The following is a 51,113-nucleotide window of genomic DNA, read 5'->3' as shown; positions in this document are numbered from 1 at the left end:
GCAGGGTGTCGGCGAAGGCATTCCACTGCGGCGCCTGGGCGTCGGTGATCCCAAGTTCCGCCTTCAGGAAGGCGATGCGGCCCTCGACATGCTCGAACGGCAGGCCCATGGCGCTAATGCCACCCTGCTGGCCCATCATCATCTGGCGCATCATGGGCATCATCTGCTCCATCATGCCTGACCCCATCATGTTGGATTGGCCGCTCTGCTGACCCATCATGCCGCCCATCATCGGGCGCATCTGGTCCATGTTCATCATCATGCCGGGCATCGCGGGCTGGCCGCCCTGGGACGGCTGGGCAGGCGTCGGGGCAGGAGCGGGCTGGGCCTGGGTGGTCGTGGCGCCGGCTGGGTGGTGGGCCTGGTGATCCTGGCCCTGGTCGGGAGTGGCGGCGGTCTGGGCCTGGGCAGCCGACATCATGGCGACGAGCGCAAAGGCCGGAAGCATCTTGCGGGTGAAAGACGACATGGCGTCCTCCTGATCATATGGTTCGAGCCGTCCCGGTCGGACTCCACGCGGGAGCGCCGGGATGAAAAGGGCCGAGCGCACGAGGACTGGAACCGGCACCCGTTGCCGAGCCGAAGCTCAGGTCGGACGCGGACAGACTCGTGGCGTCAGAGGATCAGAGAGGGTGGACGCAGTGCGGGGTCGCTGTCGACGCCTTCGGGCGTGGCCAGGGCCGGCAGATGGTCCGCCCGGTCAATGGCCGGAATGAAGGCTGCGACGGCATCGACGGGGAGGGCGCAGTGCATGGTCGCGCATTGGATGACGCTACAGCAGGCATCGTCACCGCGCACACCCAGGTGCTTGCAGAGATCCTGCTTGTGCTCATGGTCTGCCACCGCGGCGACACCATCGTCCTGCGTGTCGACCAGGGCATCCTCATGAGGCGCCGGGGAGTGCTGGTGAGGCGGCAGACCGGCGTGGCTCGGCACGGCGTAGACGAGCAGCGTGGCCAGCATCAGCAGGCTCACCACCGCTCTCCTCATCGTCGACCAATCCCCACGCCACATGGTGATTGCCTTCCTTGCCCGAGGCCGGACGGCACCTGCGCGCCCACCGGCCCCTCCCGCAACCGTAAGACCATTCCCTGGTCCCTGCAACGGCACGTTCGTCCCGATGACCGGCCGCGTCAGGCGAACATCGACCCTCCAGCGGTGGGAGGGTCAATATCAAAAGCGTTCGATGGCAATGCCGGTCGATCGGCGGCGTCGGTTGACGGACATCAATGGCCGCCCCCCACAGGGGGGACTATGGTTGTGTCGGCCCGGACGGATCCGGGTCGTTCAAAGCAATGGTCGGCATGAAGCGGTTGGGCCACATCCTCGCCATTCTGGCGTTCGCCTTCGCGCTCCTGATGGGCGCGGCGGGCGGAGCCGTGGCGAATGTGGAGATGCCCGCCGGTTCGACGGGCCATTATGGCTCTCATCACACCCCGCCCCCTTCGGCGCCATCACAGAGCCACCACAAGGCCGCCCTCGCCATCGCGGCGACCTGTTGCCCGGCGGCCGAGGCTCCGGTTCGGCACAGCATCGCCATCCCGGTGACCATGGTCGAAGCGTCCTGGCACCCGCGGGCCGGCTTCGTCCCGAACGCCCGGGACATCACACCGGACACGCCCCCTCCGAAGACCAGCCTCTGATCGGCCGCGCGCCCTGACGCCTGCGTCGGACGCCCGGCCATGCGCCGCCTGACCGGCGGCGTGCGCGAGCGATTCCGACCACGCGATCAGAGGACTCTCATCATGTCCGAGAGGCATTTCACGACCCGCCGCGGCTTCATCGCCGCGCTGGGCTTCGGCGCCGTCTCCCTGTACGGCGCTTGGGCAGCCTATGGCGCCGCCCCGCTTCCCTTCGGCGGACACACCGGACACAAGGACGCCGCTCCGGAAGCCGCCGCACACGGCCATGGCGGCCACGGCGCGGCCGAGGGCATGGCGCCCGAGGAGTTCCGCTTCGAGCACGACTTCTTCGTCCAGAAGTACGCGCAGAAGGACGGCAGCGTGAATCCGCACGCCGATGCGGACGCCCATAGCGGCCATGGTCATGCCGATGCCGGCCATGACCACGGTGTGGAGATGGTGTCTGCCGAGCCGGTCGATGTCTACCTGATGGCGCAGAAATTCGCCTACAGCCCGGATATCCTCCGCCTCAAGGCCGGCCAAGCCTACCGGTTCCGCATGATGGCGGACGACATCACGCATGGTGCGTCGATCCAGCTGGGATCCGCCAGCCGCATCATCCGCCTGCGGCCGAACGTCGTCACCGAGCAGACGATCACCTTCACCAAGCCGGGCGAGTACCTCGTCTACTGCACCGTCTATTGCGGCCAGGCGCATGACGCCATGCACGGCCGCATCGTCGTCGGCTGACCCGGGGAGGACTCACAGCATGGATACCCTCTCGGCCTCCTTCGCCCCGGCCGGCGCGACCTCACCTCTCGCGGCCTCGCGCCTCACGGTTCGGGTTGCCTCCCTGCCGTCGGCCGACAAGGCCCTTCTCATGCTGCTGTTCGGCGCCGCCCTACTGGCGCTTGTGCTGGGGTTGGTTGGCGGCTTCGTGACTGCGCTCGCCCGCGCCGGGGCGCTCACCGTCTTTCCGGACGACGCCTACCGCATCCTGACCCTGCACGGCGTGTCCGTGTTCTTCTATTGGCTCTACCTGATCCAGGCAGCCCTGTTGCTGGTGCTGGCGGCGGCTGAGAGCGGCCGAGGCCTCGCCCTGCGCCCATTGGCATGGCTCGGTGCCGCCCTGATGCTGGCGGGCTTCGGTGTCAGCGAGTGGATCTCCGCCACCGGCACGCCGCTGCTCTACGACGGCAGCCCCGAACTGGCCGCGGACGACCCGCGCTCCGTCGGGGTCTTCGCGCTCGGCTACCTGCTGCTTTCGGCAGGGCTGGCGGCGTCCGCCATCAGCGGCATCGCGACCGTGCTCCAGCCCCGGCTGCGTGGCGAGGCCAGCGAGTTCACCTCCATCGGCTTCGCCCTGTTCGCCTGGGCGGGGTTCCTGGTGGTCAGCGCGATCGCCGCGACCAACGCCTTCCTGCCCGGCCTGCTGTGGGCGCTCGGCACGGGACCGTTCCCGGCCGATCACGGCACCGAGTGGCACATCCTGTTCCACAACCTGCATTACCTGCCGCTGATGGCGACCGTGCTGGTGTGGTACGTGCTGAGCGAACACCTGACCGGGGTGACGTCGATCCATGGCGCGCGCCTGTCGAAGATCGTCTTCGCCGCCTATCTGGTCTTCGTGCCGCCGACCAGCCTCTACCACATGTTCCTGGAGCCGACCCTGTCGGAGAGCGTCCGGGTCGTCGGCTCGCTGCTGTCGTTGTTCGTGTCGGTGCCGACGCTGGCGGCCTTCGCCATCATCGTCTCCTCGCTGGAAGCCAGCGCCCGGGCGCGCGGCGCCACCGGCTTCTTCGGCTGGATGCGGGGGCTGCCCTGGCGCAACCCGGTGATGGCGAACATGGGCTGGGCGGTGGTGAACATGATGCTGGGCATCACCTTCGCCTTCGTCCTGATCCAGGAGAAGCTGGCGCCGATGCTGTCGGACACCTTCTTCGTGCCCGGCTATTTCCATTTCTTCGCGGTTGGCGTGCTGACCCAGACCTTCCTGGCCGCGCTGATGGTGATCCTGCCGGCACTCGGCGGAGGCAGCCTGTGGCGCCCGGACCTGCTGCGGCGCATGCCGGCCGTCGTGACGCTCGGCCTGCTGATCTTCGGCGCGGCCGGCATCACCGCCGGGTTCATGGGGGTGCCGCGCCGGGTCTTCGACGTCGGCTACGGCGGCATGGCCCCGGCCGCTTGGCCGGTGCTGATGGCCCTGGTCGGCATCGGCGCCACGATCTTCGCCCTCGCCATCTCGGTCAGCGTCTACGGCGTCGTCCGCACGCTGCTGTCGCTGCGCCCGTCGATCGAGCCGGCGCCGGTGGTCGACTGGCGGACCGGATCGCGCGGCGTCGGCACAGCCCCGGCCTGGACCGGGCCGCTGTCGGTCGCGGCCCTGGTCGCCGCCATGTACGTCTTCACCATCGTCGCGTTCCAGCTGATCCAGTCGCTGCCGATCATCGTCATCGGCGGCGGGCACGGCCACTGAGCGACGGCCACTGAGCGCAGGAGACCCGTCATGAAACTGAACGAAGAGCTTTGGCTCGTTGTCGTCATCGCCGCCGTATGGGCGGTGCTCGCCGCCGTCTACGCCCTGGTCCCCAGTCTTGGGATGCCCGGTTACGTCCGGGTCTGGGGCGGCGGCGCGGTGCTGTTCCTGGGGCTCGCCGGAGTGCTGGTCGCCGTCAGCCGGAAGGCGCCCAGGGGCTGAACCGCTGCACGACGGTGCCACAAAAGGAGGCGCCATGGGGGCATGAGCATCGCTCCGCCCCCCATGGCACCCTGTATCACTTCTTGATGCCGAGGATGGTTTCAGCCTGGGCGAGCGTCGCCTCCGACTCGGCATGCTTGCCCTGCTTATGGAACGTCTCGCCATCGGCGCGGAGCTTCTTCACCTGCGTCATCTGGTCAGCGCTCAGCTTCGGGTTGGCCGCCAGGGCCTGGTCGATGGCGGCCATGTGTTTGGGACAGCTGTTGGCGAGCGCCGGACCGGTCAGGGCGACGGCGAAGACGGCTGCCAAAGCGACGTTCCTGAGCATGGTGTTCCTCCCGTTTCGCGGTCCGCGGAAATGCGGGCCGCCTGATCGACGCCTGAACGGCGCCCCGTATTCCAACACGGGCGGCCCCGGTTGGCGACTGGGCAACGGTACGGCGGCGCTCGGTCCGTCACCGATCCTTTCGGGCGGCTTCCTCGATCGTTCCTGAACCGGCGGAGAGCGTCACCACCCCATTCTCACGGACCAGCCGCCCCGTGCGCTCCAAGACGGCCAGGGCCCGATAGATGGCCTCGTGCGTCAGTCCGATCTCTGCGGCGATCTCCGTCCAAGGCCGGTCGAGCCGCAGCATCGGCGGGTCGCCCGACACCTGGAGCCGAAGCCACGCCACGACCCTCTCCGGCGCCGACCGGATGTTCCGCAGTTCCAGCCGGCTGCGCAGGTCGCGGACATGGGACGCAAGCCCACGGGCCAGCGCAAGCGCGGCCTGTGGGTTGTCCTCCAGGGCGGCGAGCAGGTCCGGCTTCGGGATCACCGTGACCTCGGATGGCGTCTCGGCGACGCCATCGCAGTGGTAGGCCTCCGCCCACAGGGCGGCCTCGGCAAAACTCTCACCGGTGCGGGCAACGTGCAGCGTCACCGACGAACCGTCTTCGAGGTGCCGCACGAGGCGCACCCGGCCCCGGCCGACATGAAACACCGCCACGGTCGGATCGCCCTGCCGGAACAACACCTCGCCCAGCTTCAGGCATCGGCGATGGAGCCGTTGCGGTTCGACGAGTCCGACCCATGCGCTTGCCCCCAGCTTTCCCAAAACCGCCTCACCCGGAATTCTCCGCCATATGATTGCAATCATATGGCGTCGCAGGGAGTCCGGCTACCGTCCGAGGAAGTCACCCACCAGGAGGATCCCATGCCGATCCGCACCGCCGCCACCCTCGCCCTCGTCACCGCCGTTGGACTTGGCATCGGATTTGGGAGCGCCACGGCTCAGACCGCGATGCCGATGGACCACGCCGCCCATCATGGCACCCAGCATGCCGGCACCGCCATGCCGCCATCCGGCCCGGTCCCGACCATGCCCGGCCAGGATGCCTTCGGCACCATTCAGGAGATCGTCCGCATCCTGGAGGCCGACCCGGCCACCGACTGGTCCCGGGTGGACATCGAGGCGCTGCGCCGGCACCTCGTCGACATGAACGAAGTCACGCTCAACGCGACGGCCGTTGCGACCCCGGTGGACGGCGGAGCCATCTATGCCGTCACCGGCGACGGGCGGACCCTGGAAGCGATCCGCCGCATGGTGCCGGCGCACGCTCACGAGATCGATGGCACGAACGGCTGGACCGTCAAGGCCGAGCCTTTGCCGAACGGCGTCTCGCTGACCGTCACCGCCGCCGACCCGAAGCAGACGGCCCATATCCGGGGACTTGGGTTCATCGGCATCATGGCCCAGGGAGGCCACCACCAGATGCACCACCTCGCCATGGCGAGAGGGGAGTTCAGTCATTGACGGCAGAATCACGCCCCGTTCAGACCAGCGTTCGGGCAGGAGGGCGGCGGCATCGGCGGCGGCGCGGCGTTGCAGCAGACGCAGGCGTGGAGCAGCCGGCCGAAGGCGCGCTGGTTGTCCGGACTCCTGCAGATGTCCGGACAACCAGCCTCGTCTTCCACAGGAAATTACAATGAAAACAGAGAATGATCCCATAAAACCCCGGCAAAAATACCTTTGCTTTCGATTTGGCCGGCCAAGAAACTCACGGTACATTTAAAACATTCATTGCAATTTTCTCGGCGGATCACCATTTGAAATTTACCGAAGCCACTCCAGGCTTGCTTCCTCTTTGCCGAGGATGGTGCATCCGAAGCGTTTTCCTGGCGTGACTCCATCCGGACGGCATGACCACCGATCTTGCCGATCATCCGGCCATCGTCGGAGAACAGTGTCGGAGAGCACCCATGGACGCAGGGACAAGCCTTGCCTTCTTCATTCTGACATCCCGGCCGGGGGAATGGCCATGACATCCCCGCTCCACTCCATCGAGGGGCAATGCCCCCATGGCGCCGACCTGCTGCGCGAGCAACTGCGCTGGACCAATGCCGAGCGCCGCTGGCATCCGCTGCCCCAGGGCACGGAGGCTGGCCGGCTTCCCCCCGCTTTTCCGCCACAGGGCCATGCCGGCCTGCCACGGGGCGCCTTGCTGACACGTCTCACCATGGCCCGTGCCGCCGGCGCGACCGCCTTCAAGGAGCAGTGATCTTATGAGCCTTTCAGCCCATTACATCGTGTCGTGCCGAACGGACGGCTGGTTCATCCGGTTCGAGGGGGAGCGCTATGGCCCCTTCCCCAGTGGACAGGCCGGCGCGCTGATCGCCGCGGTGCAGGCCGCCAACCAAGCCGGAAAGGACGGCCACGACGCCCGCGTGCTGCTGCGCAAGCCGGATGGCGTCGTCGATGCCGTCTGGGTCTTCGGCACCGACAGCTACCCGTCGCCCTGGGTAACGGATTTGCACCGGATTGCACAGCTTCCGCGACGCGAACGGGCCCGTACGCCCGTCCCGCCATCCTCCCCGGCACTGGACGCCACGGCGGCCCAAGTAGCGGCCCAAGTGGCGGTGGGCCAGGCATAAACGAAAGGAAGGACGCGGATCAGGCGGTCACCTCGTCGGTCCAGACCTGAAATTCCGTCAGAGTATTGGGACCGAAGGTGTGGGTGAGCGGCACGTCGGCCGCGTCGCGTCCCTGTGCAATCAGAATGCGCCCGATCCGGGGAGCGTTGTTCCGCGGATCGAAGACATGCCAGCGGCCGCCCAGATACACCTCCATCCAGGCGGCGAAATCCATCGGCGCATAGGGCGGCGGCTCGCCGATGTCGCTGATATAGCCGGTGCAGTAGCGCGCGGGGATGTTCATGGCGCGACAGAAGGCGATGGCGAGATGGGCGTAGTCGCGGCAAACCCCGCGCTTCTCGGCATAGGTCTGGGCTGCGGTCCGCGTCGGGCGCGAATGCTCGTAGCCGAACGTCACATGCCCGTGGACGAAGTCGCAAATCGCCTGGACCCGCGCCCAGCCCGGCGGGGTGCCCGCGAACAGCCGCCAAGCCTCGTCCGACAGGACGTCGGTCTCGCAATAGCGGCTTCCCAGAAGGAACAGCAGGGTGTCGGCCGGCAACTCGTCCACGCGGTGCTGCACGGCGCCGTGGTTCACCGGGTCTTGCGCGCCGCTGTCGCGGATGATGCTGTCGGCACTGATGGTGACGGGGCCGGCGGGCGCGACCAGCCGGCTGCACCAGTTGCCGAAGCTGTCGCGATAGCCCTGGATCGGCGCCGGTACGCTGGTGACGATGTGGTCGGGCCGCTCCAGATCGCCGACGCGCGTGTAATGCACGTTCAGCATCACGATCATCGGTGTGGGGGCGGGAAAGCTGAAATTCAGCCGGTAACCCAGGCGAATGCGCATGAAGGCCCTCCGATGAAAAAGCATATCAGGCTTCGCGCGCACTTCTTCACGTTTTCGTGATTTTGCTTCACCTCGGATCGCGGCGCGAATGGATTACGCCGGCACCCTCTGACTGCTCCTTCTATTTCTCCGCCTTCTTTTTCAGCAAGAGCGGCCCATGAAAAAGGCAGCGCCATACCGGCGCCGCCTTTTTTACTTTGCGACAGGCTGGCGTGGCCCGGGCGACAGTCCCTCAGATGATCACGCCATGGTCCTTGGCAAAGGTCTTCAGCTTGTCGCGCAGGCTGTGGTCGGCCCCGGTGTAGAGCCCGCTCATGTAATCCCGCAACGCCGCCACCTCGAGCGAGCGCAGCATGGTCTTCACCGGACCGACCGATGGCGGCGACATCGACAAAGTGCGGAAGCCGACGCCGATCAGCGCCATGGCGTCGAGCGGCCGGCCGGCCATCTCGCCACAGATGCTGAGCGACACCTTGTGCCGGGCGCATTCGTCGACCAGCCGGCGCAGCACGCACAGCATCGACGGCGACAGCGGGTCGTAGCGGGTCGAGGTGCGCGGGTTGCCGCGGTCGGCGGCGAACAGATACTGGGTCAGGTCGTTGGAGCCGACCGACAGGAAATCCAGCTTGGGCAGCAATGCCGGGAGTTGCCACAACAGCGACGGCACCTCCAGCATCGTGCCGACACGCAGGCTGCTGGGCGGCTCGATACCCTGGGCGGCCAGCCGCTTCAGCTCCAGCTCCAGCAGGCGGCGGGCGCCGTCGAACTCCGCCACCTCGGCGATCATCGGGAACATCACCGACAGCGGCCGGCCGGCGGCGGCCTGCAGCAGGGCGCGCAACTGCTGGCGCAGCAGCGACGGGTGGTCGAGCCCGATGCGCACGGCGCGCCAGCCCAGCGCCGGGTTCTCCTCCTCGCCGCCGGTCATGTAGGGCAGCATCTTGTCGCCGCCCACATCCAGCGTGCGGAAGACGATCGGCTTCTCGCCGACCTCGTCCATGATGCGGGAATAGAGATCGGTCTGCGCCTTCACGTCGGGGTAGGAGGCGCGGACCATGAAGGGGATTTCGGTGCGGTAGAGCCCGACGCCCTCCGCCCCGCTGGCGGTCAGGTGCGGCAGGTCGATCAGCAGGCCGCAGTTCAGATGCATGGAGATCGGCACCCCGTCGCGCGTCACCGACGGGAATTTGCGGATCTCCGCATACATCTGCTCCTTGCGGTGCTGCAACGCCACCGCTTCGCCGAAGGCCATCTGGATGTCTTCGGCCGGGCGGATGAAGACCTGCCCATGGTCGCCGTCGACGATCAGCTGGTCCAGCGGCTCGATCCGGTTCAGCGCGTCGCCCGCCTGCACCACCGGGATGTTCAGCGCGCGGGCGACGATGCAGACATGGCTGGCCGGCGACCCTTCCTCCAGCAGCAGGCCGCGCAGGCGGGTGCGGTCGTAATCCAGCAGTTCCGCCGGCCCCATGGAACGGGCGACCAGGATCATGTCGTCCGGCAGTGTCGCGCTGTCGGTGCCGGTGGTCTTGCCGGCCAGATGTTGCAGCAACCTGTTGGTCAGGTCCTCGAAATCCATCAACCGTTCCCGGATGTAGGGATCGGTCAGGTGGCTCATGCGGGCGCGGGTGTCGTTCTGCACCTGCTGCACCGCCGCCTCCGCCGTTAGGCCGACGCGGATCGCCTCGCGGATGCGCGACAGCCAGCCGCGGTCCTCGGCGAACATCCGGTAGGTTTCCAGGATGTCGCGCGGTTCGCTGAGGCCCGCCAGCGACGCCGCTTCCAGCAGGTCGTCGATGGCGCTGTGCATGGTCTGCAGCGCGGTGTTGAACCGCTCCAGTTCGGCATCGGCATCCTCCGCCACCATCTGGCGGACGGTCAGCTGCGGCCGGTGGATGACGGCAAGGCCGATGGCCAACCCGGCGCTCATCGCCGTGCCCGACAGGCGGGCCGGCAGCAGCACGGGATCGCCGGTGGTGGTGACCTCCACCGGATTGACAAGCTCGCTCTGCGCCACCAGCTCGGCGACGACCATGGCGATGGTCTGGAGGGTTTCCACCTCCTCCTCGACATAGCGGCGGCGGTCCTTGTGCTGGATCACCAGCACGCCGCGCACCTTGCTGCCGCGCAGGATCGGCACGCCGGCCAGCGACTGGAACGGGTCCTCCCCCGTTTCCGGGCGGTAGGCGAAGCTGGGGTGGGAGGGCGCATTGTCCAGCGCCACCGGGCGAGCGTGGCCGGCGATGTAGCCGACGATGCCCTCGCCCACGCGCAGGCGGGTGTTGTGGACGGCGGTCTTGTTCAGGCCCTCGGTGGAGAACAGCTCCAGCACCTCGCCGGCGCGCATGACGTAGCAGGAGCAGACGTCGGCCTTCATCTCCGCCGCGATCAGCGTGACGATCTTGTCCAGCCGGTCCTGCCCCGACCCCGACCCGGCCATGATATCGCGCAGCCGGGCGAGCAGCCGGCGCGACGAGGTGCCGTCGAAACGGACGTCCATTCCCCCCTCCATACCGCCGCCACCGGTTGCCGTGTCGAGGGTGTCGGTCATCGCTACAGCGCTCCCACGGGCGGCTCCGCCATCAGGCTTAACGATGCCTCATCCATCGTCCGCCGGGCCAGTGCCGATTCCGCCTGGGCGATCAATTCGGCCAGGATGTCGGCCACCGGCTGTTCGCGGGTGACCAGCCCGACGCTCTGCCCGGCCATCAGGGAGCCGTTCTCCACGTCGCCCTCGATCACCGCGCGGCGCAGCGCCCCGGCCCAGAAATGCTCGATCTCCAGCATGCCTTCGTCACGGCTCATGACGCCGGAATCGACCCTGGCGATGACGTCGCGCTGGAATTCCATGAAGCGCTTGGACGCCTCGTTCGCCAGCGCCCGCACCGGGATGACGGGGAAGCGCGGGTCGATCTGCACCGACGGCTGAGCATCGCGGGCCGACGCCCGGATGAAGGCCTGCTTGAAATTGGGATGGGCCACGCATTCGGTGGCGCAGACGAATCGGGTGCCGACCTGCACGCCGGCCGCCCCCAGTTCCAGATAGGAGAGGATCGTCTCGCCCCGGCCGACGCCGCCGGCGACGAACACCGGCACCTCGCGCAGCTCGGGCAGGATTTCCTGGGCCAGCACGGTGGTGGAGACCGGGCCGATATGGCCGCCGGCCTCGGTTCCTTCGATCACCAGCGCGTCGGCGCCGTGCTTCGCCAGCCGCCGGCCGGCGGTCAGCGTCGGCGCGAAGGCCATCGCCTTGGCCCCGCCGTCCTTGATGCGGCGCAGGGTGGCGCCGGACGGCAGGCCGCCGGCGACGACCACATGGCCGACGCGCTGCTCGCGGCAGACGTCGATCAGCTGGTCCAGCGCCGGGTGCATGTTGATGAGGTTGACGCCGAACGGCTTGTCGGTCAGCGCCCGCGTGCCGGCGATCTCCACCGCCAGCTGGTCCGGGGCCATGGAGCCGCAGGCCAGAACGCCGAAGCCCCCGGCGTTGGAGATGGCGGAGACCAGGTGCCGTTCGGACACCCAGCTCATGGCTCCGCCCATCACGGCGGTGCGGGTGCCGAGGAACTCCCGGCCCCGTTTCCAGAGCCGGTCGAGCCGGGCCGATGCTGCCGCCGCGTATGATGTGGCGTCGGTCATGGCCGGCCCTCCCCTGCTGTTGCGATCCCCGGCACCCGGGTCGCCACCTGCGCTCAGGCGGCGTCCAGGCCGTAGGCGGTGTGCAGGGCGCGCAGCGCCAGCTCCGCATACTCCTCGGCGATCAGGACCGAAATCTTGATCTCGGAGGTCGAGATGACCTGGATGTTGATGCCCTTGTCGGCCAGCGCCTTGAACATGCGCTGGGCGACGCCGGCATGGCTGCGCATGCCGACGCCGATGACCGACACCTTGACCACGTTGGCATCGGAAATGATGCGCTTGTAGTTCAGGGTGGACTGCGCGTCCTCCAGCACCTTCACGGCGCGGGCCAGATCGGCCTTGCCGACGGTGAAGGTCATGTCGGTGGACTTGCCGTCTTCCGACACGTTCTGGACGATCATGTCGACGTTGACGGCGTTGTCGGTCAGCGGACCAAAGATGGCGGCGGCGACGCCCGGCTGGTCGGCGACGCCGACCAGGGTGATCTTCGCCTCGTCGCGGCTGTAGGCGATGCCGCTAACAACTTCCTTTTCCACGATCTCGTCCTCGTCAACAACCAGGGTTCCGGGAAGCGAACTGCCCGCAGCGGCTTCGAAGCTCGACAGCACCTGCACGCGCACGCGGTGGTTCATCGCCATCTCGACCGAGCGGGTCTGAAGCACCTTGGCCCCCTGCGAGGCCATCTCCAGCATTTCCTCGTAGGTGATCTTGTCGAGCTTGCGCGCCTTGGAGACGATGCGCGGGTCGGTGGTGTAGACGCCGTCGACGTCGGTGTAGATGTCGCAGCGGTCGGCCTTCACCGCCGCCGCCAGCGCCACCGCCGAGGTGTCCGAGCCGCCGCGGCCCAGCGTGGCGATGCGGCCCTGTTCCGACACGCCCTGGAAGCCCGCGACCACGGCGACTTCGCCGGTCTGCAGGGACTTTTCCATCTCGGTGGTGTCGATGGAGACGATGCGCGCCTTGCCGTGCGTGTCGTCGGTGCGGATCGGCACCTGCCAGCCGGCCCAGGAGCGGGCGGGAATGCCGAGCGACTGCAGGGCGATGGCCAGGAGACCGGAGGTCACCTGCTCGCCCGATGCGACGACCGCGTCATATTCGCGCGCGTCGTGCAGCTTGTCGATGTCGTTGCAGTATTTGACGAGCTGGTTGGTCACGCCGGACATCGCCGACACGACGACGGCGACCTGATGCCCCGCCTTCACCTCTTGCTCGACCTTCCGGGCCACGTTCTTGATGCGGTCGATGTCGCCGACCGACGTGCCTCCGAACTTCAGGACGATCCGCGCCATACCTCACACCATATCTGGCCGCCCGGTCATGCCATCTGGATCATGCCATCAGGATCATGCGGGTCGGCTGAGCGCACCCCCGCTCCACCGTTGCCGGCGCGGGGCGGCGTATCCATACTCCGTCGGTGGAAGCGAGGCAAGTTGCCCGCACCCGTCCCGCCTCACAGTTTACGGATTTTCACCATGACCGCCTCATCCTCCGCCTTCCCGCACGCGTCCGCAACCGCCCCCGCTGGTGGAATCGGTGGCGGAACCGTGGACCCGGAGGATGTCGCCCGCTTCTCCGCCATCGCCGCCGAATGGTGGGATCCGACCGGAAAGTTCAAGCCGCTGCACCGGTTGAACCCGCTGCGCCTGACCTATATCCGCGATGAGGTGTGCAAGCGGCTGGGCCGCGACCCGCTGGCGCCCAACGCGCTGTCGGGCCTGCGCGTGGTCGATATCGGCTGCGGCGGCGGCCTGCTGGCCGAACCGATCGCGCGGATGGGCGCCACGGTGGTCGGCGTCGATGCGTCGGAGAAGAACATCAAGACCGCCGCCACCCACGCCGCCGAGACCGGCACGGCCGTCGACTACCGCGCCACCACCGCCGAGGCTCTGGCCGCCAGCGGCGAGAAGTTCGACGTGGTTCTGGCGATGGAGGTGATCGAGCATGTCGCCGACGTGCCCCTGTTCTTGAAGTCGCTGTCCGACCTGCTGGCCCCCGGCGGCGTCCTGTTCCTGGCGACGCTGAACCGCACGCCGAAATCCTTCGCGCTGGCCATCGTCGGGGCGGAGTACATCCTGCGCTGGCTGCCGCGTGGCACCCACAACTGGCGCCAGTTCCTGCGCCCGTCCGAACTGAACGCCGCCGTACGCACGTACGGGCTGAGCGTACGCGACCTGACCGGCATCACGTACAACCCGCTGAGCGACGAGTTCCGGCTGAATGCGCGCGATCTGGACGTCAATTATATGGGGTGGGCGGAGCGGGGGTGAGGGCACCATCCGCCCGAAGCTGACGACGCTTCATCTCGACCGTCATTCCCGCGCAGGCGGGAATCCAGCCGTTTCAAGCGCTTGAGCCGGATACCTGGATCCTCGCCTTCGCGGGGATGATGGCCGAGAGAGATGCGGTTTTAAAGGCGCCGATTACCCTTAATCCTCGTACACAGCGTCCAGCGGCAGAGAGAGGTCCAGCGCCGCCAGCATGACCGGACCATCGCACACGACATCGACGGTCCAGCCGCTGCCCTCGCGGCGGTAGACCTCGACCAGACGCTCGCTCTGGGAGACCAGAACGATTTCCCGCAGGGACGGGATCTTCTGGTAGTTGGTCCGCTTCTCGCGGCGGTCGATGGCTTCGGTGCTGTCGGACAGCACCTCCACGACCAGCACCGGATCCTTGACGACATAGGGGTCGTCGTCGCCACCGGCACAGGTCGCGACGAGGTCGGGATAGTAGAAGGCATTCGCCGCCTCGACCCGCACCTTCACGTCATTGGCGTAAGCTCGGCATCCACGGGCGCGGGCGGCCTGCCGCAAGGCGACGAACAGGTTGCCGACGATGGTCGCATGACGGCGGCTCGCCCCGACCATGGCGAAGATCTCACCGTCGACATATTCGTGCCGCACCTCGGCGCTCCGTTCGGCGGCGAGATAGTCCTGCGGCGAAATCCAGGGTCGGCGCTGCGCGTTTCCCATGACCGTGGCCCCCGTCAAAAAACTGGCTCAGAGCAAGTGTACCAGCCCACCCGGCCCCACTCCACTTGGTGCATCCGCCGCAAAAGAAAAAGGGCCGCGCACGATCCCGTGCGGCGGCCCTTTCGGCATGCTGTGCCCCTCACCGGCGGCCCGTCAGTTGGACGGGGTCGGCTCGTGCTGGGTCAGGAGCGCGTACATCGCGTCGCCGGATTCGGCTCCGCGCAGCTTCTCGCACATGGACTGGTCCCGCAAAAGGCGCGAGACGCGGGCGAGTGCCTTCAGATGGTCGGCTCCCGCCTGCTCCGGGGCGAGGAGGAGGAAGATCAGATCGACCGGCTGCTCATCGATCGCGTCGAAATCGATGGGCCGCTCCAGGCGGGCGAAGACGCCATGGACGCGGTCCAGGCTGGACAGCTTGCCGTGCGGGATGGCGATGCCATGGCCCACGCCGGTCGTGCCCAGCCTTTCGCGCTCCAGAAGCACGTCGAAGATCGCCCGCTCGTGCTGACCGGTCAGCTCGGACGCTTTGCGCGCCATCTCCTGCAGGGCCTGCTTCTTGTTGCCGGCCTTCAGGTTCGGGAGGATGGCGTGCGGAGAGATGAGGTCGAGCATGGACGCTTCTTGACCAGGAGGACGGGTCGGCGCCGTCAGGCGCCGGCCTTCTCCGCCGGATCGACCCAGCCGATGTTCCCGTCGGCGCGGCGGTAGACCATGTTCAGGCGGCCATGCGCACCGTTGTGGAACATCAGGGCGGGGGCCTGCGCCAGTTCAAGGCGCATCACCGCCTCGCTGACCGACAGGGTGGCGATGCTCGTCTCCATCTCGGCGACGACCATCGGGTTGGCGACGCCGTCGGCGGAAGCCTCGACCTCGTCGTGATGCTCCTCGGTCTCGGCTTCCAGCACGCGGTAGCTGGCCGGGACGGCGGCGCCGTTCTCGGCGGCGTGGTGGTCGCGCAGGCGGCGCTTGTAGCGGCGCAGGCGCTTGGCCAGCTTCTCGCAGGCAATGTCGAAGGCCGGGTAGGGTTCGGTGGCGTCGCCGGCACTCTGCAGGACGATGCCGCGGCCCACATGGACCTGGATGTCGGCCTTGTAGAGATGCGCGTCCTTGGTCAGGACGACATTCGCCTCGATCGGCTTGTCGAAGTACTTGCCGACCACGGCGTTCAGGCTATCGGCCACATGGGTGCGCAGAGCGTCGCCCACATCGAGCTGCTTGCCTTTGACGGAGAGTTGCATGGTGGAACGTTTCCAATATTGGTCCGCTGGGGACGGTGTAGACACGACGTTCTAAGATGCCGGGTTCGAAGATGCTGGTCCGCCGCTTGCGGGCCGGGACGATAAGCAAGGGTCACCGGACTGTCAATCGAGCCCTCCCCCGCCCGACCCGCCTACATGCGTGACATCTTGGCACGTCGTCGCTGCACCGATGACGGTATTTTCATAGCTTCACGATACTTCGCGACCGTCCGCCGCGCAATGTCGATCCCTTCTGCACGGAGAATCTCCACCAGTTTGTCGTCGGACAGCACGTCTTCCGGCTTTTCCGCATCGATCATGGTCTTGATGCGGTGCCGAACCGCTTCCGCGGAATGGGAAGCCTGGCCGTCCGCACCCTGGATGGCGGAGGTGAAGAAGTATTTCAGCTCGAAGACGCCACGCGGCGTCGCCATGAACTTGTTGGTGGTGACGCGGCTGACGGTGCTCTCATGCATGCCGATGGCCTCCGCGATGTCACGCAGGATCAGCGGTCGCAGGTGCGAGACGCCATGGATGAAGAACGCATCCTGCTGGCGGATGATCTCGCTCGCCACCTTCAAAATAGTGGTGGCGCGCTGATGCAGCGACTTCACCAGCCAGTTCGCCGACTGGAAGCGTTCGGAGATGTATTCCTTGTCGGCCTTGTTGCGGGCGCTGTCGGAGATGCGGGCGAAATAGCGGTGGTTCACCAGCACGCGCGGCAGCGTGTCCGGGTTCAGGTCGATCAGCCAGCCGCCGCCGGGATTGGCGCGCATCAGGATGTCGGGGGTGACCAGCTGGGCCGGCGTGTGGTCGAAGGCCAGCGCCGGCTTCGGGTTCAGCTTGCGGATGTCGACGACCATGTCGGCGACGTCCTCGGCATCGACGCCGCAGACCTTCATGATGGCCGGCAGGTTGCGCGCGGCCAGAAGCTCCAGATTGTCGAGCAGCGCCGCCATCGCCGGGTCGAGCCGGTTCTTCTCGCGCAGCTGGATCGCCAGGCATTCCTTCAGCGACCGGGCGAAGATGCCGGGCGGGTCGAAGCGCTGGCAGGCGGCCAGCACCCGCTCCACCCGCTCCACGTCGCATCCCAGCTGTTCGGCCATCGACTGGGCGTCGAAGCCGACCAGCCAGCCGGCCTCGTCCAGCATGTCGATCAGGGCCAGCCCGATCAGCTGGTCGCCAAGGTCGGGCAGGTCGATCTTCAGCTGTTCGGTCAGATGGTCACGCAGGTTCTTTTCGCTGGTCAGCGTCGCTTCGAGGTTGCTGTCGTCATCGTCGAAGCCGCTGCGGCCGCCGCGCTCGCCATAGGAGCCGTAGACCTCGCTGCCGCCGTCCGAGCCGTCGGAAAAGCGGTCGTCGCCATAGACATTCTCGAAATCGGTGTCGAGCGGCGCCTCCGACGACGAGGCCATCGTGTCCGACGAGGTCATCTCCACGGTGTCGCGGGTGCGCCCGTCGGTCGGCGCCAGCGCCGGCCCGTCGTCGCGGCCGTTCAGCCCGTCGACGCTGAGGCCGTTCGCCTCCATGCCGCCGGGGCCATCCAGCCCGCCCGGCGCCTCGCCGCCGGCACCGTCGCCGACGGGGTCGCTGCCGCCGTCGCTCGGGCCACTGTCGCGCTCCAGCAGCGGGTTCTGCTCGATCTCGCGGTCGACGAAGTCCGACAGTTCGATGTTCGACAGCTGCAGCAGCTTGATGGCCTGCTGCAGCTGCGGCGTCATCACCAGTGTCTGGGCTTGTCGAAGGTCGAGACGTTGAGCAAGCGCCATGGCTGTGGAACCGGGACCAGTGGGAACGGAGGGCTACAGACTGAACCGGTCGCCGAGATAGACCCGGCGCACGCCCTCGTGCGCCACGATCTCGTCCGGCCGTCCCTCCATTAGTACCACACCATCGTGCAAAATGTATGCCCGATCGACGAGGTCGAGCGTTTCACGCACGTTGTGGTCGGTGATCAGCACGCCGATGCCGCGGTCGCGCAGATGGCCGACCAGCTCGCGGATGTCGTTCACGGCGATGGGATCGATGCCGGCCAGCGGTTCGTCCAGCAGGATGAAGTGCGGCTGTCCGGCCAGCGCGCGGGCGATCTCCACGCGCCGCCGCTCGCCGCCCGACAGCGCCAGGGCGGGCGAACGGCGGAGATGCGTCACCGAGAATTCGGCCAGCAGCTCGTCCAGCATCGCCTCGCGCGCGTCGCGGTCGCTCTCCACCACCTCCAGCACGGAGCGGATGTTGTTCTCCACCGTCATGCCGCGGAAGATCGAGGCCTCCTGCGGCAGATAGCCGATGCCGAGCCGGGCGCGGCGGTACATCGGCAATGCCGTGATGTCCTGGCCGTCCAGCGTGATCGTGCCGGAGTCGGCGGCGATCAGGCCGGTGATCATGTAGAAGCAGGTGGTCTTGCCGGCGCCGTTGGGGCCGAGCAGCCCGACCGCCTCGCCGCGCTGGACGCTGATGGAGACGTCGCGCACCACCGGCCGCTTCTTGAACGACTTGCCGAGATGCTGCGCCACCAGTCCCTCGGTCGGGGCGGATGACGTGGGGCTGCTGCCGGCGGGCGCGGCGCCGGGTCCGTTCGCGGTCAGCACGGTCACGGCTTCTTGCCCGCGGCGGCGCTCTTGCCGCCCTCATTTTTTTCGCCGGGAATCAGCAGGCCGCTGACCCGGCCGCCGGCATCGCGGCCGGCGATGACGCGGTTGATCTTGGTGTTCATGTTCATCTCGGCGGCTTCGCCGTTCAGCTGGTTGTCGCCGCGGGTGATCCTGACGTTGCCCATCAGCACCGCGACGTTGTCGGCGACGGAATAGACCAGCTTGTCGGCCAGCGCCACGTCGGTGGGCGTGGTGACGACGATGTTGCCGGATCCGTCGATCCGCTCCATCTGGGTGGTGCCGTCCGGCATCTTCTTCAGCCGGCCGATCAGCACGTCGGCGCGCAGCCGGTCGTTGCCGCGCACCGCCACCGCGTCGCCGCGCGCCACGGTCAGGTCCTGCGCCTCGTAATACTCCAGGCTGTCGCGGGCGGTGACCACGTCCTTGGTGGTGACCAGCTTCAGGTCCTTGCCGGTGACGACGGCCACCTGCTTGTCGACGTCATAGACGGCATGGTCGCCGAACACCTGCTGGGTCGGGCTGACGATGCGGACATTGCCGTCGGCCACCAGTTGGAACACCTCGTTCCCCTTGCCGGGAACCTCGCGGTAATAGGCGGTCAGCACGTCGGCGAAGACGGTCGAGTCGTTGCGCTTGGCCGACGCGTTGCCGCGCGCCACATAGGCGCGGACGTCCTGGTGCCATTCGATCGCCTGATCGGCGTTGATCTCCACCGGCTGCTTGCCGCCCATGCCGGGCAGCCCCTGGGCGAAGGCATGCCCCGGAACCAGAGGTACGAAAGAGAAAAACCCGCCGGCCAGGATGGCCGACAGGGTCAGGGCAATACGGAGTTGGGGGGGACGGAATGGCGACCGTTTGGACGTCACGGCTTCTTGCTCCCGGGGCGCTCGGCGGCCTGGACCTCGGCCTTCGACTGGTTGAGGAAGACGACGTTCTTGCCGCGGTCCGTCATGCGGAAGCCCTTGGCGTTGATCTCGCCCTGCGGACCCTGGCCGGTCACCGCCTGCTCGCCCCAGGCGTTGCCCTTGCGGATATCGGCCTCGGCCTCGCTGGTGGTGAACTCGTTGCCGTCGTCGCGCAGGACATGGACGTTGCCGCGCATCAGCAGGATGCCGGTGCTCTGGTTGTACCAGCCCTTGTCGGAGCGCATCGTCACCCAGGTGCCGGTGCTCTCGGTCATCTCCGCCTGCGGTTCGTCCAGCAGGACGATGTCGGGCTGGTCAGCCGACTTGTCGGCCTTGGCTGCCACCAGCGAGAAGGGCTGGTTGTGTTCGTCCAGGCTGAAATAGCGCGGCTTCAGCATCTCGCTCTGCCCGGCGTCGGCGGAGACGCGCGGCGTCGGCGGGCTGTTCAGCGACGGCCAGGCGGCCAGCAGAGCCACCATCGCCAGCGCCGCCGCCGGCAGCACGAACTTCATGGCCGAGACGAAGCGGCTGTAGACCCGGCTGACCGGACGGGTGTCGCGCCGACGGTGCGCCCGCAGAACCGCCGGCGGCTCCGCCAGGGCGTGAACCGGGGCGGGCTTGGCCCCACCCTGCCCGCCGGCGGTCGGGGCGGGTGCGGTGCGGCCGGTTGCTGTACGGTCGGGGCTGCGCAGGTCGTCCAGGCTCAACTCTTCGTCCCTCCGGCTCGGCGCTTGGCTTCCATGATGGGTGGGAACGGCGTCAGGCGGCACCGGCGCGCAGGACATCGTGGATGTGCACGATGCCGAGCGGCCGGTCTGCCTCGATCACGAACAGGGTGGTGATCTTCTTGTCGTTCATCTCGCGCAGCGCTTCGACGATCAACGCCTTCGGGCGGATGGTCTTGGGCCGCGGCGACATGATGCTGTCCGCGCGTTCCGCCAGAAGCTCCGGCGTCAGATGACGGCGCAGGTCGCCGTCGGTGATGATCCCGACCAGCGCCCCGGCTTCGTCGGTCACCCCGACGCAGCCCAGCCGCTTGGCCGTCATCTCGAAGATGACGTCGGACAGCGGCGAGTCAAGGCGGCACAGGGGCAAATCATCGCCCTTGTGCATGATGTCGGTGACCTTCAGCAATGCGCGGCCGAGCTGGCCGCCGGGGTGGAACTCGCGGAAATCGGCGGCGGAGAAGCCGCGCCGCTCCAGCAGGGCCACCGCCAGCGCGTCGCCCAGCGCCAGCATCATCGTGGTGGAGGTGGTGGGCGCCAGACCCAGCGGGCAGGCTTCCGGCTCCGGCGGGACCACCAGCGCCACGTCCGACTGTTCGGCCAGCGAGGAGGCGGCGCGCCGCGTCATCCCGATCAGCGGGATGCCGAAGCGGCGGGTGTAGGCGATGATGTCCGCCAGCTCGTGCGTCTCGCCGGAGTTGGAGAGCGCCACCACCGCGTCGATCCTGGCGATCATGCCGAGGTCGCCGTGGCTCGCCTCGCCCGGATGGACGAAGAGGGCCGGCGTGCCGGTGGAGGCCATGGTCGCGGCGATCTTGCGGGCGACATGTCCCGACTTGCCCATGCCGGTAACGACGACGCGGCCTTGGATGCCCTGGAGGATGTCGAGCGCCCGCAGGAACTCCCCGTCGAGGCTGCCGGCCAGCGCGACCAGCGCATCGGCCTCGGTCCGCAGGACGCGGGTGGCGCAGGCGAGATCGCGGTTCTCCACTTCCGTCGAAGCGGTGGAGCTGTCGGTCAGGCTGCCAGTCAGGCTGGAGGTGATAACGCTGGTCAAGGCTGTCATGCCTTCCATTCAAAAGGCCCGTCCGCGGGCCGTTCACAAACACGGCGCCTGCCCGGAGTACTCCCGGCAGGCGCGGCGTGCAGTATGCCCCCCGGCGGACGCCGGGTCAAATCCACGGCCGGTCAGGGGGTGAGGTGTCGCAGGTGGCTCCCTCTCCCGTCCCGGGAGAGGGAAGGGGCCCGCCGCGAAGCGGTGGGAAGGGTGAGGGGTTAGGCACGAAGCCATGCGGTTCGGGATGCTTGGATCAACCCTCACCCTCCCCACTTCGTGGGTCCCCTCCCTCTCCCGGGACGGGAGAGGGCATGGATCGCGTGATCAGTGCGCCAGAATGTCCGGGGTTTCCCAGCCGCCGAGGTCCAGCTCGCCGCGGGCGGGGAGGAAGTCGAAGCAGGCCTGGGCCAGATGGGTGCGGCCCTCGCGCGCCAGCATGACGTCCAGCTTCGCCTTCAGGTCATGCAGGTGCAGCACGTCGGATGCCGCATACTTCATCTGGTCGGTGGTCAGCTCGGGCGCGCCCCAGTCGGAGGACTGCTGCTGCTTGGAGATCTCGACGCCCAGCAGATCCTTGCACAGATCCTTCAGGCCATGACGGTCGGTGAAGGTGCGGACCAGCTTGGAGGCCACCTTGGTGCAATAGACCGGCTGGCAGCTGACCCCGAGATAGGCCTTCATCACCGCCACGTCGAACCGGGCGAAGTGGAACAGCTTGGTCACGCCGGGGTTGGTCAGCAGGCGCTTCAGGTTCGGCGCCTCGTACTGGCCGGGGCGGAACTGGACCAGATGGACGGCGCCGTCGCCGGCCGACAGCTGCACCAGGCAGAGGCGGTCGCGGTGGGGGTTCAGACCCATGGTCTCGGTGTCGATGGCCACGCAGTTGTCGCGGGCGCCGGCGGCGAGGTCGAGGCCGTCTGGGAGGTCGCCGTCATGAAGGTCGATGGGCATGGTCGATTCCCGGGTGGTCAGGCCCCCGGCCATGGACCCTAGAAACGACGAACGCCGCTCTGCACTATCCCCTTCTCAATCGAAGGAGCTGTGCATGCGGCGCAGCCGGGTAGAAAGAAATGGTGCCCAGGAGAAGACTCGAACTTCCACGACATTTCTGCCACAGGTACCTGAAACCTGCGCGTCTACCAATTCCGCCACCTGGGCTCGGTGCTCGGTGTGTGGGCGGTTGTTTAATGATCCGGCCGGAGGGCGTCAACAGCTTTTTTTCGACCCCTTCATTTTTTTGTCGCACGGCAAGGGGGCGCGGCGATGCAGTCCCTAGCTTGGCGGCGGTCCATTCGCTATAAGCATGCCCGCAGTTCCAGCAGTCATCCAGGCGACACACAGTCGGACGACGCGCGGGGGGGGCGCGAGGCGGGCCATGGAAAGGCCGCCGCGCGGAAACCCCGGTTCCCCCCTGGATTTGGCGCGCAACGACACGGGAGACGGTCGATGTCCTATCGCACTCAGGTTATCACGGTGTTCGGCGGTTCGGGCTTCATCGGCCGCCACCTGATCCGGCGCCTCGCCAAGTCGGGCGCCCTCATCCGCATCGCCACCCGCAACCCGGGCAAGGCCACCTTCCTGAAGACGGCCGGCGCCGTCGGCCAGATCGTGCCGTTCGCCACCGACTGCACCGACGACGTGTCGGTCGCCCGCGCCCTGCAGGGGGCGGATGTCGCCATCAACCTGCTGGGCGTGCTGTACGAGCGCGGAAGCCAGAGCTTCCAGGGCGTGCATGTCGACGCCGCCTCGCGCATCGCCCGTCTGGCCGCCAAGGCCGGCGTCAACCGGCTGATCCATGTCTCCGCCATCGGCGCCGACGCCTCTTCGCCGTCGGTCTATGCCCGCTCCAAGGCGGCCGGCGAGCAGGCGGTGCTGTCGGCCTTCCCGGCGGCGACGATCCTGCGCCCCAGCATCGTCTTCGGGCCGGAGGACAACTTCTTCAACAAGTTCGCCGCGATGGCGCAGAAGGCTCCCGCCCTGCCGCTGATCGGCGGCGGCAAGACGCTGTTCCAGCCGGTCTATGTCGGCGATCTGGCCGACGCCGTCGTCGCCGCGCTGGAGAGCGACGGCAGCCGCGGCAAGACCTATGAGCTGGGCGGCCCGCGCGTCTACACCTTCCGCGAACTGCTGGAACTGACCCAGAAGGACATCCAGCGCCACCGTCCGCTGGTGACCATCCCCTGGAACTTCGCCGAATCGCTGGGCGGCATCCTGGAGAAGGTTCCGCTGCTGGCCCCGGCGCTGACCCGCGATCAGGTCGCGCTGCTGAAGCGGGACAACGTCGTCTCCCCGACCGCGCTGGGCTTCAAGGATCTCGGCATCACCGAATTGGCGACCTGCGAGGTGATCCTGCCGACCTACCTGTCGCGCTTCATCGTCGGCGGCAAGTACAGCGGCCTGACCAACAACGCCCACTGATCGGGCGGGTAAGGTCCATGACACCCGAAAGCCCCGGCCCCCGCGCCGGGGCTTTTGCGTTCTCAAGGCTGCGCGCGCTGGCCGCCTTCGCCTGCGGGGCGGTCATCGGCACGCTGGGCGGCCTGATCGGGCTGGGCGGAGCGGAGTTCCGCCTGCCGCTGCTGATCGGCGCCTTCCGCTTTGCCGCGCTCGACGCCGTCATCCTGAACAAGGCGATGAGCCTCGTCGTCGTCGCCGCCGCCCTGCCGTTGCGCGCCGGGACGGTGCCGCTCGGCCTCGTCCTGGCCAATGGGACTGTGGTCGCCAACCTGCTGGCCGGCAGCCTGCTGGGCGCCTGGATCGGCGCCGGCTGGGCGATGCGGATGGACGCCGCCCGGCTGCAGCGGGTGATGGCCGCACTGCTGGCGCTGATCGCCGCCGTCCTGCTGTTCGGGCACGGCCTGTCTGGAGGGGCGGGTCCGCTGCTGGAGGGGCCGGCGCTGACCATTGCCGGGACGGTGGCCGGCTTCGCCATCGGGGTCGTCGCCTCGCTGCTGGGCGTGGCCGGCGGCGAGCTGCTGATCCCGACGCTGGTCCTGCTGTTCGGGGTGGACGTCAAGCTGGCGGGCAGCCTGTCGCTGGCGATCAGCCTGCCGACCATGATCGTCGGCTTCTCCCGCTACGCCCGCGACCGCAGCCTGGCCTTGCTGGTCCGGCAGCGCGGCTTCGTCCTGCTGATGGCGGCGGGGTCGTTGGCCGGCGCCTTCCTTGGCGGGCTGCTGCTGGGCGTGGTGCCGGAGTGGCTGCTGCTGCCGGTGCTGGCGGCGATCCTGCTGCTGTCAGCCGTCCGGATGTGGCGGCATTGAAGAGTTCCCGCCGGTCTCCGGCATGGCACGCCTGCCCCATCGCCGCTTGAATTTCCGGCATGGCGCCGTCATGTCGGCGGTTCAACTGTGGCGGGAACGGCAATGACGGGTGCAGAGGATATCCAGGGCGTATCGGGGCGGATGGTGGAACAGGCGTCCGCCGCGCGCTGGGCGACCGTCGCCGCCTTTTTCCTGAACGGCACCGTCTTCGGCGTCTGGGCGACTCAGATCCCGCTGCTGAAGAACCGGCTGGACCTCAGCCCGGCGGTGCTGGGCGTGGCTCTGCTCTGCCTTGCCGTCGGCGCCCTGACGGCGATGATCGCCAGCGGCCCGCTGCTCGGGCGGATCGGCAGCGCGCCGGTGACGCGGGTGACCGCCCTGCTGTTCGCCGGTCTGCTGCCGCTGCCGGCGCTGGTGCCGGACGTGGTGACGCTGTGCATCGTGCTGGCGCTGTTCGGCGCGTCGGGCGGCACCATGGACGTCGCCATGAACGCGCAGGGCGCGCTGGTGGAGCGGCGGCTCGGCCGGCCGATCATGTCGTCGCTGCACGGGATGTGGAGCCTGGGCGGGCTGGCCGGTGCCGGCCTCGGCGGCCTGCTGCTGCCGCTGATGCCGGCGGCGGCGCAGGCCGCGCTGGTGTCGGCCGGGCTGCTCGTGCCCTTCCTGCTGCTGCAGGGGCGCTTCCTGCCCGACCGCAATGCCGGCGGCGGCGCACTGGTGCTGCCCGATCGCAAGACCCTGCTGCTGGGGCTGCTGGCCGCCCTGTCCTTCATGAGCGAGGGCGCCATCCTCGATTGGAGCGCCATCCACCTGCGCGACGACCTTGGCGCGCCGGCCTCGATCGCCGGCATGGGGTTCGGCGTGTTCTGCGCCGCCATGGCGGTGGGACGGTTCAGCGGCGACCGGCTGCGCCACCGCTTCGGCGGGGCGACCCTGATGCGCGCCGGCGGGCTGCTGGCCGCGTCCGGGCTGGGACTCGTATTGGCGGGAGGAATGGTCGCGGACGGGACGCCGCTGCTGGCGATCGCCGGTTTCGGGCTGACCGGGATCGGCCTGTCGAACATGGTGCCGGTGCTGTTCAGCACGGCGGGCGCGGTGGAGACCGGGCATCCCGATCATGCGGTCGCCGCGGTGTCCACCATGGGCTATGCCGGCGTGCTGACCGGTCCGCCGCTGGTCGGCTTCATCGCCGAAGCGACCAGCCTCGCCACCGCCTTCGCGCTGATCGCGCTGCTGGCGCTGGGGATGGCCGCCACCGCGGCCCGTGCGGTGCCGCGGCAGGCGGTTTGACGCTTAGAGATACAGGAACGCCAGCATGCCGGTGCCGATGGCGATGCGGTACCAGCCAAAGGGGGTGAAGCCGTAGCGGCCGACGAAATCGACCAGCGTCTTCACCACCAGGGCCGCGGCGATGAAGGCGGTGACGAAGCCGACCAGGATCAGCAGGCCGCTGTCCATGCTCATCACCGACCAGTTCTTGTACAGGTCGTAGACGGTGGCGCCGGCCATGGTCGGCACCGCCAGGAAGAAGGAGAACTCGGCCGCCGCCTTGCGGTCGACGCCCATCAGCAGCGCGCCCAGGATGCTGGCGCCCGAGCGCGACACGCCCGGAACCAGCGCCAGGCACTGGCAGAAGCCGATCTTCAGCGCCAGCGGGGCGGAGAAATTCTCGATCTGGTGATAGCGGGCGACCGGGATCAGCCGCTCCGCCATCAGGATGGCGATGCCGCCCAGGATCAGCGCGATGCTGACCACGGTCGGGTTGAACAGCACCGACTTGATGATGCCGTGCAGCCCGGCGCCCAGCACCATCGCCGGCAGGAAGGCGATCAGCACCGCCATGACGAAGCGCCGCGCGCCCGGATCGTCCTTCAGCCCTGTGGCAACACGCCACAGCCTGTGGAAATAAACCACGCAGATCGCCAGAATGGCGCCAAGCTGGATCACCACCTCGAACACCTTGCCGGGCGGTCCCTGGAAGCCCAGCAACTCGTCCAGCATGATGAGGTGGCCGGTCGAGGAGACGGGCAGGAACTCGGTCAGCCCCTCAACCAGCCCCATGAGTGTGGCGTCCAGATATTGATCGATCATCATCGCGGCACGCAGCCTTCGGCAGGTTGGATGTTGCGGCGCTTATAGCAGGGCATGGCCGCGCTTGGCGATGGCGAGGGTTCGGTACTCCTATGCGAGCGATAGTCCTGTTTCGAGACTAATTTTCTGTCTCGTTTTTGTGACACCCTACCGCCACGCCTACGCATTCCAGCCTTGCGAAGGAAAAGGTCAACAAACCGGACCTATCGGCGCTTTTGTGCTTTCGCAGGCCCGTCTCATGCGTTATATGACGAGCGTCCGCCACTTTGCGGACGTTCGATTTCAACCCAGCCGGTCGGTGTAGGCCAACGCCGCAGCCCCCGGTCAGGCCCAGCAAGGCGATGTCCCGTGGCAGACAGCGGGGCCGCGAAGCGAAGGAGCAGACGTCATGGCGAACCAGAAAATGTTGGGCTTCGTGCACACCGCGCAGAAGATGCCCGACAAGCGGTCTGCCGCCGACCGCCGCCACGACTTCGCGGAAATCTACGCCCGCTTCAGCGACGAGCGCGCCGTCGAGCAGGCCAACCGCTGCTCGCAGTGCGGCGTTCCCTTCTGCCAGGTGCATTGCCCGGTCTCCAACAACATCCCCGACTGGCTGAAGCTGACCGCCGAGGGCCGTCTGGAGGAGGCTTACGAGGTCTCCCAGGCCACCAACAACTTCCCCGAAATCTGCGGCCGCATCTGCCCGCAGGACCGTCTGTGCGAGGGCAACTGCGTCATCGAGCAGTCGACCCACGGCGCCGTCACCATCGGCTCGGTCGAGAAGTACATCAATGACACCGCCTGGGAGAACGGCTGGGTCAAGCCGCGCAAGCCGGCCCGCGAGCTGGGCCTGTCGGTCGGCGTGATCGGCGCCGGCCCGGCCGGTCTCGCCGCCGCCGAGGAGATGCGCGCCAAGGGCTACGAGGTGCATGTCTACGACCGCTACGACCGCATGGGCGGCCTGCTGGTCTACGGCATCCCCGGCTTCAAGCTGGAGAAGGACGTCGTCGCCCGCCGCGTCCAGCGTCTGGCCGATGCCGGCGTGATCTTCCATCCGAATTTCGAGGTCGGCCGCGACGCCTCGCTGGCCGAGCTGCGCGAGCGCCACGTCACCATCCTGATCGCCACCGGCGTCTACAAGGCCCGCGACATCAAGGCCCCCGGCTCGGGGCTGAAGAACATCGTTCCGGCGCTGGATTACCTGACCGCCTCCAACAAGGTCGGGCTGGGCGACTCGGTCGCGGCGTATGAGGACGGCTCGCTGAACGCCGCCGGCAAGAAGGTGGTGGTGCTCGGCGGCGGCGACACCGCGATGGACTGCGTGCGCACGGCGATCCGCCAGGGTGCGACCTCCGTCAAGTGCCTGTACCGCCGCGACCGCAAGAACATGCCGGGCTCGCAGCGCGAAGTGGCGCATGCCGAGGAAGAGGGCGTCGAGTTCGTCTGGCAGGCCGCGCCGGAAGCCTTCACCGGCAACGACGTGGTGACCGGCGTCCGCGCCGTCCGCATCCATCTGGGTGTCGCCGACGCCACCGGCCGCCAGACCCCGCAGGTGATCGAGGGCTCCGAGTTCACCGAGCCGGCCGACCTCGTCATCAAGGCTCTCGGCTTCGAGCCGGAGGATCTGCCGGGCATGTTCGGCTCGCCGGACCTGACCGTCACCCGCTGGGGCACGCTGCTGGTCGACCACCGCACCAAGATGACCAGCCTGGACGGCGTCTTCGCCGCCGGCGACATCGTCCGCGGCGCGTCCCTGGTGGTGTGGGCCATCCGCGACGGCCGCGACGCCTCCGACGCCATGCACGCCTACGCCCAGACCGTCGGCGCGCCCAAGCTGGCCGTCGCGGCTGAGTAAGCCACTCCTTCCTTCTGACATCAGTACCACCGTCTACCCCAGGGGGCCTTCCCTTCGGCCCCCCAGGTCAACGTCCAGACTGTGAAAGGGTCGTTCCATGACCACCGAGTTGAACCAGGGTGAGCAGTTCGTCGCCGATTTCCGCGCCAACGCCGCGGCGCTGACCACTGCCCACGCCTACAATCCGGCCGACGAGCACGACGCCTGCGGCGTCGGCTTCATCGCCGCGATCGACGGCAAGCCCCGCCGTTCGGTGGTCGAGAAAGGCATCGAGGCCCTGAAGGCGGTCTGGCACCGCGGCGCGGTGGACGCCGACGGCAAGACCGGCGACGGCGCCGGCATCCATGTCCAGGTGCCGCAGAAGTTCTTCAAGGACCACGTCAAGGTCATCGGCCACACCCCGCCGGAGAACAATCTGGCGGTCGGTCAGGTCTTCCTGCCGCGCATCAGCCTGGACGCGCAGGAAGCCTGCCGCTGCATCGTCGAGACCGAGATCCTGGCCTTCGGCTACTACATCTATGGCTGGCGTCAGGTGCCGATCAACGTCGACATCATCGGCGAGAAGGCCAACGCCACCCGGCCCGAGATCGAACAGATCATCATCGGCAATTCGAAGGGTGTGTCGGACGAGCAGTTCGAACTCGACCTCTACATCATCCGCCGCCGGATCGAGAAGGCGGTGCAGAACGAGCGCATCAACGACTTCTACATCTGCTCGCTGTCGGCGCGCTCGATCATCTACAAGGGCATGTTCCTCGCCGAACAGCTCTCGACCTTCTATCCGGACCTGACCGACGACCGGTTCGAGTCGTCCTTCGCCATCTACCACCAGCGCTATTCGACCAACACCTTCCCGACCTGGCCGCTGGCCCAGCCCTTCCGCATGCTCGCCCACAATGGCGAGATCAACACGCTGAAGGGCAACGTCAACTGGATGAAGGCGCACGAGACCCGGATGGAGCATCCGGTGTTCGGCGCCAACATGGGCGACCTGAAGCCGGTGATCGGCGTCGGCCTGTCCGACTCCGGCGCGCTGGACACGGTGTTCGAGGTGATGGTCCGCGCCGGCCGCACTGCGCCGATGGTCAAGATGATGCTGGTGCCGCAGGCGCTGACCAGCTCGCAGACCACGCCGGACAACCACAAGGCCCTGATCGCCTACTGCAACTCCGTCATGGAGCCGTGGGACGGCCCGGCGGCGCTGGCGATGACCGACGGCCGCTGGGTCGTCGGCGGCATGGACCGCAACGGCCTGCGTCCGATGCGCTACACCATCACCACCGACGGCCTGATCATCGCCGGCTCCGAGACCGGCATGGTCAAGATCGAGGAGAACCAGGTGATCGAGAAGGGCCGCCTCGGCCCGGGCGAGATGATCGCCGTAGACCTCCAGGCCGGCAAGCTGTTCCACGACCGTGAGCTGAAGGACCATCTGGCCTCCCAGAAGCCCTGGGGCCAGTGGGTCAAGAACACCACGCACCTGGACGAGCTGGTGAAGTCCGCCGCGCTGAAGGGCGAGCCGTCGGAGATGGAGAAGGAGGAGCTGCGCCGTCGCCAGATGGCCTTCGGCCTCGCCATGGAAGACATGGAGCTGATCCTCCACCCGATGGCGGAGGACGGCAAGGAAGCCATCGGCTCGATGGGCGACGACAGCCCGATCGCCGTGCTGTCCGACAAGTACCGCGGCCTGCACCACTTCTTCCGCCAGAACTTCTCCCAGGTCACCAACCCGCCCATCGACTCGCTTCGCGAGCGCCGGGTGATGAGCCTGAAGACGCGCCTGGGCAACCTCGGCAACATCCTGGACGAGGATGAAAGCCAGACCCGGTTGCTGCAACTCGACAGCCCGGTGCTGACCACCGCCGAATTCCACGCGATGCGGGAGTATATGGGCGAGACGGCGGCGGTGATCGACGCCACCTTCCCGGTGGACGGCGGCCCCGACGCCCTGCGCGACGCGCTGCGCCGCATCCGTCAGGAGGCGGAGGATGCCGTGCGCGGCGGTGCCAACCACGTCATCCTGACCGACGAGGCGATGGGCCCGGCCCGCGCCGCCATCCCGGCCATCCTGGCGACCGGTGCGGTCCACACCCACCTGATCCGCTCGAACCTGCGCACCTTCACCTCGCTGAACCTGCGCACGGCGGAATGCCTGGACACTCATTACTTCGCGGTGCTGATCGGCGTCGGCGCCACCACCGTCAACGCCTATCTCGCCCAGGAAGCGGTGGCCGAGCGCCAGCGCCGCGGCCTGCTCGGTTCGCTGTCGCTGGAAAAGGCGATGACGAACTACAAGAAGGCCATCGACGACGGCCTGCTGAAGATCATGTCCAAGATGGGCATCTCGGTCATCAGCAGCTACCGCGGCGGCGGCAACTTCGAGGCCATCGGCCTCAGCCGCGCCCTGGTCGCCGAGCATTTCCCGGCGATGGTCAGCCGCATCTCCGGCATCGGCCTGAACGGCATCCAGAAGAAGGTCCTGGAGCAGCATGCGCTGGCCTATGCCGGCGAGGCGCTGCCCCTGCCGGTCGGCGGCTTCTACCGCTTCCGCAAGTCGGGCGACCGCCATGGCTGGGAGGGTGGGATCATCCACACCCTGCAGCAGGCCGTCACCAACGACAGCTACACCACCTTCAAGAAGTATTCGGAGCAGGTGAACAAGCGGCCGCCGATGCAGCTGCGCGACCTGCTGGAGTTCCGCACCACCAAGGCCGCCGTTCCGGTGGACGAGGTGGAGAGCATCACCGCGATCCGCAAGCGCTTCATCACGCCGGGCATGTCGATGGGCGCCCTGTCGCCCGAGGCGCACGGCACGCTGAATGTCGCCATGAACCGCATCGGCGCCAAGTCCGACTCGGGCGAGGGCGGTGAGGATCCGGCGCGCTTCCGTCCCGACAAGAACGGCGACAACTGGAACTCCGCCATCAAGCAGGTGGCGTCGGGCCGCTTCGGCGTCACCGCCGAGTACCTGAACCAGTGCCGCGAGCTGGAGATCAAGGTCGCCCAGGGCGCCAAGCCCGGCGAAGGCGGCCAGCTGCCCGGCTTCAAGGTGACGGAGATGATCGCGCGGCTGCGTCACTCGACGCCGGGCGTCATGCTCATCAGCCCGCCGCCGCACCACGACATCTATTCGATTGAGGATCTGGCGCAGCTCATCTACGACCTGAAGCAGATCAACCCGGACGCCAAGGTCACGGTGAAGCTGGTCAGCCGGTCGGGCATCGGCACCATCGCCGCCGGTGTCGCCAAGGCCAATGCCGACATCATCCTGATCTCCGGCAACTCCGGCGGCACCGGCGCGTCCCCGCAGACCTCGATCAAGTTCGCCGGCCTGCCCTGGGAGATGGGCCTGTCGGAGGTCCATCAGGTCCTGACGCTGAACAAGCTGCGCCACCGCGTGCGGCTGCGCACCGACGGCGGCCTGAAGACCGGCCGCGACATCGTCATCGCCGCCATGCTGGGCGCGGAAGAGTTTGGCATCGGCACCGCCAGCCTGATCGCCATGGGCTGCATCATGGTCCGGCAGTGCCATTCCAACACCTGCCCGGTCGGCGTCTGCGTCCAGGACGAGAAGCTGCGCGAGAAGTTCGTCGGCACGCCGGAGAAGGTCGTCAACCTCTTCACCTTCCTGGCCGAAGAGGTCCGCGAGATCCTGGCCCGCCTGGGCTTCCGCTCGCTGACCGAGGTGATCGGCCGCACCGACCTGCTGCATCAGGTCAGCCGCGGCGGCGCCCATCTCGACGACCTCGACCTCAACCCGCTTCTGGCCCAGGTCGATCCCGGCGAGAACGCGCGCTACTGCACCCTGCAGGGCCGCAACGAGGTGCCGGACACGCTGGACGCCCGCATCGTCGCCGATGCCCGCCCGCTGTTCGAGGAAGGCGAGAAGATGCAGCTCGCCTACAACGCCCGCAACACGCAGCGCGCCATCGGCACGCGGTTGTCCTCGATGGTGACGCGGAAGTTCGGGATGTTCGGGCTGCAGCCCGGCCACATCACCGTCCGCCTGCGCGGCACCGCCGGCCAGTCGCTGGGCGCCTTCGCGGTCCAGGGCATCAAGCTGGAGGTGATGGGCGACGCCAACGACTATGTCGGCAAGGGCCTGTCGGGCGGCACCATCGTGGTCCGCCCGGCCACCAGCAGCCCGCTGGAGTCGAACAAGAACACCATCATCGGCAACACGGTGCTGTACGGCGCCACCGCCGGCAAGCTGTTCGCCGCCGGTCAGGCCGGTGAGCGGTTCGCGGTGCGCAACTCCGGCGCCACCGTGGTGGTGGAGGGCTGCGGCTCCAACGGCTGCGAGTACATGACCGGCGGCACGGCGGTCATCCTGGGCAAGGTCGGCGACAACTTCGCCGCCGGCATGACTGGGGGCATGGCCTACCTGTACGATCCGGAGGACTCGCTGCCGCTGCACATCAACGAGGAAAGCGTCATCTTCCAGCGGATCGAGGTGTCCCATTACGAGGCCCAGCTCCGCGCCCTGATCGAGGAGCACGTCGCCGAGACGCAGAGCCGTTTCGCCGCCGAGATCCTCAACGACTGGCAGCGCGAACTCGGCCACTTCTGGCAGGTGGTTCCTAAGGAAATGCTGCACCGTCTGGCCGTGCCGGTGACCCTGCCGCGCGCCATCCCGGCGGAGTGATAAACGCCCTCTCCCGCCCCGGGAGAGGGAGGGGACCCGCGCCGCAAGGCGTGGGGAGGGTGAGGGGCGAGGCGAGGATCGAGAACCATCCGGTTCCTTGGATCACCCCTCACCCTTCCCATGCTCCGCATGGGCCCCTTCCCTCTCCCGGGACGGGAGAGGGAGTCGCAGAGCGGACATGAAAACGGCGCGCCATCCGGCAGGACGGCGCGCCGTTTTTCTTTTGCGGTTGCGTCAACCGGCGGTCGGGGGCAGTTCCAGCACCATGACGATGCTGTCGAAGCGGTTGCCGGGCGGAAACTCCATTGAAGTCCGACCGGTCGCGACGAAGCCGGCCGAGGCATAGAACTCCTCCGCCACCAGGCTGGCGTAGCACAGCATCCGCGATGCGCCCGCCGCGGCGGCATCCGCGACGCAGCGGTCGAGCAGCGCCCGCCCGACGCCACGGCGCAGCCAGTCGGGACGAGTGGCGAAGTGCCGGACATGGGCCAGTCCGGGCTGCGGCGCACGGGTCGGCTCGCCCGGCCAGTCGAAGCTCCAGCCGCCGCAGCCGACCGGCGTGCCGTCCGCCGCCTCTGCCAGATGATAGGTTCCGGCGCCCAGAAGCGCCGGATTCGATCGGGTGATGATCGGCAGCACCCGCTCCATCACCTCCGGCGGATAGCCGGCGGGCATCAGGGCCGGGTAGGAGGCTGCCAGCACCGTATCCACCGCGCCGGCATCGTCCGGCCACGCCCGGCGGATGGTAAAGGCGGGATCGCTCAAGGCTCGAATTCCCACGGCTCCGCCTTGGCCGCCGCGATCCACTCCCGCATCGCCGGCAGCGCCAGCACCGCGTCCATATAGGCGCGCGACTCGGGCGACACCGCGACGCCATAGGTTTCCAGCCGCATCACCACCGGGGCGAACATGGCGTCGGCGATGGTGAAGGCGCCGAACAGGAACGGCCCGCCCGCCGGCTTGCCGAAGCGGGCGCGGGCATCGGCCCACAGCGCCTCGATCCGGGCGATGTCGGCGGCGGTCGCCTCGGTCATGCCCTGGCCCTTGCGGTCGCGGTTGAGGTCCATCGACATGGTGGTGCACAGGGAGACGAAGCCGGAATGCATCTCCGCCGACACCGCCCGCGCCACCGCCCGCGCCGCCCGGTCCGCCGGCCACAGCCCGGCATCGGGCGCCAGCTCCGCCACATATTCGCAGATCGCCAGCGAGTCCCAGACGGTCAGCCCGTCATGGATCAGGGTGGGCACGCGGCCCGACGGCGAATGCGCCGCGATGCGCGCGGCGGTGTCGGGCTGGCGCAGGGGAATGACGGTCTCGGTGAAGGCCAGCCCGGTGTGCTTGAGCGCCAGCCAGGGGCGCAGCGACCAGGACGAATAGGTCTTGTTCCCAATCACCAGGGTCAGGTCGGACATCGGACGGCACCTTTCGAAACGGGCAAACAGCGGGGGCGTGAGCATGACCCACCTCACGGACCGCAACAAGCCTTCCGGTTGCGCCGGGGCAGGCATCTGCCCTACCCGCGCGACAAACCTCCTCCGGATGTTTCATTGGAGCGGCTATACTGAGCAGCTGGATGGGCGGCTGAATGGGTGGATGGGCCATCCATTTGGAAAACGTCGTTGATCTGTGGCTTTCCGCGAGGCACTCGATGACCCGGAAACTGTTCTGGGACGATCCCTACCGCACCCGCCTGGAAACCCGCATTGCCGGGGTGGACGGCGACGAGGTCACGTTGGAGGCCACCATCCTCTACGCGCTTTCCGGTGGGCAGGAGAGCGATGCCGGCACCATCGGCGGCTTCGAGGTGCTGGAAGCCCGCAAGGACGGCCGCGAGATCCGCTACAGGCTTGCGCCCGGCCACCGCCTCGCCCCCGGCGACGCCGTTGCGGTGGCGATCGACTGGGAGCGCCGCTACCGGCTGATGCGCCTGCACTTCGCGGCCGAGATCGTGCTTGAACTGGTGATGGCCCGTCTGCCCGGCATCCACAAGATCGGCGCCCACATCGCCGCCGACAAGGCGCGCATCGACTTCGCCTGGAACGAGCCGCTGACCCCACTGCTGCCCGACTTCGCCGGACAGGCGGCACGGATCGTCGCCGCCGACACCCCCATCCTGAGCGGTTTCAGCGACGAGGCCGCCGAACGCCGCTTCTGGGAGATCCCCGGCTTCGCACGGGTTCCCTGCGGCGGCACGCATCTGCGCCGAACGGGCGAGATCGGCGCGCTGACGCTCAAGCGTCGCAACACCGGCAAGGGCAAGGAGCGCATTGAAATCGCGCTGGCCGATGCTCAGGCATCGCCCGTGCCCCGGCCGGAAAGCGAATAAATCCCCGGCCGGCAACCGACGCCCAGAGCGTGCCCGGCATCGGCACGCCGGCCCTCCTGCGCCATGCCGGTTCATTCAACCGCTGGCGGATTCCCCTCCCTGTGCTAGGATAATTTGCCTACGGGATTGGGAGGTCGTGGCATGTCCCCGATGTGTCGTTCCATTGCAGCAGATCGCCCCTCGCCCATCCGGCGCGCGGAACGCTGGAACATCGTCGGAAAACTGTTTCATGGTGTTTCATCCGTTCCATCCACCCCAGCCGAAACGGCGGGACGGGCGTCTATGGCGCCCGGATGGAACAGTGGAACATGCCTGGAAAAACGTTCCACCCTGTTCCATCCGCCGGTTTTCACACCCCGCCCATGCCTGCCCGGCGCATGCCACCCCTTTCCAGCCGCCGCCCGGCGCGCCATCCTTGGGGGATGGGCATCCGCATCGGATGCGCGACGTGATCTCGTGAGAAGGATCCTCAGTCTTGCTCGCCACCCTGCTTGCCGTTGACGGTCCGGACACCGTCGCCCTCACCCCCGTGACCAAGGCCGGGTTGGCCGACTGGCTGGCCGGGCAATCGCCGGCCGTCGCCTCCTGGGTCAAGGCGGTGGGCTTCACCGGCGAGGCCGGATCGACCGTGTTCCTGCCGGGGCCGGACGGCGCCATCGCCCATGTGCTGGCCGGCGTGTCGGCCGTCGACGATCTGTGGGCCTTCGCCGGCCTGCCCGCCTCGCTGCCGGCCGGCTCCTACCGGATCGACGCGGCGCTGGACGCGCGGGCGGCGACGCGGGCGGCACTGGGCTGGGCGCTCGGCAGCTATCGTTTCAGCCGCTACAAGAAGCCGCCGGAGAAGGGCTTCGCCAATCTGGTCTGGCCGGCGGAGGCCGACCACGGCGAAGTGGAGCGGGCGGCGACCGCCACCTGGCTGGTGCGCGATCTGGTGAACACCCCCGCCAGCGACATGGGACCGGCGGAACTGGCCCAGGCGGCGCAGGATCTGGCCGCCGAGTTCGACGCGGCGGTCGAGGTGATCGTCGGGCAGGACCTGCTCGACCGCGACTATCCCGCCATCCACGCCGTCGGCCGCGCCAGCCCGCGCGAACCGCGGCTGATCGACCTGCGCTGGGGCAACCCGGAACACCCCAAGGTCACCATCGTCGGCAAGGGCGTCTGCTTCGACACCGGCGGGCTGGACCTGAAGCCGTCGTCCGCCATGCTGATCATGAAGAAGGACATGGGTGGGGCGGCGCATGCGCTGGCGCTCGGCCGGATGATCATGATGGCCGGGCTTCCGGTGCGGCTGCGCGTGCTGGTGCCGGCGGTGGAGAATGTCGTGTCGGGCGACAGCTTCAAGCCGCAGGACGTGCTGAAGACGCGCAAGGGCCTGACGGTGGAGGTCGGCAACACCGACGCCGAGGGACGCCTGATCCTGTGCGATGCCCTGGCCGAGGCGGATTCGGAGAAGCCGGAGCTGCTGATCGACTTCGCCACCCTGACCGGCGCCGCCCGCGTGGCGCTCGGCCCCGACCTGCCGGCGCTGATGTGCAACGACGACGCGCTGGCCAACGACCTGACGGAGGCCGGAACGGCGGTCGACGACCCGATGTGGCGGCTGCCGCTGTGGGCGCCCTACCGCAAGGGGCTGGACAGCAAGGTGGCCGACATCAACAACGTCACCACCAACGGCTTCGCCGGCGCCATCACCGCCGGGCTGTTCCTGCAGGAATTCGTGTCGAAGGGCACGCCCTGGGCGCATCTCGACACCTATGCCTGGAACGGTTCGGCCCGTCCCGGCCGTCCGGAAGGCGGCGAGGCGCTGGGCCTGCGCGCTGCCTATGCGGTGATCGCCAAGCGGTTCGGCTGACGGTACAGCCGCGGAAGACGGCAGGAGGGGCGGGGAATGGGCTGAATTTGTCCCCGCCTTTCTCCCGTGAGAGGATGGAATGCCACAGAAGATCGTATTAAAACGGAAGATCAGGAAACCTGACGTGTAAGAATGAACCGCTCGCCCCCAACGCGAGGTGGGCGGTGGCGGTGGCGGCGGAGGCGGACAGATGGCGTTGAAGGTTCGCGAGGATTACCGGACCCTCACCGGCCCGGAAAAGGCCGCCATCATGATGCTCGCGCTGGGCGAGGAGCATGCCACCAGACTGTTCTCACTGATGGACGACGAGGAGATCAAGGAACTGTCCCAGGTGATGGCGAACCTGGGCACGGTGTCGGCCAACCTGATCGAACGCCTGTTCGTCGAGTTCGCCGAGCAGATGTCGGCCACCGGATCGCTCGTCGGCTCCTTCGACTCGACCGAGCGCCTGCTGCTGAAGACCCTGCCGAAGGACAAGGTCGACCAGATCATGGAGGAAATCCGTGGTCCGGCCGGCCGCACCATGTGGGACAAGCTGGCGAACGTCAACGAGTCGGTGCTGTCCAACTACCTGAAGAACGAGTATCCGCAGACCGTCGCCGTCGTGCTGTCCAAGATCCGTCCCGAACATGCCGGCCGCGTGCTGACCCAGCTGCCGGAAAGCTTCGCCATGGAAGTCATCATGCGCATGCTGCGCATGGAGGCGGTGCAGAAGGAGGTTCTGGACGACGTCGAGCGCACGCTCCGCACCGAGTTCATGACCAACCTCGCCCGCACCAGCCGCCGCGACAGCCACGAGATGCTGGCGGAGATCTTCAACGGTCTGGACCGCACCACCGAGCACCGCTTCATGGCCGCCCTGGAGGAACGCAACCGCGACAGCGCAGAGCGCATCAAGTCGCTGATGTTCACCTTCGAGGATCTGTCGAAGCTCGATCCCAGCGGCGTCCAGACGATGCTGCGCACGGTCGACAAGCAGAAGCTGGGAACCGCATTGAAGGGGGCTTCGGAAACGCTGAAGGACCTGTTCTTCTCCAATATGTCCGAGCGCGCCGCCAAGATCCTGCGCGAGGATATGGCGGCGATGGGTCCGGTGCGCGTCCGCGACGTGGACGAGGCGCAGATGTACATGGTCCAGTTGGCGAAGGACCTTGCCGCCCGCGGCGAACTGGTCATCTCCGAGGGCGGCGGCGAGAACGAGCTGATCTACTGATCGGGAGGACGGGGTGCCCAGCGGAAAGGACGATTGGGTGGCGGTGCGCCGCGATGCGGAGACCGGCATCGAAACCATCCGCGCCCATTTCCGCGGCCATGCCTATGACCTGCACGACCATGACGAGCTTCTGGTCGGCGTCACCGAGCAGGGGGTGCAGGCCTTCCGCTGCCGGCGGCGGCTGCACACCAGCGTCCCCGGCCGCGTCATCCTGATCGAACCCGGCGAGGCCCATGACGGCCACAGTCCGGGGGAAGAGGGCTTCACCTATGCCATGCTCTATCTGCCGGTGCCGCTACTGTCCGCCCGCAGCGAGGCGCTGCGCAGCCTGATGCCGCGGGGTGGCGGCATGCCGCTGGGCTTCCGCGACACGCTGGCCGACGATCCCGGCCTTGCAGCGACGATCCGCTCCGCCTTCCTGGCCCTGCACCAGCGCGAGGGGCGGCTTGCTCGCGACCTGTCGGTCGACCGGCTGGCGGCGAGGCTGGCCGGCCATCTCACGCCGCTGGAGGAGCGCCGGCCGCTGCGTCCCGACCGCGCCGCCGCCCTGGCGCGTGAGCTGCTGCATGCCCGGATGGCCGAGGATGTCGGGCTGGACGAGCTGGCGGCGGCGGCCGGCGTCGACCGCTTCCGGCTGAACCGCGCCTTCCGCGCCGCCTTCGGCCTGTCGCCGCACGCCTATCTGGTCCGGCTGCGCCTGCGCGCCGCCCGGCGAAGGCTGGCCGAGGGCGAGACGCCGGCCCTGGTTGCGGCGGAAGTCGGGTTCGCCGACCAGAGCCATCTCGGCCGCTGGTTCCGTCGCGCCTATGGCCTGACGCCGGCCGCCTATCGCGATCTGTGCACGAACGTTCCAGACTGAGGCGCGATCATCCGGCATCTGATTGGGCAAAGGAGACCATTGCCATGCCCGATAGCCTGATGCCCGAGACAATGTCCGCCGACGCTCCCGTCCGCTTCGACACCAAGGTTGCGCTGGTCATCCGCGCCGACCTGGCCGTGTGGCAGAAGCTCAACGTCGCCGCCTTCCTCGCCACCGGGATCGCCGCCGCGGCGCCGGACGCGCTGGGGGAGGAGTATGTCGACGGCGCCGGCCGGCGCTATGGCCGGATGCTGGGTCAGCCGATGATGATCTTCGCCGCCGACGGCGGGCAACTGCGGGCCGTCCGCGATGCCGCGCTGGAACGGGGGCTGACGCTGGTGCCCTATGTCGCCGCGATGTTCGGCACCGGCCACGACGCCGCCAATCGCGCGGCTTTCCAGGCAGAGGACCCGAACGCGCCCGATCTGGTCGGGCTAGCCCTGCGCGGGCCGAAGAAGGCGGTCGACAAGACGGTGAAGGGACTTGCCCTGCACGGATGAGGGGTCCCCCTGCCCGTCACAGCTCCTGCGGTACCGTGATCGTCACGGCGGTGCCGGCGCCCGGCTTGCTGTCGAAGGCAAGCCGGCCGCCGAGCGGCCCGGTCACCGTGTTGAAGACCACCGCCAGCCCCAGCCCCTTGTGGCCGCGGCCGCGGGCGGTGGTGAAGAAGGCGTCGGTCAGGGTCGGCAGGTTGCTGGCCGGAATGCCGGCGCCGCGGTCGCGGACGGTCACGCTCCAGGCCGGAACGGCATCCAGCATCGCCGTCCGGATCGTCACCTCGACTTCGCCCGGACCGCCGCCATAGCCATGGGCGGCGGCGTTGGCGAACAGGTGGTGCAGCACCCGCTCCAGATGCGGGGCACAGCCGATCCAGGGGCAGGCGGGACCCGGTGCGACCCGGATGGCCAGCGGCAGGTCGGGATGCTGGACGGCGAACAGGGCCGCCGCATCCTCCGCCATGCGGCGCAACTCCAGCGCCTCCAGCGGTTCGGAGTTCTGGCAGGCGGCGATGGCGGAAAACGCCTCCACCAGTTCCACCGCACGGGCGAGGTTGGCGTCGAGCAATGCTGCCGGTTCGCGCAGTTCCTCGGACGACAGCGGGCCGCTGCCGGGCCGGGCGAGATCCTGCAGGTGGCTGGCGGCGGTGACGCAGACGCCGAGCGGCGTGTTCAGTTCATGCGCCAGCCCGGTCACCGCCTGGGTGATGGCGCGCTGACGGGCCAGCGCGGATTCGGCGATGCGGGCGCGTCGCTCCAGATCCTCGCGCACCACCCGCTCCGACACCTCGCGGATCATCCGGCTGAGTTCGCGCAGCAGCTTCGCCAGCAGGTCGGGCGAGGGGGAGATCAGCGCCAGGAACAGGTCGCGTTCCAGTTCGAACACCGTCACCGGCGTGGCGGCGATGACGGAGGCGGAGCGGGCGCCGCCGTCGATCAGCGCCATCTCGCCGAAACAGTCGCCGGCGCGGCGGAAGCCGACCTCCACCTGACCGCCGAAGGGGTCGTTGCGCACCACCCGCACGGTGCCGTCGAGCAGGACGTAGAGCGAGCTGGCGACGTCTCCCTCGCGCATCAGCACCGTGCCGGCCGGGGCGTCGAACACCCGCCCGCGCGATGCCACGGCGGCGCGCTCCTCCGGCGAGAAGGCCTCGAACAGGACGATGCCGTCGAGGATCCCGCCGGGCGTGGTGATGCCGGTGGCTGCGCTGGTCATGGCTGAGGGATGCTCCGAAAGGGCTTCGTCCCGGCAGCATAGACCAAGCGGCCGGGGCACCGCGACACGTTAACCGATGCTTTCGCGAATCGGAAACCTGCTTTCCCGCGACAGGCGGTCCAGCAGGCCACGCGATCCGGCCTCGCACAGGTCCAGCACCTCTTCGAACCCGTTGGGGCCGCCGTAATAGGGATCGGGCACCTCCCGTCCTTCCAGACCGGGCGCGTCGTCCAGGAACAGGCGGAGCGCGGCGGTGGTGCCCGCCGGGGCGATGCGGCGCAGCTGGGCCAGATGACCGTGGTCCATCGCCAGGATATGGTCGAAGCGGGTGAAGTCGGCCGCCACCACCTTGCGGGCGCGCAAGGAGGACAGGTCGACGCCACGGGCAAGAGCCGCACGCTGCGTGCGCGGGTCGGGCGGCTCGCCGACGTGGTAGCTGTGGGTGCCGGCGGAGTCGGCGGTCACATGGCTGCCGAGACCGGCGCGGTCGGCCAGATGGCGGAACACCCCCTCGGCGGTGGGCGAGCGGCAGATGTTGCCCGTGCAGACGAACAGGACCTTGACCACCTGCGGTATCCCCCTTCTTTCTTTTCAGCGGCTTTACTTCCGGGCGCGACGAGCGTACGCCGCAGCAGTTTTCCATGTGACCGGTTTCCGAACCGCTAAGGGGATCCCATGCCCTCACCCGCGCTGACCAACCGACTGCGTCCGACCGACTCGATCGTCATCCTGACCGGGGCCGGGATTTCCAAGGAATCGGGGCTGGACACCTTCCGCTGCGCCGGCGGCATCTGGAGCCAGGTCGATCTGGAGGATGTGGCGACGCCTGAAGGGTTCGCGCGCAATCCCGATCTGGTCCACCGCTTCTACAACGACCGCCGCCGCGGCCTTGCCGACCCTGCGGTGCAGCCCAACGCGGCGCACCGGGCGCTGGCGGAGCTGGAGCGGCGCTGGAAGGGCAACGTCCTGCTGGTGACGCAGAACATCGACGATTTGCACGAGCGCGGCGGGTCGGTAGCGCCGCTGCACATGCATGGCGAGTTGCTGAAGGCCTTCTGCCTGCATTGCCGCACGGTGACGGAGGTGCAGGGCGACCTGTCGGTGCACGACCATTGCCTGACCTGCGGGCGCAAGGGCGGCATGCGGCCCGACGTGGTGTGGTTCGGCGAGATGCCCTATCAGATGGAGCGCATCCAGCGGGCGCTGGAGGAATGCGACCTGTTCGTGTCGATCGGCACCTCCGGCCATGTCTATCCCGCCGCCGGGTTCGTGGCGGAGGCACGGTCTGCCGGCGCCTATACGGTCGAGCTGAACCTGGAACCGTCGGAGGGCGCCTCCTATTTCCACAGCTCCATCCACGGCCCGGCGACCCAGGTGGTGCCGGCCTTCGTCCAGGATTTGCTGACGCTTGTCTGATGACATTGCCGAAGGCGGCTCAAGCCTCGACCGCCTGTTCGCGAGGGTGCGCGCCTGCACGCTGTGTGCGGGGGTGCTGCCCCATGGCTGCCGCCCGGTCGTGCGCGGCAGCCCGACCGCCCGCCTGCTGATCGTCGGGCAGGCGCCCGGCGCGCGGGTGCATGCCAGCGGCATTCCCTGGGACGATCCCTCCGGCGACCGGCTGCGCAAGTGGCTGGCGATGGACCGCGCCGCCTTCTACGACGAATCCCGCATCGCCGTGGTGCCGATGGGGCTGTGCTATCCCGGGACCATGCCGAAGGGCGGCGATTACCCGCCGCGGCCCGAATGCGCGCCGCTGTGGCACCCGCCGCTGCTCGACGCGCTGTCGGGCGTGCGGCTGACCCTGCTGATCGGGCAGTACGCCCAGACGCATTACCTGGGCGAGCGGCGCAAGGCGACGATGACGGAGACGGTGGCGAGCTGGCGCGAGTACGGCCCGGCCTTCATGCCGCTGCCGCACCCGAGCTGGCGCAACACCGCCTGGCTGAACCGCAACCCCTGGTTCGATGAGGAGCTGGTGCCGGCACTGCGCCGCCGGGTGGCCGACGCGCTGGAGGGCTGAACGGCCCTGCCCCGCCCTACTCCCCCCGCCTACTCCATGGTCTCGATCCGCTCCATGTCCTCGTCGGAGAAGCCGAAATGGTGGCCGATCTCGTGGATCAGGACATGGCGGACGATGGCGGGCAGCTCCTCCCCCGTCTCGCACCAGTAATCCAGGATCGGGCGGCGGTAGAGGAAGATCATGTCCGGCCCGCCGCGCAGGTCGGCGACGCTTTGCCGCGTCAGATCCACGCCCCGATAGAGCCCCAACAGGTCGAATGGGCTTTCCAGCTCCATCTCCCGCTCGGTATCCTCATCGGGAAAATCCTCGACATGGATGACGAGGTTCCCGACCGGGGCGAGCAGCTCCGCCGGGATGGTGTCGAGCGCCTCTTCGGCCATGCGCTCCAGGTCTTCGACCGTGGGCGGAACCGTATGGGGACCTGAAGGTTTCCGTATCATGCCGCAGAAGGTAGCGAACCGCCGCCCGTTCGCCAAGAAGCTGCGGGCGGCAAAAGAGTGACGAAGGAAAGGGAGGTCATCATGTCCGATCGCCTTGTCGGTGCGCCCCGCCAGACGGCGCTGAAGGAACTGCACGGCTGGGCGGAGGTGTTGGAGCGCGACGCCATCCGCAAGACCTACCATTTCGCCGACTTCCCAGCCGCCTGGGGCTTCATGACCCAGGTCGCCCTGCTGGCCGAGAAGACCGGCCACCATCCCGAATGGTTCAACGATGTCGGCCGGGTCGAGGTGATCCTGTATACCCGCAGCGCCGACGCCGTGACCCAGGCCGACATCGACTTCGCCCACCGCCTGGACCAGATGGCGCCGCTGCACGACCGCTGAGGTGGCTGGCACGGGAGCAAACGCCCGCCCCTGCTGTTACTCTTGTCCCGTCGGCAGCCCGCCGGCGGGACTCCAGACCCGTGCAGCGCGGAGCCGCCGACCATGCCGAAACCCTTGACCCTGTCCATCCCCCACTCGCTCGGCCGGGCGGAGGCCAAGCGCCGGCTGGTCGACGGCATGGGCGAGGTGCGGGCGCGCCTCAGCGCCGTGGCGGCCAGTGTCGACGACAGCTGGACCGAAGACCGCCTGAACTTCCGCGTCGTGGCGCTGGCCCAGACCATCGCCGGCCACATCGACGTGCTGGACGACAGCGTCGAGATGGAGGTGCAGCTGCCCTGGGCGCTAGCGCTTCTGGCCGACAAGATCAAGAACAAGGTGACCCGCCAGGGCACGCTGATGCTGGAGAAGAAGTAAGGGTTTGTGGGGAGTTGTCGGCTGACGATGCCCCCTCCCCAACCCTCCCCCGCTCTCGCGGGAGAGGGAGCGAGTGCTTGATTGGGAAGGCAGCGGCAGTCCCTCCCCTGCGAAGCGGGGGAGGTTAGGAGGGGGCAATCGAAGCCCGCACCTCCCCACCTATCCTTACCTCCCCTACCCCTCCGAAGGCTCCTCCACCTTGCGCCGCGCCAGCGGGTGGTGGTCGTGCATGACCTTCTTCAGCCGTTCGGTCACCACGTGCGTGTAGATCTGCGTCGTCGCGATGTCCGCATGGCCCAGCATCTTCTGAACGGAACGCAGGTCGGCGCCATGGTCGAGCAGATGGGTGGCGAAGGCGTGGCGCAGGACGTGGGGGCTGACCTTCTCCGGGTCGATGCCGGAGTCGATGGCGAGTTGCTTCAACAGCTGGGCGAAGCGCTGGCGCGTCAGATGTCCCTCAGCTGAACTGCGGGAGGGAAACAGAAACGGGCTGTGCCCGGCCTCCGCACCAGCAGCTGGCGGGATGAAGTGGCCGCGGAACGGGATGTAGCCGGCCAATGCCGCGAGCGCCGGGTCGGACAGCGGCACCATCCGTTCCTTGCCGCCCTTGCCGCGCACCAGAAGGCCGCGGCCGTCGCGCATGATCGCGGTCATCGGCAGGCCGACCAGTTCCGACACGCGCAGGCCGGTGGCGTAGAGCACCTCCAGCAGCGCCACCAGCCGCAGCCCCTCCGGCCCGCCGCGCGCCTCGGCGGTGGACAGCATGGCGCCGACCTCCGCCTCCGTCAGGATCTTGGGCAGCGGGCGGCCCTGCTTGGGGCTGTCGAGCGGCGAGGCGGGATCGTCGACGCGGCGGCCTTCGGACAGCAGGAAACGGTAGAACTGCCGCATCGCCGACAGCCGCCGCGCCACGGTGCGCGGCGCGCCGTCCTTGCTCTGCACCGCCAGATAGGCGCGGAGATCCTCGGTCCCGGCCGCCTCCAGCGCCACGCTGCGCTGGGCCAGCCAGCGGCCGAGGTCGGCAAGGTCGCGCTCGTAGGCCAGCCGCGTGTTCACCGCCGCCCCACGCTCCGCCGTCAGCATGTCGAGGAAGGCGTCCAGGTGCGGGGAGGTGGCGAGCGTGCGCGGCTTGCACGGCCGGCCGCGGCGCTTGGCGCCGGATTTGCCGGCGGCTTTGCCAGTGGCTGTGGCAGCGGCTTTGGCTGGGGGCTTGCTGCCGGTCATGGTGTCGGCGTCATGGTTGTGGTGGGTTCCTCGGGCATGAGGTCATTCGGCGGGTGAGGTGGGCACGGACGGGCCGGCGAGTGCGGCCATCGCCTCGCGGACCAGCGCACGGGCGTCCGGCTCCAGCCCGACCGCCTTCAGGTTGGCCGCCACGCGGGCGGTGACGACCGGCGGCAGGGCGGCGGGTCCGGCCTCCCCCATCAGCAGCAGGGCGACAGCCACCGTCTCGCCGATGCGCCCGCCGGCCGCCGCGTCGCCCAGCCGCTGCCACAGCGCCGGATCGACGCCGGCATCGCTGCCGCTGGGTGGGCCGGCGCCGTCGGTGGCCTTCATCCACGCCTCGTCCGGGATGGCGACTCCGGTGGCCTGGAGAAGCGCCAGCTGGCCGGCGACGCGGTTGCGGGCAAGGCCGTCGGCACCGCGCAGCGCCTCGTCCAGCCATGCGGTCAGCGCGCGCGGATCCTCGGCACCGCGCCCGGTGGCGACCACGGACAGCGGCCACAGCCAGGCGGTGTCGGCGCTCCGCCCGCTGCGCAGCGCCAGATCCTGCCATCGCCGCGCCTGATCGAGTCGGCCGAGCGCGTAATAGAGCCGGGCCGCCGCCGGTGCCAGCGCCGCAGCGTCGCCGCTCGGCGACACGCTGTCGAGCAGCCCCGCCGCGGCATTGCCGACCGGCCCGGCGCGCAGGCGCGGATCGACCAGCTCCACCGCCAGAGCGGCCAGGGCGACGCGGCGCCGCCCGTCCATCGCCGCCGCCATCGCCTGATGGACCAGGGCGCGGGTGCGGGCGCTGCGGTCGCGCTGGGCGATGTCGCGCACCCGCAGCAGCTCGTCCCCCACCGCCGGCACCTGGGCATAGAGATCCAGCAGTTGGCGGGCGTCGAGGAACAGCGAGGCCGCAGCCCGTTCGCCTGCGGCGGCGCGGGTGGCGGGATCGGTGGAAGGGTTGGTGGCAACGGCGGCCAGCGCCGGCGGGTTGTCCAGCGGCAGCCGGTCGGGCGGCACGCCGATCCGCGCCGTACGCATGGCGGCGAGCAGCAGCGGCAGCCCCTCGCCGTCGCCCTGCAGGGACAGCATCCGGGCCGGCGGCGGCGCAGCACCGGCCAGCGCCTCGGCAACCATCAGGAACGGGTCGGACCGCCGGCCGGCGCCGCGCAGCGTGGCCAGCGCCTCGTCGGTGCCGGCCTGATCGCCGACGCGGGCGCGGCAGAACAGGGCCAGCCTGCTCCAGTAGACGGAGGTGAAGCTCCTGCCGCGGGCCAGCGCCCGCGTGCAGTCCAGGCCGCCGCGCACCAGCTCCGCATCGGTCAGTGCCCTGGCCGCCGGTTCGTCCGCCGCCAACGCCGCCGGAAGCAGGTCGGACAGCTCGGCCGCCCCGGCGGGGTCGCCGAGCCGAGCCAGCTTCTCGATGCGCAGGGCGCCGAAACGGCGGGGCGGTGGCGCCTCCCCGGTCGCGACGGCGGGGGAGCCCGCGCTCAACAGCAGCCGGCGCTCCAGCGCCTTGACGGTGGGGGACGGGGTGTCGACCGGAAGCGCGGCAATCAGGGGCAGAAGCTCCGCCCGGCCGATGCCGCGCCAAGGGTCGCCGCCCAACCCCCGCATGCCGCTGAGGGTGCCGGCCCCGTCCGGGTCGGGCGCACCCAACGACTCGCTCGCGACAGGCGCCGGCCGCGCCACCATGGGGGAGACGGCGGGCGGCGGGCTCACCGCGGGCGGATAGGCCGGCACGACGACCGGGGCTGGGACCGGAGCGGGTGCGGGGGACGCCACGTCGGGCGTCAGCCGGATCGGCGGGCCGAGGGCCTGGGCGGCGGCGGCCATGGCCCATCCGGCCACCAGCAGCCCGGCCAACAGCGGAACCGCGACCCGGGGGACGCCCCCGGCCGATGGTCGGGGTTCAGCGCGGGAAGCGCTCATCCGGCAGAACCTTCTCCACCGTTTTCGACGGAGCCGGCAGATCCCACGAGGCAAGGAACACCACGCCACCGGCGATCACCAGCAACAGCAGGACGAAGAGGATCGAGAGAAACCGGCTCATGGCACCAGGGACGTGTTGTGTCGGAAAAAACGGAGGAGCGGAGCTACCACGCCCTGCGTCCGCAGGGCTTGGGACAAGCAATGGCTTTTCTGCTAAAGCATCCGCGGCCCCGGCCGGGGGCCGGGAGGCGGCGCAGTGTAGCCACAGGTCGGACCGCGGCGCAACCCGTCCCCGGCCCGTTCACGGGTCATCTCCAGCCCGTCCACCCGATCACCGGGCAGGGCCGGGGCGCTTGTGCCGGCCAGCTTTCGGCGGGTATGAGTGTTGTCTGTTTCAGCGGTGTGACGGCCTGCGAGGACATGGGCCGGGGACATGGGCCGGGGACATGGGCCGTGGACATGGGCCTGCTGGCATCGAAGGGTACGAGTGGCGGATCGGATGGATGTGATGGGACTGCGCAAGGCGATGACGGCCCAAGGTCCGGGAACAGGTCCGGGCACGGGTGCGGCGGAGGATGCGGAGCCGCTGCTTCCGCGCACCGTGGTGCTGGTCGGGCTGATGGGGGCCGGCAAGAGCGCCATCGGGCGCCGGCTGGCGACGCGCCTGCACCTGCCCTTCCGCGACGCCGACACCGAGATCGAGGCGGCGGCCGGCTGCACCATCGCCGAAATCTTCGCCCGCGACGGCGAACCGGTCTTCCGCTCCGTCGAACGCCGCATCATCAGCCGTCTGGTGAAGGACGAGCCGGTGCATATCCTGGCGACCGGCGGCGGCGCCTTCATGGACCCGGAGACCCGCGCCGCCATCCGCGAGCATGGCGTGTCGGTCTGGCTGCGCGCCGAGCTGGACGTGCTGGTCGCCCGCACCGCCCGGCGCACCCACCGCCCCATCCTGAACCAGGGCGACCCGCGCGCCATCCTGGGCCGGCTGATGGAGCAGCGTTATCCCATCTATGCCGAGGCCGACCTGACCGTGGTCAGCGACGAACGTCCGCCCGACGTGACGGTGGAACTGGTGATCGACGCGCTGGAGGCGCATTTCGGCGTCCAGCTTCCCCACCGTGCGCCGCGCGGCGGACGGCCCGGCAAGAGCGACACCCCCAAGACCGACGCTCCCAAGACAGACGCCTCCTGATCCTCTTCTCCGCCCCCTTCCCGATCCACCAGCTTCGCGGACTGCCCCGATGACCTCCGTCTCCGCCAACACCCCGGCCGCACCCGACACCGTCCGCCTGGAGCTGGGCGCCCGCAGCTACGACATCCTGGTCGGCGACGGCGTGCTGGCCAATGCCGGCGAGCGCATCGCCGCCGTCACCCGCGGCCGGGCGCCCATCGTGGTGACCGACGCCAACGTGGCGCCGCTGCATCTGGACACGCTGAACGCCGCGATGCAGCGGGCGGGGATCGCGCCGCAGCCGGCCATCGTCCTGCCGGCCGGTGAGAAGACCAAGGACTTCGCCCATTTCCAGCAGCTGATGGACGACATCCTGGGCCGCGGCATCGAGCGGTCGACCGTCCTTCTGGCGCTGGGCGGCGGGGTGATCGGCGACATCACCGGCTTCGCCGCGGCGTCGGCGCTGCGCGGCATCGACTTCATCCAGGTGCCGACGACTCTGCTGTCCCAGGTCGACAGCTCGGTCGGCGGCAAGACCGGCATCAACAGCCGCCACGGCAAGAACCTGATCGGCGCCTTCCACCAGCCACGGCTGGTCATCGCCGACACCGCCACGCTGGACACCCTGCCCCGCCGCGAGGTGCTGGCCGGCTATGCCGAGGTGGTGAAATACGGCCTGATCCGCCAGCCCGACTTCTTCGCGTGGCTGGAGCGGAACGGCCGGCGGGTGGTGGACGGAGACAGCGATGCCCGGCGCCATGCGGTGACGGTCAGCTGCCGCGCCAAGGCCGACATCGTCGGTGTGGATGAGCGGGAGAGCGGCGACCGCGCGCTGCTGAACCTGGGCCACACCTTCGGCCATGCGCTGGAGGCGGCGACCGGCTTCGGCCAGACCCTGCTGCATGGCGAGGCGGTGGCGATCGGCATGGTGCTGGCCTTCGACCTGTCGGTCCGGCAGGGGCTGTGCCCGGCCGAGGACGCCCGGCGCGCCCGCGCCCATCTGGCCGAGGTCGGCCTGCCGGTGCGCCCGGCCGACATTCCCGGCGTCGCCTGGGACGTCGATGGGCTGGTGAGGTCGATGGCCAAGGACAAGAAGGTGCAGGACGGCCGCATCACCTTCATCCTGGCCGACCGCATCGGCAACGCCTTCACCCGCCGCGATGTCGATGCCGCCGCCGTCCGCGCCGTGCTGGACGAGTCGGTCCGGTCCGCCTGATCCGCTATATCACGGACAATCCGCCTTTCGCACAATAGCCGCGCCGACGGTTGCCCGCCCATACTCCCCCGACAAGACCGCGGCCATTCCGCCGCGGCGGAATCGGGGAGGATGGGTGATGAAGGCAATGATGGGCATGTCGGCCGTTGCGGTCCTGCTGCTGGCGGCGGCGCCAGCCATGGCGCTGGAGGTGCGCGAGCAGGCGACGATCAAGGCGCCGATCGAGCAGGTGTGGAAACAGATCGGCCCCTTCTGCGCCATCGGCGACTGGCATCCGGCAGTGGAGAGCTGCAATCTTCGCAAGACCGGGAAAAGCCAGGAGCGTGACCTCGCGCTGAAGGGCGGCGGCGCCATTCAGGAACGGCTGACCGGCCTGTCCGCCGCCAAGCACCGGATGCGCTACACGCTGCTGAGCGGACCGCTGCCGGTGAAGAACTACAACTCCACCATCCGGCTGAGCGCGGTGGATGCCCACACCACCCGCATCACCTGGTCCTCGCACTTCGAGGCCAAGGGCGCCTCCGACGCCGAAGCCCGCAAGGCCATCGCCGGCATCTACACCAGCGGCTTCGACGGGCTGCGCAAGCGGTTGGAATCCGCCCAGTAACCGCGCCGGCGGCAAAGACATACCGCGATATGCGGTAAGTTCCCAGCAATCGGTTCTATTGACTATCCGTGCATCAAGCTGACAGGATCGGTATGCCGCGCTGCGAAATCGCGGTCGAGTGCATCGTTCGTCCACAAAACCTGCAATCACGAGGGAGACGGGACACATGCCGACACGCCGACTGATGCCTGACGTCATCAAGAACCAGGAGCTGTCCTGCCTGCCGCCGGGCGCCACCGTGCGCGATGCCGCCACGCTGATGGCCGAAAAGCGCATCGCCGCGGTGCTGGTCACCGACGGGCGCACGCTGAAGGGCATCGTCACCGAGCGCGACATGACCGCCCGCGTGGTCGCGGCCGGACTCGACCCCGACACCACCCGGCTGTCCGCGGTGATGACCGCCGATCCGGACACGCTGGAACCTTCGGCCACCGCTCTGGCGGCGCTGGAACTGATGGAACGGCACCATTACCGCCACCTGCCCATCGCGGTGGGCGGCGAGGTCGTCGGCATGGTGTCGATCCGCGACCTGTTCGCCGTGGTGCGCACCCATCTGGAGGACGAACTGCGCAGCCGCGAGGCTTACATGTTCGGCAGCGGCTATTCGGCGGAGGCCACCCTCGGCTGAGCGCGAGCCGGGGGCTGACCTATAGGTAACGCTGCGTTGCGGCGGGGGCGGGGTGACCGGGCGCCCCGCCCCCCCC

General features: G+C 68.6%; 52 protein-coding genes, 1 tRNA gene and 1 pseudogene. 26 read left to right on the top strand and 28 right to left on the bottom strand.

What is annotated here, in order from left to right:
* Positions 1–469, bottom strand: a pseudogene (locus tag TSH20_RS09015) (Spy/CpxP family protein refolding chaperone); the annotation flags it as partial.
* Positions 470–615: 146 nt separating this feature from the next.
* Positions 616–975 (bottom strand): hypothetical protein, encoded by a 360-nt coding sequence (locus tag TSH20_RS09010; protein WP_146205346.1) that lies wholly within the window; start codon positions 973–975, stop codon positions 616–618.
* Between the two features lie 329 nt (positions 976–1,304).
* On the opposite strand from TSH20_RS09010, the gene TSH20_RS09005 reads away from it, so the two are divergent.
* The 4 genes from TSH20_RS09005 (at position 1,305) to TSH20_RS08995 (ending at position 4,320) form a co-directional block, all read left to right on the top strand.
* Positions 1,305–1,643 carry a hypothetical protein gene (locus TSH20_RS09005; protein ID WP_146205347.1) on the top strand — a complete coding sequence of 113 codons (339 nt, stop codon included), beginning with the start codon at positions 1,305–1,307 and terminating at the stop codon, positions 1,641–1,643.
* A gap of 102 nt (positions 1,644–1,745) precedes the next feature.
* On the top strand, positions 1,746–2,372 hold the full coding sequence (locus tag TSH20_RS34915) for a cupredoxin domain-containing protein (RefSeq protein WP_158281974.1): 627 nt from the start codon (positions 1,746–1,748) through the stop codon (positions 2,370–2,372).
* A gap of 19 nt (positions 2,373–2,391) precedes the next feature.
* Positions 2,392–4,098, top strand: a complete 1,707-nt coding sequence (locus tag TSH20_RS09000) for a cbb3-type cytochrome c oxidase subunit I (RefSeq protein WP_158281973.1) — start codon at positions 2,392–2,394, stop codon at positions 4,096–4,098.
* 30 nt (positions 4,099–4,128) lie between these two features.
* A complete protein-coding gene (locus tag TSH20_RS08995; RefSeq protein ID WP_109074409.1) occupies positions 4,129–4,320 on the top strand; it encodes a hypothetical protein in 192 nt (63 codons plus the stop codon).
* A 76-nt stretch (positions 4,321–4,396) separates the two neighbouring features.
* On the opposite strand, the gene TSH20_RS08990 is transcribed toward TSH20_RS08995, so the two are convergent.
* Positions 4,397–4,648: a hypothetical protein gene (locus TSH20_RS08990; protein ID WP_109074408.1), complete on the bottom strand. Its 252-nt coding sequence runs from the start codon at positions 4,646–4,648 to the stop codon at positions 4,397–4,399.
* A 127-nt stretch (positions 4,649–4,775) separates the two neighbouring features.
* On the bottom strand, positions 4,776–5,417 hold the full coding sequence (locus TSH20_RS08985; RefSeq protein ID WP_247871207.1) for a Crp/Fnr family transcriptional regulator: 642 nt from the start codon (positions 5,415–5,417) through the stop codon (positions 4,776–4,778).
* A gap of 99 nt (positions 5,418–5,516) precedes the next feature.
* Between TSH20_RS08985 and TSH20_RS08980 the strand changes: the two genes are divergently transcribed.
* Positions 5,517–6,116, top strand: coding sequence for a hypothetical protein (locus tag TSH20_RS08980; RefSeq protein ID WP_109074406.1), 600 nt, complete (start codon positions 5,517–5,519; stop codon positions 6,114–6,116).
* A 167-nt stretch (positions 6,117–6,283) separates the two neighbouring features.
* Here the strand turns inward: TSH20_RS08980 and TSH20_RS34590 are convergent, their stop codons facing one another.
* The gene (locus TSH20_RS34590) at positions 6,284–6,526 is read right to left on the bottom strand and encodes a hypothetical protein (protein WP_146205348.1); all 243 of its coding nucleotides are present in this window, start codon (positions 6,524–6,526) and stop codon (positions 6,284–6,286) included.
* A gap of 95 nt (positions 6,527–6,621) precedes the next feature.
* On the opposite strand from TSH20_RS34590, the gene TSH20_RS08975 reads away from it, so the two are divergent.
* Both TSH20_RS08975 and TSH20_RS08970 read left to right on the top strand, forming a co-directional pair.
* A complete protein-coding gene (locus tag TSH20_RS08975; protein WP_109074405.1) occupies positions 6,622–6,861 on the top strand; it encodes a hypothetical protein in 240 nt (79 codons plus the stop codon).
* Positions 6,862–6,865: 4 nt separating this feature from the next.
* Complete coding sequence (locus TSH20_RS08970; RefSeq protein WP_199231917.1) at positions 6,866–7,234, top strand: hypothetical protein; 369 nt, start codon at positions 6,866–6,868, stop codon at positions 7,232–7,234.
* A gap of 19 nt (positions 7,235–7,253) precedes the next feature.
* On the opposite strand, the gene TSH20_RS08965 is transcribed toward TSH20_RS08970, so the two are convergent.
* The 4 genes from TSH20_RS08965 to TSH20_RS08950 all read right to left on the bottom strand — a co-directional run bounded on the left by TSH20_RS08965 (position 7,254) and on the right by TSH20_RS08950 (position 12,991).
* Complete coding sequence (locus tag TSH20_RS08965) at positions 7,254–8,063, bottom strand: transglutaminase family protein (protein WP_109074404.1); 810 nt, start codon at positions 8,061–8,063, stop codon at positions 7,254–7,256.
* 232 nt (positions 8,064–8,295) lie between these two features.
* Positions 8,296–10,614: a phosphoenolpyruvate--protein phosphotransferase gene (ptsP, locus tag TSH20_RS08960; RefSeq protein ID WP_109074403.1), complete on the bottom strand. Its 2,319-nt coding sequence runs from the start codon at positions 10,612–10,614 to the stop codon at positions 8,296–8,298.
* A 2-nt stretch (positions 10,615–10,616) separates the two neighbouring features.
* Positions 10,617–11,702: a nitronate monooxygenase gene (locus tag TSH20_RS08955; RefSeq protein ID WP_109074402.1), complete on the bottom strand. Its 1,086-nt coding sequence runs from the start codon at positions 11,700–11,702 to the stop codon at positions 10,617–10,619.
* 53 nt (positions 11,703–11,755) lie between these two features.
* The gene (locus TSH20_RS08950) at positions 11,756–12,991 is read right to left on the bottom strand and encodes an aspartate kinase (protein WP_109074401.1); all 1,236 of its coding nucleotides are present in this window, start codon (positions 12,989–12,991) and stop codon (positions 11,756–11,758) included.
* A 183-nt stretch (positions 12,992–13,174) separates the two neighbouring features.
* Between TSH20_RS08950 and ubiG the strand changes: the two genes are divergently transcribed.
* The gene (gene ubiG, locus TSH20_RS08945) at positions 13,175–13,969 is read left to right on the top strand and encodes a bifunctional 2-polyprenyl-6-hydroxyphenol methylase/3-demethylubiquinol 3-O-methyltransferase UbiG (RefSeq protein WP_247871208.1); all 795 of its coding nucleotides are present in this window, start codon (positions 13,175–13,177) and stop codon (positions 13,967–13,969) included.
* A gap of 159 nt (positions 13,970–14,128) precedes the next feature.
* On the opposite strand, the gene TSH20_RS08940 is transcribed toward ubiG, so the two are convergent.
* The 10 genes from TSH20_RS08940 to TSH20_RS08895 form a co-directional block, all read right to left on the bottom strand.
* Positions 14,129–14,674, bottom strand: coding sequence for a Uma2 family endonuclease (locus TSH20_RS08940; protein WP_109074399.1), 546 nt, complete (start codon positions 14,672–14,674; stop codon positions 14,129–14,131).
* Positions 14,675–14,827: 153 nt separating this feature from the next.
* Positions 14,828–15,286 (bottom strand): PTS IIA-like nitrogen regulatory protein PtsN, encoded by a 459-nt coding sequence (ptsN, locus tag TSH20_RS08935; RefSeq protein ID WP_109074398.1) that lies wholly within the window; start codon positions 15,284–15,286, stop codon positions 14,828–14,830.
* 35 nt (positions 15,287–15,321) lie between these two features.
* Complete coding sequence (gene raiA / locus TSH20_RS08930; RefSeq protein ID WP_109074397.1) at positions 15,322–15,912, bottom strand: ribosome-associated translation inhibitor RaiA; 591 nt, start codon at positions 15,910–15,912, stop codon at positions 15,322–15,324.
* Between the two features lie 152 nt (positions 15,913–16,064).
* Positions 16,065–17,681 (bottom strand): RNA polymerase factor sigma-54, encoded by a 1,617-nt coding sequence (rpoN, locus tag TSH20_RS08925; RefSeq protein WP_109074396.1) that lies wholly within the window; start codon positions 17,679–17,681, stop codon positions 16,065–16,067.
* Positions 17,682–17,714: 33 nt separating this feature from the next.
* Positions 17,715–18,506: an LPS export ABC transporter ATP-binding protein gene (gene lptB, locus TSH20_RS08920; RefSeq protein ID WP_109074395.1), complete on the bottom strand. Its 792-nt coding sequence runs from the start codon at positions 18,504–18,506 to the stop codon at positions 17,715–17,717.
* Complete coding sequence (locus TSH20_RS08915) at positions 18,503–19,390, bottom strand: LptA/OstA family protein (protein ID WP_109074394.1); 888 nt, start codon at positions 19,388–19,390, stop codon at positions 18,503–18,505. Before TSH20_RS08915 ends, lptB begins: the two co-directional genes overlap by 4 nt.
* Positions 19,387–20,136 (bottom strand): LPS export ABC transporter periplasmic protein LptC, encoded by a 750-nt coding sequence (lptC, locus tag TSH20_RS08910; RefSeq protein ID WP_247871209.1) that lies wholly within the window; start codon positions 20,134–20,136, stop codon positions 19,387–19,389. The genes TSH20_RS08915 and lptC overlap by 4 nt, the downstream gene beginning before the upstream one ends.
* A gap of 52 nt (positions 20,137–20,188) precedes the next feature.
* Positions 20,189–21,229 (bottom strand): KpsF/GutQ family sugar-phosphate isomerase, encoded by a 1,041-nt coding sequence (locus TSH20_RS08905; protein WP_109074393.1) that lies wholly within the window; start codon positions 21,227–21,229, stop codon positions 20,189–20,191.
* 306 nt (positions 21,230–21,535) lie between these two features.
* Entirely contained in the window at positions 21,536–22,162 is a 627-nt protein-coding gene (locus TSH20_RS08900) for a ribonuclease H-like domain-containing protein (RefSeq protein WP_085087104.1), read from the bottom strand.
* A gap of 120 nt (positions 22,163–22,282) precedes the next feature.
* Positions 22,283–22,369 (bottom strand) — tRNA-Leu (locus TSH20_RS08895).
* A gap of 288 nt (positions 22,370–22,657) precedes the next feature.
* On the opposite strand from TSH20_RS08895, the gene TSH20_RS08890 reads away from it, so the two are divergent.
* The 3 genes from TSH20_RS08890 to TSH20_RS08880 all read left to right on the top strand — a co-directional run bounded on the left by TSH20_RS08890 (position 22,658) and on the right by TSH20_RS08880 (position 25,764).
* Positions 22,658–23,629 carry a complex I NDUFA9 subunit family protein gene (locus tag TSH20_RS08890; RefSeq protein ID WP_109074392.1) on the top strand — a complete coding sequence of 324 codons (972 nt, stop codon included), beginning with the start codon at positions 22,658–22,660 and terminating at the stop codon, positions 23,627–23,629.
* A gap of 17 nt (positions 23,630–23,646) precedes the next feature.
* Complete coding sequence (locus tag TSH20_RS08885) at positions 23,647–24,474, top strand: sulfite exporter TauE/SafE family protein (RefSeq protein ID WP_109074391.1); 828 nt, start codon at positions 23,647–23,649, stop codon at positions 24,472–24,474.
* A 102-nt stretch (positions 24,475–24,576) separates the two neighbouring features.
* Positions 24,577–25,764: an MFS transporter gene (locus TSH20_RS08880; protein ID WP_109074390.1), complete on the top strand. Its 1,188-nt coding sequence runs from the start codon at positions 24,577–24,579 to the stop codon at positions 25,762–25,764.
* Positions 25,765–25,767: 3 nt separating this feature from the next.
* Here TSH20_RS08880 and TSH20_RS08875 read toward each other — a convergent pair whose 3' ends face one another.
* Positions 25,768–26,568, bottom strand: coding sequence for an undecaprenyl-diphosphate phosphatase (locus tag TSH20_RS08875; RefSeq protein ID WP_109074389.1), 801 nt, complete (start codon positions 26,566–26,568; stop codon positions 25,768–25,770).
* A 385-nt stretch (positions 26,569–26,953) separates the two neighbouring features.
* On the opposite strand from TSH20_RS08875, the gene TSH20_RS08870 reads away from it, so the two are divergent.
* Positions 26,954–28,402 (top strand): NAD(P)-dependent oxidoreductase, encoded by a 1,449-nt coding sequence (locus tag TSH20_RS08870; RefSeq protein WP_109074388.1) that lies wholly within the window; start codon positions 26,954–26,956, stop codon positions 28,400–28,402.
* Between the two features lie 97 nt (positions 28,403–28,499).
* Positions 28,500–33,047 (top strand): glutamate synthase large subunit, encoded by a 4,548-nt coding sequence (gene gltB / locus TSH20_RS08865; protein WP_109074387.1) that lies wholly within the window; start codon positions 28,500–28,502, stop codon positions 33,045–33,047.
* A 234-nt stretch (positions 33,048–33,281) separates the two neighbouring features.
* Here the strand turns inward: gltB and TSH20_RS08860 are convergent, their stop codons facing one another.
* A complete protein-coding gene (locus TSH20_RS08860) occupies positions 33,282–33,812 on the bottom strand; it encodes a GNAT family N-acetyltransferase (RefSeq protein ID WP_109074386.1) in 531 nt (176 codons plus the stop codon).
* Positions 33,809–34,459: a glutathione S-transferase family protein gene (locus TSH20_RS08855; protein WP_109074385.1), complete on the bottom strand. Its 651-nt coding sequence runs from the start codon at positions 34,457–34,459 to the stop codon at positions 33,809–33,811. The genes TSH20_RS08860 and TSH20_RS08855 overlap by 4 nt, the downstream gene beginning before the upstream one ends.
* 236 nt (positions 34,460–34,695) lie before the next feature.
* Between TSH20_RS08855 and TSH20_RS08850 the strand changes: the two genes are divergently transcribed.
* The 5 genes from TSH20_RS08850 (at position 34,696) to TSH20_RS08830 (ending at position 39,800) form a co-directional block, all read left to right on the top strand.
* On the top strand, positions 34,696–35,373 hold the full coding sequence (locus TSH20_RS08850; RefSeq protein ID WP_109074384.1) for an alanyl-tRNA editing protein: 678 nt from the start codon (positions 34,696–34,698) through the stop codon (positions 35,371–35,373).
* Between the two features lie 475 nt (positions 35,374–35,848).
* The gene (locus tag TSH20_RS08845) at positions 35,849–37,228 is read left to right on the top strand and encodes a leucyl aminopeptidase family protein (protein ID WP_109074383.1); all 1,380 of its coding nucleotides are present in this window, start codon (positions 35,849–35,851) and stop codon (positions 37,226–37,228) included.
* Positions 37,229–37,418: 190 nt separating this feature from the next.
* Complete coding sequence (gene fliG / locus TSH20_RS08840; RefSeq protein ID WP_109074382.1) at positions 37,419–38,441, top strand: flagellar motor switch protein FliG; 1,023 nt, start codon at positions 37,419–37,421, stop codon at positions 38,439–38,441.
* A 13-nt stretch (positions 38,442–38,454) separates the two neighbouring features.
* Complete coding sequence (locus TSH20_RS08835; RefSeq protein WP_109074381.1) at positions 38,455–39,300, top strand: AraC family transcriptional regulator; 846 nt, start codon at positions 38,455–38,457, stop codon at positions 39,298–39,300.
* A gap of 44 nt (positions 39,301–39,344) precedes the next feature.
* Entirely contained in the window at positions 39,345–39,800 is a 456-nt protein-coding gene (locus TSH20_RS08830) for a DUF2000 domain-containing protein (RefSeq protein WP_247871210.1), read from the top strand.
* 16 nt (positions 39,801–39,816) lie between these two features.
* Here TSH20_RS08830 and TSH20_RS08825 read toward each other — a convergent pair whose 3' ends face one another.
* Positions 39,817–41,013, bottom strand: coding sequence for a cyclic nucleotide-binding domain-containing protein (locus TSH20_RS08825; protein ID WP_109074380.1), 1,197 nt, complete (start codon positions 41,011–41,013; stop codon positions 39,817–39,819).
* A 69-nt stretch (positions 41,014–41,082) separates the two neighbouring features.
* A complete protein-coding gene (locus TSH20_RS08820; protein WP_109074379.1) occupies positions 41,083–41,580 on the bottom strand; it encodes a low molecular weight protein-tyrosine-phosphatase in 498 nt (165 codons plus the stop codon).
* 108 nt (positions 41,581–41,688) lie between these two features.
* Here TSH20_RS08820 and cobB point away from each other — a divergent pair, with 108 nt between their 5' ends.
* Positions 41,689–42,429, top strand: coding sequence for a Sir2 family NAD+-dependent deacetylase (cobB, locus tag TSH20_RS08815; RefSeq protein ID WP_109074378.1), 741 nt, complete (start codon positions 41,689–41,691; stop codon positions 42,427–42,429).
* Positions 42,422–43,033 (top strand): uracil-DNA glycosylase family protein, encoded by a 612-nt coding sequence (locus TSH20_RS08810; RefSeq protein ID WP_109074377.1) that lies wholly within the window; start codon positions 42,422–42,424, stop codon positions 43,031–43,033. Before cobB ends, TSH20_RS08810 begins: the two co-directional genes overlap by 8 nt.
* 29 nt (positions 43,034–43,062) lie before the next feature.
* On the opposite strand, the gene TSH20_RS08805 is transcribed toward TSH20_RS08810, so the two are convergent.
* On the bottom strand, positions 43,063–43,413 hold the full coding sequence (locus TSH20_RS08805; RefSeq protein WP_083896940.1) for a metallopeptidase family protein: 351 nt from the start codon (positions 43,411–43,413) through the stop codon (positions 43,063–43,065).
* Positions 43,414–43,554: 141 nt separating this feature from the next.
* Here TSH20_RS08805 and TSH20_RS08800 point away from each other — a divergent pair, with 141 nt between their 5' ends.
* Positions 43,555–43,857, top strand: a complete 303-nt coding sequence (locus tag TSH20_RS08800; RefSeq protein WP_109074376.1) for a 4a-hydroxytetrahydrobiopterin dehydratase — start codon at positions 43,555–43,557, stop codon at positions 43,855–43,857.
* A 102-nt stretch (positions 43,858–43,959) separates the two neighbouring features.
* Complete coding sequence (locus TSH20_RS08795) at positions 43,960–44,271, top strand: polyhydroxyalkanoic acid system family protein (protein ID WP_109074375.1); 312 nt, start codon at positions 43,960–43,962, stop codon at positions 44,269–44,271.
* A 174-nt stretch (positions 44,272–44,445) separates the two neighbouring features.
* On the opposite strand, the gene TSH20_RS08790 is transcribed toward TSH20_RS08795, so the two are convergent.
* The 3 genes from TSH20_RS08790 to TSH20_RS35285 are packed head-to-tail and all read right to left on the bottom strand — an operon-like array spanning position 44,446 to position 47,533.
* Positions 44,446–45,495, bottom strand: a complete 1,050-nt coding sequence (locus TSH20_RS08790; protein ID WP_109074374.1) for a site-specific tyrosine recombinase XerD — start codon at positions 45,493–45,495, stop codon at positions 44,446–44,448.
* Positions 45,496–45,537: 42 nt separating this feature from the next.
* Positions 45,538–47,412 carry a hypothetical protein gene (locus TSH20_RS08785; RefSeq protein WP_109074373.1) on the bottom strand — a complete coding sequence of 625 codons (1,875 nt, stop codon included), beginning with the start codon at positions 47,410–47,412 and terminating at the stop codon, positions 45,538–45,540.
* Positions 47,393–47,533: a hypothetical protein gene (locus TSH20_RS35285; protein ID WP_199230887.1), complete on the bottom strand. Its 141-nt coding sequence runs from the start codon at positions 47,531–47,533 to the stop codon at positions 47,393–47,395. The genes TSH20_RS08785 and TSH20_RS35285 overlap by 20 nt, the downstream gene beginning before the upstream one ends.
* Positions 47,534–47,911: 378 nt before the next feature.
* Here TSH20_RS35285 and TSH20_RS08775 point away from each other — a divergent pair, with 378 nt between their 5' ends.
* The 4 genes from TSH20_RS08775 to TSH20_RS08760 all read left to right on the top strand — a co-directional run bounded on the left by TSH20_RS08775 (position 47,912) and on the right by TSH20_RS08760 (position 51,037).
* Entirely contained in the window at positions 47,912–48,607 is a 696-nt protein-coding gene (locus TSH20_RS08775) for a shikimate kinase (RefSeq protein ID WP_109074371.1), read from the top strand.
* Between the two features lie 49 nt (positions 48,608–48,656).
* Positions 48,657–49,802, top strand: a complete 1,146-nt coding sequence (gene aroB, locus TSH20_RS08770) for a 3-dehydroquinate synthase (RefSeq protein WP_109074370.1) — start codon at positions 48,657–48,659, stop codon at positions 49,800–49,802.
* Positions 49,803–49,920: 118 nt separating this feature from the next.
* Entirely contained in the window at positions 49,921–50,409 is a 489-nt protein-coding gene (locus tag TSH20_RS08765; protein ID WP_109074369.1) for an SRPBCC family protein, read from the top strand.
* Between the two features lie 166 nt (positions 50,410–50,575).
* Positions 50,576–51,037 carry a CBS domain-containing protein gene (locus TSH20_RS08760; protein WP_109074368.1) on the top strand — a complete coding sequence of 154 codons (462 nt, stop codon included), beginning with the start codon at positions 50,576–50,578 and terminating at the stop codon, positions 51,035–51,037.
* The last annotated feature ends 76 nt before the right edge of the window (positions 51,038–51,113 follow it).

The organism is Azospirillum sp. TSH20 (genome assembly GCF_003115935.1).
Taxonomy (GTDB): domain Bacteria; phylum Pseudomonadota; class Alphaproteobacteria; order Azospirillales; family Azospirillaceae; genus Azospirillum.
The sequence above is the reverse complement of the archived record's forward strand: the minus strand, read 5'-3'. Positions and strand labels throughout refer to the sequence as shown.

Bases quoted from the DNA above. Each gene is read 5' to 3' on its own strand.
- cobB (WP_109074378.1), top strand. From the start codon at position 41,689: ATGCCCTCACCCGCGCTGACCAACCGACTGCGTCCGACCGACTCGATC.
- fliG (WP_109074382.1), top strand. From the start codon at position 37,419: ATGGCGTTGAAGGTTCGCGAGGATTACCGGACCCTCACCGGCCCGGAA.
- TSH20_RS34590 (WP_146205348.1), bottom strand. From the start codon at position 6,526: ATGATCGGCAAGATCGGTGGTCATGCCGTCCGGATGGAGTCACGCCAG.
- TSH20_RS08765 (WP_109074369.1), top strand. From the start codon at position 49,921: ATGAAGGCAATGATGGGCATGTCGGCCGTTGCGGTCCTGCTGCTGGCG.
- TSH20_RS08990 (WP_109074408.1), bottom strand. From the start codon at position 4,648: ATGCTCAGGAACGTCGCTTTGGCAGCCGTCTTCGCCGTCGCCCTGACC.
- TSH20_RS08760 (WP_109074368.1), top strand. From the start codon at position 50,576: ATGCCGACACGCCGACTGATGCCTGACGTCATCAAGAACCAGGAGCTG.
- TSH20_RS08875 (WP_109074389.1), bottom strand. From the start codon at position 26,568: ATGATGATCGATCAATATCTGGACGCCACACTCATGGGGCTGGTTGAG.
- TSH20_RS08870 (WP_109074388.1), top strand. From the start codon at position 26,954: ATGGCGAACCAGAAAATGTTGGGCTTCGTGCACACCGCGCAGAAGATG.
- TSH20_RS08950 (WP_109074401.1), bottom strand. From the start codon at position 12,991: ATGGCGCGGATCGTCCTGAAGTTCGGAGGCACGTCGGTCGGCGACATC.
- ptsN (WP_109074398.1), bottom strand. From the start codon at position 15,286: ATGCTCGACCTCATCTCTCCGCACGCCATCCTCCCGAACCTGAAGGCC.
- TSH20_RS08785 (WP_109074373.1), bottom strand. From the start codon at position 47,412: ATGAGCGCTTCCCGCGCTGAACCCCGACCATCGGCCGGGGGCGTCCCC.
- TSH20_RS08880 (WP_109074390.1), top strand. From the start codon at position 24,577: ATGACGGGTGCAGAGGATATCCAGGGCGTATCGGGGCGGATGGTGGAA.
- ubiG (WP_247871208.1), top strand. From the start codon at position 13,175: ATGACCGCCTCATCCTCCGCCTTCCCGCACGCGTCCGCAACCGCCCCC.
- rpoN (WP_109074396.1), bottom strand. From the start codon at position 17,681: ATGGCGCTTGCTCAACGTCTCGACCTTCGACAAGCCCAGACACTGGTG.
- TSH20_RS09005 (WP_146205347.1), top strand. From the start codon at position 1,305: ATGAAGCGGTTGGGCCACATCCTCGCCATTCTGGCGTTCGCCTTCGCG.
- aroB (WP_109074370.1), top strand. From the start codon at position 48,657: ATGACCTCCGTCTCCGCCAACACCCCGGCCGCACCCGACACCGTCCGC.
- TSH20_RS08885 (WP_109074391.1), top strand. From the start codon at position 23,647: ATGACACCCGAAAGCCCCGGCCCCCGCGCCGGGGCTTTTGCGTTCTCA.
- TSH20_RS08955 (WP_109074402.1), bottom strand. From the start codon at position 11,702: ATGACCGACGCCACATCATACGCGGCGGCAGCATCGGCCCGGCTCGAC.
- TSH20_RS08805 (WP_083896940.1), bottom strand. From the start codon at position 43,413: ATGGCCGAAGAGGCGCTCGACACCATCCCGGCGGAGCTGCTCGCCCCG.
- TSH20_RS08890 (WP_109074392.1), top strand. From the start codon at position 22,658: ATGTCCTATCGCACTCAGGTTATCACGGTGTTCGGCGGTTCGGGCTTC.
- TSH20_RS08825 (WP_109074380.1), bottom strand. From the start codon at position 41,013: ATGACCAGCGCAGCCACCGGCATCACCACGCCCGGCGGGATCCTCGAC.
- TSH20_RS08775 (WP_109074371.1), top strand. From the start codon at position 47,912: ATGGATGTGATGGGACTGCGCAAGGCGATGACGGCCCAAGGTCCGGGA.
- TSH20_RS08975 (WP_109074405.1), top strand. From the start codon at position 6,622: ATGACATCCCCGCTCCACTCCATCGAGGGGCAATGCCCCCATGGCGCC.
- TSH20_RS35285 (WP_199230887.1), bottom strand. From the start codon at position 47,533: ATGAGCCGGTTTCTCTCGATCCTCTTCGTCCTGCTGTTGCTGGTGATC.
- TSH20_RS34915 (WP_158281974.1), top strand. From the start codon at position 1,746: ATGTCCGAGAGGCATTTCACGACCCGCCGCGGCTTCATCGCCGCGCTG.
- TSH20_RS08790 (WP_109074374.1), bottom strand. From the start codon at position 45,495: ATGACCGGCAGCAAGCCCCCAGCCAAAGCCGCTGCCACAGCCACTGGC.
- ptsP (WP_109074403.1), bottom strand. From the start codon at position 10,614: ATGACCGACACCCTCGACACGGCAACCGGTGGCGGCGGTATGGAGGGG.
- TSH20_RS08995 (WP_109074409.1), top strand. From the start codon at position 4,129: ATGAAACTGAACGAAGAGCTTTGGCTCGTTGTCGTCATCGCCGCCGTA.
- TSH20_RS08800 (WP_109074376.1), top strand. From the start codon at position 43,555: ATGTCCGATCGCCTTGTCGGTGCGCCCCGCCAGACGGCGCTGAAGGAA.
- TSH20_RS08900 (WP_085087104.1), bottom strand. From the start codon at position 22,162: ATGCCCATCGACCTTCATGACGGCGACCTCCCAGACGGCCTCGACCTC.
- TSH20_RS08830 (WP_247871210.1), top strand. From the start codon at position 39,345: ATGCCCGATAGCCTGATGCCCGAGACAATGTCCGCCGACGCTCCCGTC.
- raiA (WP_109074397.1), bottom strand. From the start codon at position 15,912: ATGCAACTCTCCGTCAAAGGCAAGCAGCTCGATGTGGGCGACGCTCTG.
- TSH20_RS09000 (WP_158281973.1), top strand. From the start codon at position 2,392: ATGGATACCCTCTCGGCCTCCTTCGCCCCGGCCGGCGCGACCTCACCT.
- TSH20_RS08970 (WP_199231917.1), top strand. From the start codon at position 6,866: ATGAGCCTTTCAGCCCATTACATCGTGTCGTGCCGAACGGACGGCTGG.
- TSH20_RS08965 (WP_109074404.1), bottom strand. From the start codon at position 8,063: ATGCGCATTCGCCTGGGTTACCGGCTGAATTTCAGCTTTCCCGCCCCC.
- TSH20_RS08855 (WP_109074385.1), bottom strand. From the start codon at position 34,459: ATGTCCGACCTGACCCTGGTGATTGGGAACAAGACCTATTCGTCCTGG.
- TSH20_RS08980 (WP_109074406.1), top strand. From the start codon at position 5,517: ATGCCGATCCGCACCGCCGCCACCCTCGCCCTCGTCACCGCCGTTGGA.
- TSH20_RS08850 (WP_109074384.1), top strand. From the start codon at position 34,696: ATGACCCGGAAACTGTTCTGGGACGATCCCTACCGCACCCGCCTGGAA.
- gltB (WP_109074387.1), top strand. From the start codon at position 28,500: ATGACCACCGAGTTGAACCAGGGTGAGCAGTTCGTCGCCGATTTCCGC.
- TSH20_RS08905 (WP_109074393.1), bottom strand. From the start codon at position 21,229: ATGGAAGGCATGACAGCCTTGACCAGCGTTATCACCTCCAGCCTGACT.
- TSH20_RS08940 (WP_109074399.1), bottom strand. From the start codon at position 14,674: ATGGGAAACGCGCAGCGCCGACCCTGGATTTCGCCGCAGGACTATCTC.
- TSH20_RS08795 (WP_109074375.1), top strand. From the start codon at position 43,960: ATGCCGAAACCCTTGACCCTGTCCATCCCCCACTCGCTCGGCCGGGCG.